The following is a 56,416-nucleotide window of genomic DNA, read 5'->3' as shown; positions in this document are numbered from 1 at the left end:
TGGCCGCGTTCTCGACGCTGCTCTGCGACCGCGACGACGTCCGCGCCCGGATGGCCCTGGTGGTGTCCCAGGACCGCGTCAACGAGCACGCGTTCGGCCCGCGCTGGGGCGTGCGCTGGTGGCGCCTGGCCACCGGCGTGCTGCTCGGGCTCGGCTGCGGGGTCAAGTGGGGCGGCGTCTACTACGTCGTCGCGTTCGGGATCCTGGCCGTGCTCTGGGACGTGTCGCTGCGCCGCCGCGCCGGGGTCGCGCGCCCGTGGGTGGGGACGGTCGTCCGGGACCTCGGACCCGCGCTGTGGGCGATGGCACTGGTGCCGGTCCTGGCCTACCTGAGCACCTGGTGGGCGTGGTTCGGCAGCGAGACCGGGATCGACCGGCACCAGGTCGGGCGCGAGATCGGCTCCGGCGGGATGTGGTCGTTCCTGCCGGATGCACTGCGCTCGCTCTGGTACTACCACGGTCAGGTGCTGGCCTTCCACGAAGGACTGACCACCCAGGTCGCCGGGCAGCACCCGTGGGAGTCGAAGCCGTGGACGTGGCCGATGGGGTTGCGCCCGATGCTCTACCAGTACGCCGACTCCGGGGTCCGCGGATGCGACTCCGGCGACTGCGTCAGCGCCGTGATGCTGATCGGCACGCCCGCGCTGTGGTGGGCGGCGATCCCGGTGCTGGCCTGGGGTCTGTGGCGGGCCGTCACGCGCGCGGACTGGCGCTGGGTCGCGGTGCTGGTCGGGTACGGCGCGGGCTTCCTGCCGTGGTTCCTCAACCTCGACCGCCAGATGTACTTCTTCTACATGATGCCGGTGGCGCCCTTCCTGGTGCTGGCGGCGGTGCTGGTGATGGGCCACATGCTGGGCGACGCGCACAGCTCGGAACGACGGCGGCGGATCGGACTGCTGCTCGTCTCCGGGTGGGTGACGCTGATCCTGCTCAACTTCATCTGGCTCTGGCCGATCCTCGGCGGCACCCCCATCACCGAGGCGCACTGGCAGGCCGAGCTCTGGCTGCCGTCCTGGCGATGATCGCGCGCCGGACCACCGTCCGCGCCACACTGTCTGCCGAGGGGGTGGCCGGAATCGGTACACACATGCGACAGGGACGCTCGTGACGACGCCGGACGCGGTCGTCGTCGGCGCGGGGCCGAACGGGCTGGCCGCGGCGATCACGCTCGCCCGCGACGGGCAGGCCGTCCGGGTCTACGAGGCCGCGCCGACGCCGGGTGGTGGCTGCCGCACGGCCGAGCTGACCGGCCCCGGCTACTCCCACGACGTCTGCTCCACGGTGCAGGCGCTCGCGGTCGTCTCGCCGTTCTTCCGCACGCTGGACCTGGAGTCGCTCGGGGTGCGGCTGCGCCGCCCGGAGGTCGTCTACGCGCACCCGCTCGACGGTGGTCGCGCCGGCGTGCTGCACGCCTCCGTCGAGGAGACCGCGGCCGGCCTGGACGAGGCGCACCCCGGGGACGGGAAGGCGTGGTCGCGGCTGCTCGGGCCGTTGGTCCGGAACAACGAGCAGCTGTGGCCCGACGCCCTCGGGTCGTTGCGCCGGATCCCACGGCACCCGGTGACGCTGGCCCGCTTCGGGCTGCCCGGCCTGCTCCCGGTGAGCACCCTGGCCCGGACGTTCGGCTCGGACGAGGCGCGCGGGCTGCTGGCCGGGGCGGGCGCGCACTCGATGCGCAAGCTCGAGGCCCCGCTGACGTCGGCGTTCGCGCTCGCGCTGATCGTCGCCGGGCACGTGGCCGAGTGGCCGGTCGTCGAGGGCGGCAGCGGGGTGCTGGTGGACGCGATGGTCGCCGAGCTGACCCGGCTCGGCGGCGAGGTCGTCTGCGACCACCCGGTGCGCAGCCTGCGCGACCTGCCCCCGGCCGCGACGACGCTGCTCGACGTCACCCCGTACCAGCTGCTCGACATCGCCGGCGACGACCTGCCGTCGGCCTACGCCGCGTCGCTGCGCGGCCACGACTACGGGCCCGGCGTCTTCAAGATCGACTACGCGCTGTCCGGCCCGGTGCCGTGGACGAACCCGGACTGCCGCCGGGCCGGGACCCTGCACCTGGGCGGCAGCCTGGACGAGCTCTCCCTCAGCGAGGCCGAGGTCGAGGCCGGCCGGCACCCGGACGCGCCCTACGTGCTCGTCGTGCAGGGCACGGTCATGGACCCGACGCGCGCCCCCGCCGGTCACCACACGCTGTGGGCCTACTGCCACGTGCCGAACGGCTCCGACCGGGACATGACGGCCGAGATCGAGCGGCAGATCGAGCGGTCCGCCCCCGGCTTCCGCGACCTGGTCGTCGCCCGTGCCACCCGGACCGCCACCGAGTATCACCGGTACAACGAGAACAACGTCGGTGGTGCCATCAACGGCGGCCTGGCCTCGTTGTTCGGCACCCTTCTGGGGCCGGTGCCGCAGTGGTCGCGCTACGCGACACCGATCGACGGCGTGTACCTCTGCTCGGCCGCGACCCCGCCCGGCGGCGGTGTGCACGGCATGTCCGGGTACCTGGCCGCGTCCGAGGCGATCCGGGCACGGCGCCGATCCGGGCGCCGGGCCCTGGCCCGGTAGAGACCCGTCAGCCGATCACGACGTTGGTGCCGAAGACGCCGGCCGGGTCGACGCGCTGCTTGATCTCCAGCAGGCGCGCCCGGTCGTCGTCGGACCACAGGGCACCGACCCGGTCCGCCGACGCCTGCCCGAGCAGGTTCACCAGCCCGCGGGTCGACCACGGCGCCAGCGCGTCGACCAGCGACGCCGCCCGCGCCGGGACCTGCACCGCCGCGTCCGGACCGGCGGTCACGCCGAGGCAGTAGACGGAGAACGCCGCGTCCCGGCCGGACACCGCGTTCGGCACCTCCGGGCGGCGGGCGATCGCGCCGCCGAGCAGCCGCAGCTCGACGAGCACCAGCGGGCTCGACGACTCCGGGCCGGCCTCGGCGAGGATCGCGTCGACGGCCTCGGCGGGCAGCTCGGCCAGCGCGGCGCCGCGGTCCCAGACCGGCATCGGGTCGGTCGGGTCCATGTGCACGGCGTCGATCGCCGGGTAGGGCATCTCGTCGACGAGGTCCATCACCGGCTCGGCGACGGCGCGCATCGGGGCGAGCAGCGCGGCGCCGTCGGTGGCCGACCCGAGGTGGGTGAAACGCAGGTGCGCGACGAACCGGCCCTGCAGCGGCGGGGGCAGGTTCGGGTCCGGCGGCAGCGCCAGGAGCGCGACCGACGTCGTCGCGTCCTCGGGCAGCGTCGGCGCCCACTCCCGCCAGGCGTGCAGGACCGCCGGCGCGGACTCGCCCGCGAAGAAGATCCCGCCGCCGTAGAAGCGGGTGACCGGCATCAGGGCGAACTCGATCGAGGTGACGATCCCGAGGTTGCCTTTGCCGCCACGCACGGCCCAGAACAGGTCCGGGTCGCTCTGGGCGTCGACGTCACGGATCTCGCCGTCGGCGGTGACGATCGTCAGCGCGGTGACGTGGTCGGCGGCGAAGCCGTAGCGCCGCGCCATCGGGCCGAGCCCGCCGCCGGTGGTGTAGCCGACGACGCCGACCCCCGACGCCGAGCCGTTGAGCGGGGCCAGCCCGTGCGGGGCGGCGGCGTCGATCACCTCCCGCCAGCGCACCCCCGCCCCGACGCGGGCGGTGCGGGCGTCCGGGTCGATCGTCAGCGCCGTCATCCGGCGGGTGGAGACGAGCACGGTCCCGTTGAGGTCGCCGAGCAGCCCGTGCCCGGTGGCCTGCACCGCGATCCGGCGGCCGGTCGCGGCGGCGTGGCGGACCGCGGCGGCGACGTCGGCGGCACAGGTCGCCCCGACGACGACGGCCGGCGACGGCAGGTAGGCGGCGTTGAAGCCGGAGACCTCCTCGGCGTATCCGGGGTCGGTGGGCTCGAGCACCGGCCCGGCGACGGCGGCGGTGAGGGCGGCGAGCGCGGGGACGAAGGTGGTCATCGGTCTCTCCCTGGTGTGGTTCGTACTGATGGGAGGAACAGTGCTCCGCAGGATCGCGCGAACCCATCCCAGCGATCTGGGGAACACGCCCCCCACATTCCTGGGGGGACGTTCTGACCTGCGGTTTCGCGTCACCGATACCCAGAACTGGGGATGGCCCGCCGGTACCGGGGGCGATCAGAATCGAGGCCATGCCCCTGATGCCCGCCGAACGCGCCCGGGCCCAGCTGAGCGGTCTGGCCGCCGCGGGCCTGGACGCCCCGGTGTTCGCCGCCGGCGCGATCGAGATCCTGCGTGCCGCGCTGCCGTTCTCGGCCGCCTGCCTGGCCACGACCGACCCGGCCACGGAGCTGATCACGAGCACCGTGAAGTGGCAGCTCACCGACGAGAACGACGAGGAGTGGGCCCACCAGGAGTACGAGGTCGAGCAGTACAACTCGATCGACGTGGCCCGCCGCCCGGGCGGGGTGACGACCGCGACCCAGGAGACCGGCGGCGACCTGGCCTCGCTGCGACGCTTCAGCGAGTTCTTCGTCCCCCGCTACGGCTTCGGCGACGAGCTGCGCGCGACGTCGACGGTCGACGGCGCCGTCTGGGGCTTCGTGGCGCTGTTCCGGGACGGGCCGAACGCCGCGTTCACCCCGGCCGAGCTGGAGTTCGCCTCCTCGGTGAGCTCGCTGTTCGGGCGCGGCCTGCGCAGCGGGCTGGTCGCCGGTGCCGTCGCCGGCGACGGTGCCGCGGACGGGCCGGCCGTGATCGTCGTCGACTCCGCGGGCGAGATCGTGCAGGCCGGGATCGGCGCCGCGGCCCGCGTCGAGGACCTGGGCGGTCCCCCGCTCGGCACCGGCCCGCTGCCCTTCGCCCTGGTCGCCCTCGTCGGCGCCGGACGCCGCTACGCCGCCGGACGCCTCGGCACCCTGCCCCGTACCCGGCTGCGCGCCCGGTCCGGGCAGTGGGTGGTGGCGCACGCGTCACCGTTGACCTCGCGCGACGGCCACTCCACCGACGTCGTGCTGACGATCGAGGAGGCCCGGCCGCCGGAGATCGTGCCGCTGGTGGTGGCCGCGTTCGGGCTCACCCCGCGCGAGCAGGAGGTCGTGCGGCTGGTGCTGCAGGGATCCGACACCGCCGAGATCGCGCGGACGCTGCACCTGTCGCGCTACACCGTGCAGGACCACCTCAAGTCGGTGTTCGACAAGGTCGGGGTGCGCAGCCGCCGCGAGCTCACCGCCCGGGTGTTCTTCGACCAGTACGCCCCGCGGCTGGCCGCCGGATCCGGCGTGGCGCCGTCCGGGTGGTTCGCCCCGGCCGTCTGAGGTCCGGCGCACATCACGGATCCGCGGGAACCGGGACCTCGGACCCGACGACTACTCTGGGGTGACCATGGCTGAGACCGTCCCGAACGCTCCCGCTCCCCGGGCCCGGCTGCGCGCCTCCCGGGCCGTGACGCTCACCGTCCTGACCACCCTCGCGCTGCTGCTGGGCAGCGCCCCGGCGTTCGCGCACACCGAGCTCGAGAGCAGCACCCCGGCCGCGAACGCCGCCCTGCCGACGGCCCCGTCGACGGTCGCGCTGACGTTCAGCGAGGAGATCTCGCCGGACCTGTCCACGATCACCGTGACCGGCCCGGACGGGAAGCGCTACGAGAACGGCGAGCCCACCGCCTCCGGAGCGACGCTGAACCTCCCGCTGCGCCCGCTCGGCCCGGCCGGCGCCTACAAGATCGACTACAGGGTCGTGTCCGAGGACGGGCACCCGGTCTCCGGCGCCGTCCCGTTCTCGCTGACGGCCCCCGGCCCCGGCGCGTCCGCCGCCGCCACTCCCGCGGCGGCCCCCTCGACCTCCGCGCCCGCCGCGTCGAGCGCGCCCGAGCCCTCGAACACGGCCGCGACCTCGGCCGACTCCGGCAGCCCGGTGTGGCCGTGGATCGTCGGCGCCGTGATCGTCGTGCTGGCCGGCGCCGGCCTGGCCCTGCGGCGCCGCAAGGCATGAGCTCCGGGGCGGTCGGCCGCACGGCCGATCGCCCGGCCGACCGGCCCGCCGACACCGCGGTCGCCGCCGGATGGGTCGCGGTCGCGCTGGGCGCCGGTGTCGTCGCGGCCGGCCTGACCGGCGGGCTGAGCTCCGGTGCGTCGGCCGCGATCGGTGCCGCCGTCACCCGGGTCGGGATGGACGTCGCCGGGGTCCTCTGCGTGGGTGCCGCGCTGCTCGGGCTGCTGATGCCGCGCCGCCTCGCCGGAGGGAACAGCGGCCCGCCCGGCGGCGACACGGGGCCGGGCGGGGCGTCCCCGGGCCTCGCCGGACGTCTCGGGCCCATCTCGGACCGGGTCCTGCTCGTCGCCGCCGGGGTGTGGCTGGGGCTGAGCGGCCTCGACCTCGTCTCCCGTGCGGCCCTGATCGCCGGCCGTCCGATCGGTGAGACCGGGACCGACGACCTGACGGCGTTCCTGTTCGGTCCCGCGGCCGGGACCGGGCTGCTCGTCACCGCGGTCGCCGCCGCAGCGGTCCTGGTGGGGGCGGCGGCCCGCACCGGGGCACCCGAGCGCCCGATCCCCCCGCCCGCGGTGCTCCTGGTCGTGGCGCTGGCCGGGCTCGTGGGACCGGCCGCGACCGGGCACGCCGCCGCGGCCCCGGCCTCCGCCCCCGGAGGAGTCGCGCTCGCGACCGCGGCGGTGTCCCTGCACGTCGTCGCGGCCGCGCTCTGGGTGGGCGGGCTCGGTGCGATGCTGCTGGTGGCGGGACGGACGGAGCTCCTCGACGCTGCCCTCCCCCGCTGGTCCCGCCTGGCTGGCTGGTGCCTGGGGGTGGTCGCCGTGTCCGGGGTGGTGTCGGCGACGACCCGCATCGGGTCCTGGGCCGAGCTGGTGACGACCGCCTACGGCGCCCTCGTCCTGGTGAAGGTCGCATGCCTGGTGCTGGCCGGCCTGCTGGGCGGGGCCGCGCGGGCCCGCCTGCGCGCGGGGCGGACCCCGGTCCTGCGCTGGGCCGGGATGGAGATCCTGGTGATGGCCGTCGCGGTCGGCGTCGCGGCGACGTTGACGCAGACGGCCTGACGACCGGTCCGGACCGGTCCCGTCCCGTCCCGTCGGAGGTCCCGGGAGGAGTCCTCCCGGGCCCCGCACCCCGGAACGACGTCACCCCGGGCCGCGGGAGGCGGACCGGGGTGACGGAGTGTGAGAGTGGAGCTGAGGGGAATCGAACCCCTGACCTTCTCGATGCGAACGAGACGCGCTACCAATTGCGCCACAGCCCCAAGGGCCCGCCTCGTCAGGCGGACCAGAGAACCATATCAGGGCCTACTCACCGGCCGCGCGGCGGTGCTCGATGATCGGCTCCGGGGTGCTGAAGTCGGGTGCCGGGACCAGGTCGAGCTGCTCCTCGTCGTCCACGTCGACCAGGGAGGTGCCGGCCGGGATCGGCGGCGGCGGGGCCGCGACCAGGCGCGGGAGAGTCGACTCCGGCTCGTCACCGCCGGTGCCGCAGGTGGTGCGGCGGCGGGCGGGCAGGACGCCGATCGGCTCGCCGGTGCCGCGGATCCGGGACGGCTCGCCGTCGTCGGCGGTCCAGTCGTGGTCCTCGTCCTCGACGTCGGTGTCCTCGGACCCGCCGTCGGCGCCGGCCGCGTCGCGGGACCGGCCGGTGTCGTGGGAACCGGCGTCCGGGGATCGTGCGTCGTCGTCCTGCTCGGAGCGTCCGGCCTCGCGGCCGCGGCGGGCCCAGTCGTCGAGCTCCGGGTCGTCGGCGGCGGCGCTGCGGCGGGTCCCGGCCAGGCGGGCGGCGCGGCGGTCGCGGATCGTCTCCTCGATCCGGACCTGGCGGCGCAGGTAGGTCAGGTAGCCGGCCAGGCCCGCGCCGAGCACGCCGGTCGCCCACCAGAACAGGCCCGAGACCAGCAGCGCGGCCGCCGCCGAGGCGAGCAGCAGCACCAGGAGACCGAGGACGACACGCTGGCGGAACGCGTACTTGGCGTGCGCGGCGACGGCGGCGGCCTCCGGGTCGAACCCACCGCGACCGGGCCGGTAGCGGGCCGGTGGACGCTCCCACTGCCGGTCGTCCTCGGCGTGCAGGTCGTCGCCGTGCAGGTCGTCGGCGTCGGGGTCGTCTACGTCCGGGTCGTCGGTGCCCAGGTCGTCGGCGCGGGAGTCGTCGACGTCGGAGTCATCGGCACGAAGGTCGTCCGCGTCCCGGTCGTCGGCCCGGAGGTCGTCGGCGCGCCGGCGGTCGGTGACGGAGTCCTCGTCGTCGGACGCGGTGTGGGGGTCGTACCGGACCGCGCGGACGTCGTCGGCGTCACGGGTGCGGCGTTCGTCGTCGAGGTGGTCGTCGCGCTCGTCGTCGAGGTCCAGCTCGTCGTCGAGCTCGCGCTCGAGGGCGTCGGCGGTGTCGTGGTCGCGGGGCGACGGGACGTCGTCGCGGCGCTCGACCAGCTCACCCACCGTCGTCGTACGTCGGTCGTCGAGCCGTTCCATCACGCCCACCTCCGGGAATCGATGCCGCATGGGCCGCTCCAGCACCCGGCCGGAGAGCAGGGCCGGACTGAGCCGGGCCACTTCCTGCTGGCGTCGTGCGACAGCCGGGACCAGGATCAGAAGCCACAGGACGACCAACCCGACGAAGATCACTGAGCTGGGCATGGCTGCCTCCTCCCCGACCGGCGCAGTCCACCCGTGACTCCGGCCCCGACTCCGCAGTCACTCGCGTATCACCGTAACCAGCGAGCAACCCCGTCCCCGGCCGCGACGCGCCGTCATCACCCGGACAGATCGTGATTCACCCGGGACCGATGTTGCGTCTGTGACTCGTGTGAGGTTACGTCCTGATCACGGAAAGTACTCGAAGCCGTGACGGTCGGTGAGAACGGTCGAATCAGACCCAGGACGCGCGACGCTCCCGGACCAGCCGCCCGACGAGACCACCGGCCGGTGTCTCCTCGGCGGTGATCGCGAAGCTGTGGTGGTCGCGCCAGTCCCCGTCGACGTCGAGGTAGCGCCGCAGCACGCCCTCGTGGCGGAAGCCGAGCTTGGCGAGTACCCGCAGGCTGGCCACGTTCTCCGGGCGGACGGTCGCCTCGATCCGGTGCAGCCGCGCCGCGCCGAAACAGTGGTCGACGACCAGCGCCACGGCCGCCGTCGTCACCCCCTGCCCCGCCAGGCGGCTGTCGCACCAGTAGCCGACGTAGGCCGAGAGCAGCGGCTCGCGCACGATGTTGCCGATCATCACGTGCCCGGCGAACCGGCCGTCGACGGTGATCGCGAACGGCAGCGTCGTGCCGCGCCGGGCCGCCGTCCGCAGCAGGTACCAGCGCCCGGGCCACTCGACGCTCGCGTTGCGCCGCGCCCAGCCGCCGTAGGGCGTCGGCTCCCAGGGCGTCAGGTAGGCCTCGTCGCGCAGCCGGATCGACGACCAGGCGCCGGCGTCGGTCAGGCGGACCGGTCGCAGGCCGACCTCGCCCGCGGCGACACGGAGGGGCCCGGGCCGGGCGGGCCATCCGGGGTGCCCGCCGAGCGGCTCGGCGACGGGTGGGGGCATGCGGGGACTCGCTCGGCGTTCGCTACGGCTCAGCTGCGACCGCGCGGGAGGAGCTCGACCTGCTCGCCCACCGTCAGCTCGGTGACCGCCTCCGGCACGATGGCCAGCGCGTTCACCTCGGCCAGGACCGCCAGCAGGTGCGTCCCGGACGCGCCCAGCGGCTGGGCCAGGTAGCCGCCGCCGGTCTCCTCGCGCAGCAGCCGGGACGGCACGTAGGACCGCCGCCCGGGCGGCGAGATCAGCGGCGACGTCAGCCGCGCCCCGATCGCGCGCTTGTAGGGCTCCAGGCCGAGCGCGAGACGGATCAGCGGCCGGGTGAACACCTCGAACAGGATCAGCGCGGTCGCCGGGTGCGACGGGAACAGGAACACCGGCACGGCTTCGGAGCCGAGCCGGCCGTAGGCCTGGGCCGAACCCGGGTGCATGGCCACCCGGGTGTCGTCGATCCCGCCGAGGTCGGCCAGACCGGCCTTGGCCTCGGCGCCCGCCGCGCCGCCCGCGGCGCCGCAGACGACCACGATCTCGCTGGCCGGCAGCAGGTCCTCCACCGCGCCGCGGATCTCGCCCGCGTTGCCGCCGACGGTGCGCGAACGGTTGGTCTCCGCGCCGGCCTCGCGTGCGGCGGCGGTCAGCGCGTGCGAGCAGACGTCGGCCACCTGCCCGGCCGACGCCGAGCGCGACACCTCGACCAGCTCGTCGCCGACCGAGATCACCGACACCCGCGGGCGCGGGTGCACCAGCAGCTTGTCCCGCCCGGCCGCGGCCAGCATCGCGACCTGCACGGCCCCGACGGTGTCGCCGTCGCGGACCGCGACGTCACCGGGCTGCACGTCCTCGCCGACCCGGCGGACGAACCCGGCCGAGGGCACGCCGCGGTGCACCTGCAGGCGGGCGGAGCCGCCGTCGGTCCAGCCGACCGGCGCGACGGCGTCGGCCAGCGTCGGCAGCGGCGCCCCGGCCGCGACCCGCACGGCCTGCCCGGGCTGCAGCCGCAGCGGCTGCCGGGACCCGGCGGCGATCTCACCGACCACCGGCACGGTCGCGGGCTGGGTCTCGCTCGCCCCGGCGACGTCGACGCTGCGCACGGCGTAGCCGTCGATCGCGGCCTGGTCGAACACCGGGAGCGGACGCGCCGCGACGACCTCCTCGGCGCTGCGCAGCCCCTGGGCGTCGGAGATCGCGACCCGGACGGGGGCCGGGCGCACCGCGGAGTCCAGGATCCGCGAGAGCTGCTCGTCGACCGTGCGCACCTGCTAGCCCTTCAGCCGGTCTTCGAGCCAGGTCCGCAGGTCGTCGCCGTACTCCGGGTTCTGCAACGCGAAGTCGACGTACGCCCGCACGAACCCGCCCGGGTTGCCCAGGTCGTGGCGCCCGCCGCGGTGCACGACCACGTGCACCGGGTGGCCCTCGGAGATCAGCAGCGCCACGGCGTCGGTGAGCTGCAGCTCGCCGCCGGCGCCGGGGGTGATCCGGTCCAGGGCGTCGAAGATCGCCCGGTCCAGCAGGTAGCGCCCGGCCGCGGCGAACGTCGACGGCGCGTCGGCGGCGGCGGGCTTCTCCACCATCCCGTGCACCTGCTTGACGTCGTCGTCGTCGGTGTCGCTGACGTCGAACACGCCGTAGGCCGAGATCTGCTCGCGCGGGATGTCGAACGCGCACAGCACACTGCCGCCGAACCGGTTCCGGACCTCCGACATCCGTTCCAGGACGCCGGCCGGGAGCACGAGGTCGTCCGGGAGGAGGACGGCGATCGCCTCCTCGTCGTCGGCCAGCGCCGGCCCGGCCTGGGCGACGGCGTGCCCGAGGCCCTTGGCCTCGTACTGGTAGACCGAGTCGACCTCGAGCAGGCCGGGCGCGCGGCGGACCTTCTCCAGCAGCGCCTCCTTGCCCCGGGCCTCCAGGGTCTTCTCCAGTTCGGCGTCGGAGCGGAAGTACTCCGCGACCGACTCCTTCCCTGGTGAGGTGACGATCAGCAGCCGCCGGGCACCGGCCTGTGCGGCCTCGGCGGCGACGATCTCGATCCCCGGCGTGTCGACGACCGGGAGGAGTTCCTTGGGGACCGCCTTGGTCGTCGGCAGGAACCGGGTGCCCAGACCTGCGGCGGGCACGACGGCGGTGCGGAAGGCGGCGCGAGACGAGGACTGCGCGGTCATGGTCGGCGAGCCTATCTGCGCGGCTAGCGTGGAGGCGTGACGGCTCGCGAGGACTCACCCGCTCGATCTGCGCCGGACGCCCTCCGGGAGGACAAGCGTGCGCTGCGACGACGCCTCCTCGACGCCCGGAAGGCCCGTTCCGACGACGACCGCGCGGCCGCGACCGCGGCCCTGACCCGGCACGTGCTGGCCCTGGCCGAGGGCGTCGACGGCCCGGTCTGCTGCTACCTGCCGGTCGGCCCGGAGCCCGGAGCGGCCGGATCCGGGACCTCGACGGTGGCCGACGCGCTGCTCGCGGCCGGGCACGAGGTGCTCGCCCCGGTGGTCCCGGCGGAGCCCGGCCCGCTGGACTGGACCCGCTACGAAGGAGCGGACTCGCTGGTCACGGGCCCGCTGGGGGTGCGCGAGCCCGGCGGGGAGCGGCTCGGTGTCGAGGCGATCACCCGCGCCGGGCTGGTGCTCGTCCCGGCACTGGCCGTCGACGGGCGGGGCCGGCGGATCGGGCGCGGCGGCGGCTACTACGACCGGACGCTGCCGGCCGTGCCGGCGTCGACGCCCCTGGCCGTGCTGCTGCACGACGACGAGCTGATCGACCACGTTCCGGCCGGGGACCTCGACGTCACCGTGGCGCAGGTCATACTCCCCACGCGCGGTGCGGTTGCGGTGCGGAACAACCACTGACCCGACGGGGTTATGCTGGCACTCGCATCAGCGGAGTGCCAGGTTAGACGTTCCGGAGGAAGTTGTGCCGACCTACCAGTACGCATGCACGGCGTGTGACCACCGATTTGAGGCGGTCCAGGCATTCTCCGACGATGCGCTCACCGTGTGCCCGAACTGCGAGGGCAAGCTCCGCAAGGTCTTCTCCTCGGTCGGCATCGTGTTCAAGGGCAGCGGCTTCTACCGCACCGACAGCCGCGCGGGCGCGGTGAACGGCGGCGGGTCCTCGGACTCCAAGTCCTCGGACTCGAAGTCGGACTCGTCGAGCAGCTCCTCGTCCTCGGACTCCGGCTCGTCGTCGGGATCGTCCTCGGACTCGAAGTCCTCCTCCGGATCGTCGACGTCGGGCTCGGGATCCTCGTCCGGGTCGGGTTCGTCCTCGTCCGGATCCTCCTCCAGCTCCCCGGCCGCCGCCTCGTCCTGAGCGGCTTCCGGCCCGGGTTGTCCACAACCTGACGGCGCTGTCCACAGGTTCATGATCGGGCCGTCCGGGCACGTCCCGCCGCCCTACCGTCGAGGGACATCGACGGGTGGAGGCGGCACATGGGCGACGACGATCGGCGCGGACGACGGGATCGCGCGGCTCTGGCCGCCCGCCCCTGGCACCGGCTCCTGGCCGTCCTGCGCGGGCCGGGCTGGGCCCGGGTCGCCCTCCTGAGACGGGTCGGTGCCGGCCTGCTCGCCGCACTCGCCGTCGTGCTGGCGGTCGCCCCGGACGGCTCCGCCGACGAGGCCCCGGTGCTCGTCACCGCGCACGACCTGGCGCCCGGCTCGACGATCCGGGCCGAGGACCTGACCGTCCGCACCTGGCCGTCGGCGCTGGTCCCGGCCGGTGCGCTGCGGTCACCCGCCGACGCGCAGGGCCGGGTCGCGGCCGGTGCGGTACGCGCCGGTGAACCGCTGACCGACCTGCGGCTCGTCGGCGTCGAGCTGACCGCGCGGGCGGGCGGCCCGGACGCGGCGGCGGTCCCGCTGCGCCCGGCGGACCCGGCCGTGGCCGCGCTGCTCGCGCCGGGCACGGTCGTCGACGTGGTGGCGCCGGGGCCCGGAGGCTCCGGCGCCTCGGCCGAACAGGCGGGTGCCCGGGTGATCGCCGGGCCGGCCACGGTCCTCACCGTCCTGCCGGCCCAGAACCAGGGCACCGGACGCTCCGGCACCGGGCCGTTGGTCCTGGTCGCTCTCCCCCGCGACGCCGCCACGGCGGTCGCGGCCGCGTCGCTGGCGGGTGAGATCGCCGTGACGCTGCGCTAGAGAACGCCCGGCCGCGGAGCCGGAACAGGGGATCAGCCGCCGTGGTGCGGGGGGCGGTTCTCGCGGAGCCAGCGGTCGGCGTCGGGGTCCTCGCGCTCGGCCGAGGAGCCGGCGTCGCCGCGCTCGTCGCCGGTCGTCCGCACCTCGTCGCCGAAGACCTCGGCGATCCGGCGCCGCACCTCGTCCGACAAATCGCTCATGGCTCCATGGTGCCGTGTCCGCACAACGGGGGTGCGAAGTGGAACGATGGGTGTCACACACCGCACGCCGTTGCGGGACGACCACCGAGGGAGGGATCCGCGATGGGATTCTTGGACAAGGCGCGCGAGGCAGCCGAGAACGCGATCGAGAAGGCCGCTCCGCACATCGAGAAGGCCAAGGAGAAGGCCGGACCCGCGCTGGAGCAGGCCAAGGAGAAGGCGGCGCCCTACGTGGGCAAGGCCGCCGAGCAGGTCGACAAGGCCACCGGGGGCAAGTACACCGAGCAGATCGGCAACGCCAAGGGCAAGGTCGAGGAGGCGCTCGGGAACTCCGGCACGTCGACCACCTCGACCCCGCCGCCGGCGCCGGGTGTCGGGACGCCGGACACGGTGTCGAACAAGGGACCGGTCTCGGCGGTGCCGCCGTCGCCGCCCGGCGGTGACGTGCTGTCCCCGCAGGACCGCCGCCCTGCCGACTCCACCACCCCGCCGAGCCCGGTCTCGGCCGTGCCGCCGCCCCCGCCCGGTGGCGACCGGCCGTCGGCGCAGGACCCGAAGCCGGACGGGCCGGCGACCCGGCCGGGTCAGATCCCGGCCGTCCCGCCGCCCCCGGCCGACGGCGACAAGTAGTCACCACACACGAGACGGGCCCGGCGGTGGATCTCCACCGCCGGGCCCGTCCGCGTTGCAGGTGGGTCAGGCGTCGAGGCCGGACAGCTCCGCGATCACATGCGGCACCAGCGGGGTCAGCGTGGCCATGCCGTCGCGCACGGCGGCCCGCGACGGCGCCAGGTTGACCACCAGCGTGCTGCCGGAGACACCGACCAGACCGCGGGACAGGCCCGCGTCCACCGCGCCCGCGGCGAGACCGGACGCGCGCAGCGCCTCGGAGATGCCGGGGATCGGGCGGTCCAGGACGCCGGACGTCGCGTCCGGGGTGACGTCGCGCGGGGACACGCCGGTGCCGCCGACCGTCACCACGAGGTCGACGCCGCCGATCACGGCGGTGTTCAGCGCACTGCGGATCGCGACCACCTCGCCCGGGGCGGACACGACGCCGTCGACGAGGAAGTTCGCCTCCTCGAGCAGCTCGGTGACGAGCGGCCCGGTCTGGTCGGAACGCTCTCCCCCGCTGACCCGGTCGTCGACGATGACCACGAGTGCCCGGCCGATCTGAGGTCCCGCCATCTCCATGGTCACCAGACTAACGCCGGTGGTGACCGGGCTCGTCGGACACCCGCTCGCAGGAACAGGCCGTGCCGGCGCAAGGAGGGGGATCCTGCGCCGACACGACCCGTCGACACCCGTCCGGCGGGGCACCACCGGACCGGGCCGCCTCTACACCATCACGCCGGTGTTTCACGCGTCAACGAAACGCGACCGCAACCACCCGGACACTCCGGGTGAACGGCGACCCAAGTCGACCACACCGCGTCCCCGGCGGCCGGCGGGGACGCTCCCGCCGGGCCGCCGGGAGCTCAGTCCGTGCCGAGAACCACTGGGACAGTACGGTCGGCGAGCTGCAGCTCCACCGTGGAACCCGGCGCCTGCGACCGCACCGCGGCCTGCAGTTCGGTACCGGTGGTGATCCGCTGATCACCCAGACGCACGACGAGGTCGCCGGGCTTGAGGCCGGCCTTCTCGGCGGCGCCACCCGGTGCGACGGTGCGCAGGCGGGCCCCGGTCTGCTGCGGGTCGTCGGTGACCTCGACGCCGAGGACGGCGTGGGTGGCCCGCCCGCCGGTGCGCAGCTGGTCGGCGACACGCTTCGCCTGGTTGATGGGGATCGAGAACCCGACACCGATCGATCCCCCGCCGGCGCCGCCGGTCGTGGCGATCGCCGAGTTGATCCCGACGACCCGGCCCTGCATGTCCACCAGCGGGCCGCCGGAGTTGCCGGGGTTGATCGACGCGTCGGTCTGCAGCGCGCTGAGCACGGTGGCCGAGCTCGCCCCGGTGGCGGCCCCGCCCTCCCCGCCGACGCTGACCGCGCGGTCGAGCGCGGAGATGATGCCGGTGGTGACCGAGCCGCCGAGGCCGAGCGGCGAGCCGAACGCGGTGACCTGCTGGCCGACCCGGACGCCCTCGGAGTTGCCCAGCTCGATCGGGGTCAGGCCGGGCAGGTTGTCCGCCTTGACGACGGCGAGGTCGGACTGCGGATCCCGGCCGATGATCCGCATCGGGGTCGTGCGGCCGTCCTGGAAGATCGCGCGCAGGGTGCCGCCGGACGCCGCGGGCTCGACGACGTGGTTGTTGGTCAGCACGAGGCCGTCGTCGCTCACGACCATCCCGGAGCCCTCGCCCTGCTCGCCACGCGAGAGCGCACCGCCCTCGACGCGCAGCTGCACGACGCTCGGCAGCACCTTCTGGGCGACCTGCTCGATCTGCGTCATCGGCAGGTCGGAGTCGGCCGCGGGCAGCGGGCCGCTGAGGACGCCGCCGTCGCCGGAGCCGGTCGAGGTCGCGACCTCCGCGCCGATCGCGCCGCCGACGCAGCCCGCGACCAGCGCGAGCGCGATCCCGGCCGCGACCAGCCGACCGGTGCGTCCACGGCCGGACGGCGGGGGCGGGCCACCGGCCCAGCCGGGCTGGGCCTGTCCGGGCGGGTACGGGCCGTACGGGGGCTGCCCGCCGGTCGCGTAGGGGGTCTGCGCGTACTGGCCGCCCGGGTACTGGCCACTCGGGTACTGGCCACCGGGGTACTGACCTGCTGCGTACTGCGCCGTGCCGTAGGACCCGGCCGCGTACTGACCCGTCCCGGCCCCGTACTGACCCGCGCCGTACCCGGCCTCCCCGCCGTAGGAACCGGCCTGCCCCTGGGCGTAGGGGTTCTGGGGGTACTGCGCGTACTGCCCCTGCCCGTAGGAGCCCTGAGGGGCCTGCCCGAGACCGGGCTGGTCCGGGCTCGCGTACGCGGCCTCCGGCGACGCGGGGTGCGCGGACGCATCCGTCCCCCGGTCCGCGGCCGCACCGGCCGCCGTCACGCCGTCCGACGTCGCGCCGTCCCACGTCGCACCGGCCGAGGACGCGCCCGCCGAGGTCGCGCCGTTCCGCGCATCGGCCGTCGACGGCTCGGGCCCCGCCGCACCGGGCGTTCCGGTGCCGGACGCGCCGGCGCCCGAGGTGACGGCACCGGCCGTCTCCGCGCCGGACGTCCCGTTCGTCGACGACGCCCCGGAAGCGTCGGCGGACGTCTGCTCCCCGGGCCGGGCCCACGGGTTCCCGCCGGAGGACGTCCCGGCCCCGTCGCGCTCACCGGCGGACGTCGTCGCGTCCGTCGTGCGGGCGGCCTCCTCGACGGACGGCGTCGTGCCGGTCTCCCGGCCGTTCTCGCCGTCGCCGTGCGGGGTGTCCTGGGCCATGCATCCACCGTCCGTCGTCACCTGCGCGGGCCCCGTGCACTCACCCGCACCGTCCAGGCTATGGGCTGGGGTCGGGTTCCGGCGGTCGACCCGGGAGACGCAGCGCGAGCAGTGCCCCGCCCTCCGGTGCCTGTCCGGCCCACACCGCTCCCCCGTGCCGGGCCGCGGCCTGCGCCACGATCGACAGGCCGAGGCCGGAGCCGGGCATCGTCCGGGAGGTGTCGGCCCGGTAGAAGCGGTCGAACACGTGCGGCAGGTCCTCGGGCGCGATCCCGGCCCCGGAGTCGGCCACCTCGATCACCATCGAGGCGTCCGGCATCGGGATCATCGACACCCGGACCCGGCCACCGGGCGGGCTCCACTTGGCGGCGTTGTCGAGCAGGTTCAGCACCGCGCGCTCCAGGGCGGTGGAGTCGCCGTCGATCGTCCAGCGGTGCAGCGTGACGTCGAACGTCGTGTCCCCGGCCCGGCGCCGGACCCGGGCCAGCGCCCGTTCCACGATCTCGCCCAGCTCCAGGGCCTCGGTGGTGACCATCGGCGCGTCGTCACGCGCCAGCTCGACCAGGTCCCCGACCAGGTGCGAGAGCTCCTCGACCTGCGCACGGACGTCGATCAGCAGTTCCTGGCGGTCCTCGGGCGGCAGCGACGGGGCGTCCGGCGCGTCGGCCGCGGCGAGCAGCTCCAGGTTCGTGCGCAGCGACGTCAGCGGCGTCCGCAGCTCGTGCCCGGCGTCGGCGACCAGGCGCCGCTGCTGCTCGCGGGACGCGGCGAGCGCGCCGAGCATCGCGTTGAAGCTCTGGGTCAGCCGGGCCAGCTCGTCGGATCCGCTGATCGGGATCGGACGCAGGTCCCCGGTGGTCGCGACGCGCTCGGTCGCCGCGGTCAGCCGCTGCACCGGGCGCAGGCCGGTGCGCGCCACAGCGAACCCGGCCAGCGCGGCCAGGATCACCCCGCCCAGCCCGACCAGCGGTAACGCCGTCCCGAGTCGGGACACGACCTTGGTCACGCTGTCGAGCTGCTGGGCGATCACCAGTGCCCGACCGGGACCGGCCTGCACCGCGACGACCCGGTAGGGCACACGGCCCAGCGACGCCGTGCGGATGGACTCGCTCAGACGGCCCTGGGCCACGGCGAGCTCGTCGTCGCCGACCGGGGGCCGCGACGTCTCGTCGGCGGCGGCGGCCAGACCGGAGGAGTAGACGAGCGCGATGTGCAGGTCGGCCGCACCGAGCACGGTCGGCGGGATCGTGGCCAGCAGCTGCGGGCTGGCCAGCTCGCTCTGCGCGGCCGCGGTCGCCCGCTGGTAGAGCGTCTCGTCCAGGGTGCTGGAGAGGTTCTGCCGGACGACGAGGAACGCCGCGGCCGAGACCAGGAGCACCATCGCCGCCGCGACCAGCGCGGCCAGCACCCCGATCCGGGCGCGCAGCGTGAACCGCTCCCGGCTGCCGCCCGAGGTCCTCGGCGGAGCGGGCTCGGCCCGGGTGTCGACATCGGTCACGGCGGCGACTCCCGCAGCACGTAGCCGACCCCGCGCACGGTGTGGATCAGCCGGGGTTCGCCGTCGGCCTCGGTCTTGCGCCGCAGGTACCCGACGTAGACCTCGAGCGCGTTACCGCTGGTCGGGAAGTCGTAGCCCCAGACCTGCTCCAGGATCTGACCGCGGGTCAGCACCCGCCGCGGGTAGGCCAGGAGCAGCTCGAGCAGCGAGAACTCGGTGCGCGTCAACGAGATCGCGCGGTCGCCGCGGCGGACGTCGCGGGTGTCCGGGTCCAGCGAGAGGTCCGCGAACTCCAGCGCCTTGGTCCGCCCGGCCGCCGCGTCGGCGATCTCCTCCGGCGTCCGGCGGCGCAGCAGCGCACGCAGCCGGGCCAGCAGCTCCTCCAGCGCGAACGGCTTCGGGAGGTAGTCGTCGGCGCCGGCGTCGAGGCCCGCCACCCGGTCGGAGACGGCGTCGCGCGCGGTGAGCACGAGGATCGGCAGGGCGTCACCGGCGCTGCGCAGCCGCCGGCACACCTCCAGGCCGTCCAGGCGCGGCATCATCACGTCCAGGACGAGGGCGTCAGGGCGCGAGTCGACCATCATGTCCAGCGCCGCCTGACCGTCCTCGGCGAGCTCGACCTGGTAGCCGTTGAAGGCGAGAGACCGGCGGAGCGAATCCCGCACGGCCTTGTCGTCGTCGACGACCAGAATGCGCATGTCCGCCAGTCTCTACCCCGACCCTGAGAGCCTCCTGAGCACCCACTGTGATCCGACCCGTGCGCGGAAATTGCCGCCGGAGCAGCGATAACCGCGCACGACCGGGGTCAGGACGCCTTGTAGGCCGCCGCCATGTCGTCGCCGCCGTGCCCGCGCTCGGACGCGCGGCGCAGGCGCGCCCGCACGGCCTCGGCCACGTCGAGCTTCAGGTCCGCGCCCTCCCCCGCGTCGACGATCAGCCCGGCGTCCTTGGCCGCGTTGTCGACGGTGAAGTTCGGCGTGTAGTCCTCGCCCAGGATCGCCGTCGACTTGGCCTGCAGGTAGGGCAGGTCGAGCGGGCCGCCGGCGACGGCGTCGAGGAACGCCTGCGGGTCGACGCCCAGTCCCTGGGCCAGCGAGATCGTCTCGCCGGTCGCGGCGGTCACAGCCAGCACCCAGCTGTTCGCGACGATCTTGAGACGGCTGGCGGCGGCGCCGTCGGCGGTGTCGGCGACCCAGACCGTCTTCTGTCCGACGGCGTCGAGCACCGGGTCGACGGTGGCGCGCGCGTCCGGCGAACCGGCCACGAACATCGTCAGGTTCCCGGTCTCGGCGGGCTGGCGCGTGCCCAGCACCGGCGCGTCGAGGAACGTCAGGCCGTGCTCCTGCGCGATCGGCAGCAGCCCGCTCAGCGGCTCGACGCCGACGGTCGTGGTCTGCAGCCAGACCTGGCCCTTCGCGAGCCCGCCGGCGGCCTTGTCCATGACGGCGCGGACGTCGTCGGCGTTGCCCAGCATCGTCACGATCACGTCGGCACCGCGGACGGCCTCGGCGGGGTCCTGCGAGGCGGTCGCCCCGGCGTCGACGAGCGGTTGCGCCTTCTCCGGGCTGCGGTTCCAGACCCGCAACGACAGGCCCGCGGCCAGGATGTTGTGTCCCATCCCGGCGCCCATGATCCCGGTTCCCAGCAGTGCCACGGTCGGTGCGGTCATGGGCGTCACGTTAGGACGGTGCCCGCCGGCGCGCGCGTCCTGCTTGACTGGTCGGCGTGGGCGACAGGGGGACCGACGGGTTCGAGTACTCGAACCTCACCGGACGCCCACCGGGCCGCATCATCAGCGCCGCCGGGCGGGTGTTCCGCGGGATCCGGAAGGTGCAGGCCCAGGTCGAGCCGTACGCGCACGAGTGGGAGCAGCACAACCGGGCGGCACTGGCCCGGTCCGGGCCGTTGTGGGTGGCGCTCGGCGACTCGATGGCCCAGGGCATCGGGGCCAGCGTGCCGTGGCGGGGCTGGGTCGGGCAGCTGGCGCTGGAGATCCCGCAGTACCGGCTGGTCAACCTCTCGCTCAGCGGCGGCCGGGTCGTCGACGTGCTCCGGACCCAGCTCCCGGCACTGGAGGCGCTCCCCGCGCCGCCCGACCTGGTGACGTGTCTCATCGGCTCGAACGACCTGATGAACCCCAAGCACCGCGCGAACGCCGCGTCCGGGATGGCGGAGATGCTGGAGCGGCTGCCGGTGGGCACGGTCGTCGGCAACCAGCCCGGGACGTTCGACGCCGCACTGGAGATCAACGCCCTGATCGACGACGCCGTCGCCCGCCGCGGCCTGGTGCTCGCCGACCTGCGTGACCCGCGGACCCGGCACTGGCGCGGCAAGCTCTCCCCCGACCGCTTCCATCCCAACGACCGCGGCTACGCCGGCATCGCCGCGGTGTTCTCCGAGGCCCTGGCCCGCCGCTGAACGCCCGTGATCGCCACTGTTTGCGACCGGGGGTCGTCCGGATGAGTGATGCCGCAATCACTCCGCAATCAAGTAACTACTGATAGTCACCCATCATCCTCGTCACTCGTTGCTCACATATGCGACATGTGAGTGGAATGTCCCGGTTGACGGAGGCCGTCGCCCCCGGCGGCGCTCCCGCTCCGGGAGTCGTGGGCAGCCCGGGCGTGAACATCGCCGTGTTCGGGGTCGTCGTCGCGGTCACCCTGATCGTGGTGGTCCGGGTCGGCCGGACGAACCGGACGGCGGCCGACTACTACACCGGCGGCCAGTCGTTCACCGGGCCGCAGAACGGCGTGGCGATCGCGGGCGACTACCTCTCCGCCGCCTCGTTCCTCGGCGTCGCCGGCCTGACGGCGCAGTTCGGCTACGACGGCTTCATGCTCTCGGTCGGGGCGCTGGTGACGTGGCTCGTCGCCCTGCTGCTGGTCGCGGAGCTGCTGCGCAACGTCGGCCGCTACACGATGGGTGACGTCCTGGCGTACCGCACGCGACAGCGCCCGGTCCGTGCTGCGGCGGCGGTGTCGACGATGGTCGTGACGTTCTTCTATCTGTTCACCCAGCTCGTCGGGGCCGGTGGCCTGATCGCCCTGCTGCTGCAGATCCCGAACAGCGACAAGACGAGCCAGAGCATGGTGATCGCGGTCTGCGGCCTGCTGATGATCTTCTACGTGCTGGTCGGCGGCATGAAGGGGACGACCTGGGTCCAGATCATCAAGGCGATCCTGCTCGTGTTCAGCACCCTGGTCCTCGCGGTCTGGGTGATGGGCCGCTACGGGTTCGACTTCTCGGCGCTGCTCGGCGACGTGGTCCGCAACAACCGTCAGGGCGAGGCGATGCTGGCGCCCGGTCTGCAGAACCCGACGACCACCTCGAAGCTCGAGTACCTCTCGCAGACCATCGCACTGGTGCTCGGCACGGCTGCGCTCCCGCACATCCTGATGCGCTTCTACACCGTGCCGTCGTCGGGCGAGGCGCGCCGGTCGGTGCAATGGGCGATCTGGATCATCGGCGGCTTCTACCTGCTGCTGATCGTGGTCGGGTTCGGTGCGAGCGCACTGGTCGGGTCGGACACGATCGCCGCGGCCCCCGGTCAGTCGAACGCCGCGGCGCCGCTGCTGGCCTACCGCCTCGGCGGGGAGCTGATGCTGGGGATCGTCGCCGCCGTCGCGTTCGCCACGATCCTGGCCGTGGTGGCGGGTCTGACGATCACCGCCTCCGCCTCGTTCGCCCACGACGTCTACGCGAACATCATCAAGCGCGGACGGGCCGACCCCGCCCGGGAGCTGCAGGTGGCCCGCGCCACCGCGGTCGCGATCAGCATCGCCGGGATCGGCGGCGCGATCGTGGCCAACGGCCAGAACGTCGGCCTGCTGGTGATCCTGGCGTTCGCCGTCGCCGCGTCGGCGAACCTGCCGACGATCCTCTACTCGCTGTTCTGGAAGCGTTTCAACACCACCGGCGCGCTGTGCAGCATCTACGGCGGGATCGCGACCAGCGTGGGCCTGATCCTGTTCTCCCCCGCGGTGTCGGGCACTCCGAAGTCGATGCTCCCGTCGGCGGACTTCGCGGTCTTCCCGCTGTCCAACCCCGGACTCGTGTCGATCCCGGCGTCGTTCCTGCTCGGAGTGATCGGCACCTTCCTCGGCCGGCCCGACGACGACACCGACCGGCGCTCCGCGGAGATGGAGGTCCGGGCCCTGACCGGGGCGAAGCCGGTGCCGCGACCGGCGCCCCCGCACCGCGCGGAGACACCCGTCTTCACCGCGACCCCCCAGCCGGCCGGTGCCACGCCGTCTCCCGCGGCCCACACCGGCCCGACCCGTCACGAGGCACCCCGCCCGCGGCCCGCCACCCCGCAGCCCGGTCCCCTGCAGCCCGGTCCCCTGCAGCCCGGCACGCCGCCGCGCCCGATATCCGGCCGTCAGGCCGCCGAGGACCCGGTCACCCTTCCGGTCCGGACGGTCCGCCACCGCAGCGGCGAGGACCGTCCGGCGTTCCGCCCGGACAGGAGGCACTGACCCGGCCCGGCCCCGACGTGGCCCGTCCGCCGCGGGCACGTCCGCCATTCCGGGTGAACGTCCGGCGAACGGGTCCACAACCGGAGGTGAACCGGTTCCCCCGAGGCCGACAAGCGCCTACGAATCGGGCGTCCCCGCCGTCCGAATTCGACGGATATCGCAGTTCCTGATCCGATCATCACATTCTCCGGTGTCCTGGAGCACAGTTCGCACTCCTTCCCCCGGTGCTAGTTTCGATCGCGTAAGAAAACGATTACCGACGGCCTCCCGTACGACCTCGTCGTCGGCGCCGGAGAAGGGGAGGCACCTGATGTCGACCGCCCACGACACGTCGGCCCGCCGTGACCCGTCGATCACCGCGGGACACGACGGCACCGCTCCCCGGACCCCCTACCTGATCCTCGACCTGGCCGCGGTCCGCGCCCGCTACCGGCTGCTGAGCTCGCTCGTCCCCGGTGCGCGGATCCACTACGCGGTGAAGGCCAACCCGGCACCGCAGGTGATCGCGACCCTGGTCCGTGCCGGCTCGTGCTTCGACGTGGCGAGCCGCCCGGAGATCGAGCTCTGCCTGTCGGCCGGCGCGCGGGCCGAGGACATCTCCTACGGCAGCACCGTCAAGAAATGCTCCGACATCGCGTTCGCGCACGAGAACGGCGTGCGCCGATTCGCGTTCGACAGCCTCGCGGAACTGCACAAGATCGCCGAATATGCGCCCGGTGCCGACGTCTTCGGGCGCCTGCGTTCCGACGGGCAGGGCTCGGTGTTCCCGCTCGACGGCAAGTTCGGCAGCCCGGCCGGGCTCGTCGCCGACCTGCTCGTCGAGGCGCGCCGGCTCGGCCTGAACCCGGTCGGGGTGTCGTTCCACGTCGGCTCCCAGCAGCTCGACCCGTACGCGTGGGGTCCCAGCATCGCCTCGACGGCGGAGATCTTCGACAAGGTCGCCGCGGCGGGGATCCGGCTCGGCGTGATCAACCTCGGGGGCGGCCTCCCGGGCACCTACGGCCCGGAGGTCCCGCCGCTGGCGGAGTACGGCCGGGCCATCGACGAGTGCCTGGAGCGTGCGTTCGGCGCCAACCGGCCCGAGGTCATGATCGAGCCGGGCCGGTCGATGGTCGCCGACGCCGGCACCCTGCACAGCGAGGTCGTGCTCGTGTCCCGCCGCGACGGGTCGGCCGGGGCGCGGTGGGTCTACCTCGACGTCGGACGGTTCGGCGGGCTCGCCGAGACCGAGGGCGAGCTGATCCACTACCCGATGCGAACCGCCCACGACGGCGAGCCGTCCGCCCCCGTCGTCCTCGCCGGGCCGACCTGCGACAGCGCCGACGTGCTCTACCGCCACCACCCCTACCTGCTGCCGGAGAGCCTGCGGGCCGGCGACCGGGTCCAGCTTCTGTGCACCGGCGCCTACACGGTGAGCTACTCCTCGGTCGGGTTCAACGGTTTCGGGCCGCTGACCTGCCGGTGCGTGGACTCCCCCGACGCGGCCGGGGCCTGAGCCGATGCTGCTCGGGGTCGCCCTCGCCCTGCTGGCCGCGGTCGGGTTCGGTCTGGCCGGGGTGTTCGAGGGCGCAGCGGCGCAACGGTCGCCGGGCGGCGTCGCGGTGTTCGGTCAGTGGCGGTTCCTGCTCGGCCTGGCCCTCGACGGCGTCGGGTTCGTGGCGCAGATGCTGGCGTTGCGGCGACTGCCGTTGTTCGTGGTGCAGCCGGCGATGGCGGCCTCGCTGGCGGTGACGGCCGTCGTCGCCTGGCGGTTCCTGGGTGCCCGGCTGCGGGGTCGTGACGTCGCCGCCGTGGCCGCGGTCTGCGTCGGACTGGCCCTCACCGCGGCCGGGGCGGCCCCGGCCGCGGACGACGCCGGGTCGCCGGGCGTCCGGATCGGCCTGGTGGTCGCCCTGGTCATGCTCGCCGCCGGTGGCGCGTGCGCCGCACGGGCGAACCGCTCGTCGGTCATGGCGCTGGTCGCGGGTCTGCTGTTCGGGCTGATGGCGATGGGCAACCGGGTCGTCGACCGGTTCCACCCCGCGACCGCGGTCACCGACCCGGCCGCGTGGGTCGTCGTCGCCTCGGCCGTCGCGGCGCTGTGGCTCTACACCGCGGCGATGCGCGACGGGCGGATCACCTCGGCGACCGCGGTGATGGTGCTGGGCGAGACGGTGCCGCCGACGGTGGCCGGCGTGCTGTTCTTCGGCGACCGGCCGGTGCCGGGGATGGTGCCGGCGGCCGTAGCCGGAGTGACCCTGGCCGTGCTGGGGTCACTCCGGCTGGCGCACGTCGGTCCCTCAGACGGTGCTGCCGACGAGCTCGTGGGCGTCGGCCCGGTCCCGGCGGTCCGACCGTCCCGCGACGATCGCGATCCCCAGCCCGGCGACGGCCAGCCCGGCCGCGACGAGGTTCGGCGAGGCGTAACCCAGACCGGCGCTGATCACGACGCCGCCGAGCGCCGCACCGAGCGCGTTGGCGACGTTGAACGCGGCCTGGTTGGCACCCGAGGCCAGGTTCGGCGCGTCGCCGGCGCCGCTGATGATGCGTAGCTGCACCGCCGGGACCAGCATGAACGTGCTCACGGCGAACGCGAACATGACCACGATCGCGGTGACCGGGTTCTCCAGGGCCGGGATGAACAGCAGCGCGAGGACGATGTCCGCGATGAGCGCCCCGTAGATCGTCGGCATCGTCGCGTGGTCGGCCAGGCGCGCGCCGACGAGGTTGCCGACGGTCATGCCGATCCCGAACAGCGCCAGCATCAGCGTCACCGCGGTCGGGGTGAAGCCGGCGACCTCGGTCAGCATCGGCGTGATGTAGCTGTAGGTGGAGAACAGCACCGCCCCGCCCACGGTGGCGATCAGCAGCGCCATCCACACCGGGCGTCGTCCCAGCGCCCGCAGCTCCTGGCCCAGGCGCACCGGGGCCGACCGGACGTCCGGCACCGCGGCCGCGACGCTGACCGCCGCGACCGCGCCGATCAGCCCGACCACGCCGAAGACCCAGCGCCACCCGAGCTGCTGGCCGAGCAACGTCGACACCGGCACGCCGGCGACGTTGGCCAGCGTGAGCCCGGCGAACATCTTCGCCATCGCCCGCGCCCGGAACTCCGGGGAGACGAGGTTGCCGGCGACGACCGCGCCGATGCCGAAGAACGCACCGTGCGGCAGGCCGGACAGGAACCGGGCCACCAGGACCCAGTCGTAGGTCGGCGCGATCGCCGAGACCACGTTGAACAGCGCGTACGCCGCCATCAGCGCGATCAGGACGGCCTTGCGCCGGAAGCGGTTCGAGGCCGCGATCAACAGCGGGGCACCGACGACGACGCCGATCGCGTAGGCCGAGATCAGCGCTCCGGCGTCGGGGATGTCGACCGCCAGGCCACCGGCGACGTCGGGCAGCAGCCCCATGATGACGAACTCACCGGTGCCGATGGCGAACGCGCCGACCGCCAGGGCGGCGAGCGCAAGCGGTGTACGAGTACGAATGAGCGCGGCGCGCATCGTTCCCCCTTAGGTCTTTGAAAGTGGTAACGACGTCTTCGGCGCGACCTTTCACGCTACGACTGTGGTCGCGGGGCTTCCAGCTCACGCGCTGTCCGTTCGATCACCTGTGATCCGGTGCCCATCGGGAATGCCGTTCGGGCGCCGGAGCTGGGACCCTGGCGCGATGGCGACGACCGAGCGGATCCCGCGCAAGATCTACGAACGCGAGCTTCTCCGCCTGCAGGGCGAGCTCGTCCAGCTGCAGGAGTGGGTCAAGGCGAGCGGGGCGCGGGTCGTCGTCGTGTTCGAGGGACGTGACGCCGCCGGCAAGGGCGGCGTGATCAAGCGGATCACCGAGCACCTCAACCCCCGCGTCGCGCGCATCGTCGCGCTGCCGGCGCCGACCGAGCGGGAGCGGACGCAGTGGTACTTCCAGCGCTACGTCGACCAGCTGCCCGCGGCCGGTGAGATCGTCCTGATGGACCGCAGCTGGTACAACCGCGCCGGCGTCGAGCGGGTGATGGGGTTCTGCACCGAGCCGGAGTACCGGCGGTTCTTGCGGCAGTGCCCGGCGTTCGAGGACATGCTGATCGAGGACGGGATCCACCTGGTCAAGTTCTGGTTCTCGGTCAGCGACACCGAGCAGGCCAAGCGCTTCCGGGAGCGCGCGGAGAACCCGCTCAAGCAGTGGAAGCTCTCCCCGATGGACCTCGAGTCGATCAGCCGCTGGGATGCCTACTCCAAGGCCAAGGACGACATGCTCGTCCACACCGACACCGACCGGGCGCCGTGGACGATCGTCGAGTCCGACGACAAGCGCCGCGCCCGGATCAACGCCATCCACCACCTGCTGACGACGATCCCGTGGGAGCCGGTCCCCCGCCCGGAGCTCGTCTTCCCCGAGCGCCCGAAGGACCGCGGCACCTACACCCGCCCGCCCCGGGAGATCGACCACGCCGTGCCCGACCACGCCGCGACACTGTTGGACTGAGCGTCTCGTGACGGGACCCGATCGCCCGGTCGTCGCGTGGATGCTCGGCGCCCTCGTCGTGACGTTCGTGGTGACGCGGGTCGTCACGCGCCTCATCCGCGCCGGCCGCGGGCCGTTCCGCGACATGAGCGTCGGCGGGGTGCACCTACACCATCAAGTGTTCGGGATCTTCCTGCTGCTCGGGACCGGTGCGGTCGAGATCGCCTACCGGCCGGGCCCTCCCTGGCAGGAGGTGGTGGCCGTCCTGTTCGGCGTCGGCGCGGCGCTCACCCTGGACGAGTTCGCCCTCTGGCTCCGCCTCGACGACGTCTACTGGAGCCCCGAGGGACGGCGCTCGGTCGACGCGGTGCTGCTCGCCGTCGTGGTCGGGTTGATGCTGCTGCTCGGCTTCTCCCCCTTCGACGACGACTCCGGTGACGGCGCGGCCGTCGCCTCCGTCGTGGCGTCGGTGAACGTGCTCTTCGCGCTGGTGGCACTGCTCAAGGGACGCACGGTCCTCGGGGTGACGGGGCTGTTCGTGCCGATCCTGTCGATCGTCGCGGCGCTGCGGCTCGCCCGTCCGGAGTCGTTCTGGGGCAAGCGGTTCTACCCGGCGGGGTCGAGGAAGCGGGAACGCTCCGAGCACCGCTTCCCGCCGGGACGACGCCAGCGGTGGGACCCGGTCGTCGACCTCTTCGCCGGGCGCTCCCAGCCCGCCGAGCAGGACGCGCCGAAGCCCTGACCCGACGTGGGCGGGACCCTCGGGGGCCCGGGTACGCTGCGCTCGCGCCCTCGTAGCTCAGGGGATAGAGCACCGCTCTCCTAAAGCGGGTGCCGCAGGTTCGAATCCTGCCGGGGGCACCACCACCTGACCAGCGGAAACGCTGTTCGCAGGTGCGAACGGATTCGCCGCGTGGAACGGATCGTGGAACGAATCCGCTCTACGCTCCCCTGCATGCCCCCGCGAAAGCGCAGGTCACGCGGCCACATCGAGGAGCTACCGAGCGGCTCTTTCCGCGCGGTCGTGTTCGCCGGCCTGGACCCACTGACCGGCCGTGAGCGACGGATCCGCGAGACCGCGCGGACGCACGCCGAGGCGACGAAGCTGCTCACCAAGCTCCAGCGCCAGGTCGACGAGAACAAGCAGCCCAAGTCCTCAATCACCGTCGGCCAGGCCGTCGCCCAGTGGCTGGAGGTCGCGGACCTCCAGACCACGACCCGCGAGCGGTACGACGACCTGATCCGCCTCTACGTGCTGCCGACCTTCGGCACGCTCCAGGCCGGCAAGCTCGACGCCGAGCTGCTGGAGCGCTTCTACGCCCGCCTGCAGAAGTGCCGGGACCTATGCACTGGTAGGTCTCGGAATCACGTCTGCCGCCCGCTCAGCGCGAGCACGACCCGCAAGGTGCACTACATCCTCCGCGCCGCCCTGGACCGCGCCGTCCGGTGGCGCCACCTCGGCGTCAACCCGGCCACGCTGGCCGAGCCGCCGGCGCCGAGGGCCTGGCCGGGCTCGCGGTGCGGGACCTGCACGAGGTCGTGTGTAAGGCCGAGCCGGATCCTCCGAGCGCGGCCGAGGCCGCCGCGATCCTCAACGAGTCGTGGCGCGACCCGGAGTGGGGTCTACTGCTCTGGCTGACAATGCTCGTCGGACCACGTCGCGGCGAGATTTCCGCGCTGCGCTGGCGACATGTCGACCTCGATCGCGCGACCATCTAGGTCGAGCGGAACAACACTCAGACACGGGCCGGAGTCACCGAGAAAAGCACCAAGACCGGTCACAAGCGGCGAGTAGCTCTGGATCCCCACACCGTCGATCTTCTCCGCGCGCAGAGCGACCTCTGGCACCAGTGCAGCGAGGACCTGGGCGTCGAGTTCACGGCGGAGGGATTCGTCTTCTCGCCGTCTCCCGACGGGGTCACTCCGTATGCGCCGCGCGCCATCAGTCAGCGCTACCGCAGGCTCGCACTTCGCCTGAACCTCCGAAGCACACGCCTCCACTCGTTGCGGCACTACTCAGCGACCGAACTGGTTGCCGCTGGCGTCGACATCCGTACTGTCGCCGGCCGGCTCGGGCACGGGAGCGGAGGGGCTACGACGCTGCGGGTGTATGCCGCATGGGTCGAGGAGGCTGATTGCCGTGCCGCCACGACCATGGCGACCGTTCTGCCACGACCTGTGCCCTCACGACGCCGGTCAGGGCCGTACGAAAACATCGCTGCGTCGCTCCGGGAGGCAATCCGCTCCGGACGGCTCGCGCCGGGCGAGCAACTCCCAACGATGGCCGAGCTGGCCGTGGCCAATTCGTGCGCGGTCGGGACAGCTCATCGTGCCGTGGCGCTAATCCGCGAGGAGGGCCTCATCGATGTCGCCCGAGGACGGCGGGCCGTCGTCCTTCCGACACCGCCGCGAGCCGACCTGTAAGTGCGGGATCGCGAGGCCTACGGGCACAGGATCGCGTTCGACCCGAGCACGGATAGTGTGTTCAGATTCTCCACTCCTTGATCAATATCCTGCTTTCCGAGCCGCCTCGAGATGCGCAAGTACCTCACTGATACTGCCTAGGAGAGTGAAGTATGGCATACGGACAATCCGACACATCTCATCCACTTTAATGGTGAACAAATCCAAGGGCCTTACAGCTAGCGTGAATAGCTAGGATGCCTGCTGGGCAGGCCGGCCCCTAGAAATCGAATGCTTAGCACTAGCCCGGGATATCCACCCGTCAGCCGTAGTTAATCTGCGGTCGCATTGGTGGCGGGTGGGCCTGGAGATGGGAAAGGTAAGGGTGGTTTGCGCTTCCGTGTCACTCAGCACAAATCTAGCCGCTGGCCTAGATCTTTCCGTCCGACCTAGCTGCGGAGCTCTGCTACTAAATTTACTGGCCGACCAAGATCACTACAGCGCTTGCGACAACAGTTAGGCCTCCACATCCGCTTGGCAGCGGCTTCGTGTGGCTCTATCCGTCAGCACAAAATGCGTAAGTCAGTTTGATATCCCACAGCGGACGAGCTTGTCGCCGTCCCTCCATGCCGAGTTCGTCGGAACTAGAGCGAAAACTCGTGAACGCTGTGCTTCGGGGCTCACTTCCCCTCCGAGATAGTCTGAGACTATTGCAGGACACTCCCGACTCGCGATCTGCTGCCAATCATTCGCTGAGGGCTCCGATATGTCCGACCCAGAGAGATCCACAGTCCCAGCTTGCTCAAAGTTGTGCGGCTCATTGCAGTCAGTCATGCGCGCATCTGAAGTATCAGCCTTCGACCAGACAATACAGACCCCAGGGTCGGAGGGGAGAGATGAAGAGACGATCTGTGACGCGCTGAATCCAACTGTTAGACCCGACGTCAATGCTCGGTCGAGGACCGAAGCCGCAACCATTACGATCGCGCCAAGTGCAATTGCAAACACCACTCTACGCGACGACAAGTGAATCGAATTAGGTCGATAGCGAACTTTAGAGCGCTTGAACCGTGACTGAGCTGAAGGCTGTCCACCTCGCGCCATGCTGCAGATAAGAGCCTGATACCACGCTCCAGAGGCGGGTCCAATAGGTTGGCGGTCGAGCGGACTCCGGCTCATAGTGCCAAGCAGCCTCTTAAGCATCTTAGGCATCACCGCCTCGTGCTTGTTTCTCGCGCGCAATGGCTGGGACGTCCTGTTCGGAACGGGGGTCCGTCGGCAGTGGTACGCCGTCCGACGGGATCTGCTGCAGGAGCCGCTCCAAGATCAGCGTTCCGGCTAAGCCGACCGCCATCGCGATCCAAGGACTAGAGACGAGACCCGACGTCGCAGCCGTGATGGCTACAGAAACCCCAATAAATAGGCGCAGAACAGCGCCTAACCCGTAGATGAAGCGAGTCGGCTTTGAGGGTCGACCCTTAGGATGACGAGCTCTGCCACTGCTCCACGGTAACGAGTGGGTAGTCCTGACGGCGCGATACAGATCGTTTGCCTCGATCAGGCAGCATCCCAAGAATGCCCAAAGACCTGCCTGCCACCACGGCACTACGCGATCTTAGCCACAGACGTCGGATTTCGCCAGATGAACCTCGAGGAGGATCCGCCTGTCCTGCGTCTGCTCCCGCCATCGACGTAGATCGCGGCGCGACGTGCATCGAGAGGTCAAGGGGAGTGCGCTGGCCGCTGGCCCGGGCGTGTCTCGGTATATAATAGCTACTGCCCTCGCCGGCGGGCTGGTCTCCGCGATGGGGGAGGCGGGTGCCGCGGGCAGAGCCCCAGCCCCCCCCCCGAAATTAACGGCGAACGATGCCCGACAGCGCCGATTGACCGCCTACGTTTTTGGCCGTCCTCGCAGCTCGGGGCAGGCAACGGCAGACATCTACGCCCGACAAATGGGGTGAATCTTGGTTCCGGGGGTTGGTGGTTCGCGCTGGCCGGGTTGCCAAGTACCGGGATCCAGGCTAAGTGACCGGTGCTCTCTCGGGCGTAGCAATGGAAAATAGCTCGGTCACGTCGGTGACACCAGTTCCAGACAGCACCCTGTGAAGGTCCACGTTTAGTCCCGCCGGCACTACTTCAGTGCCCCGCTCGAAGGACGCGGGTAATCCAGTGATCGCTCCGACAGCGTCGCAGCCGTACCGGGCAGCAAGCTTCCGCTCGGCCTTGACCACCTGCCGGAAGGTCGCGCGCAGCACCAACAGCGGCACCGCGCCGCCAGAGATGTGGTCAAGGACCCGTCGGCGGCTGCCGTGCCCGAATTTGACCAGCGAACCAACCCCGGCGGGGTCGTCGAACGCGACCAGATAGAGCAACTGCGGCGACTCCGCGCGGGCGCGGTGGGTACGTGATCCCGGCGTTGGTGGGCACACCGCGCACTCGACGGCCCGCATGCTCTGCACCGTTCCGCACGCGTCGTGACGACCCCATACACCGTGGGAACTACGGCGACCGGAGTGCCCGCCCCACGGCAAGCCCGCGATATCCGCGGCCAGAACGGACCAGCCCGGCCGTTCATGCATGAGCAGCTCGTCCTGGACGGTGTTGTACATGATCAGGCCGTGGGCATCGACGTCATCAATCCACTCATTCGCACCGACACCGTAGATGTCGCGAAGTTTCTGCCTCTCCTCGTCTGTGGTGATCATGGACTCGAAGATCATGCCGTACGCCTCGGCGATCGACGGATCGGTCCGCTCGTCTAGACACACATGACACCGGGTCAACCAGCCGGGTCGGCACGCACGGGTGGCTTCGCAGGAGCGGCACTCCCAGATTTGGATGCTCTGCCCGTTCGGCCGGTCTTCGATCAGCTTCATCTGATCGATGACGAGGTCAGCGCACGGACGGCAGCTGTTCATCCACGCTACTGCCAGTACCCCGCCGGATTGGCCCCGCGGCACCCCGAGGGACACCCCGCAATTTGCACAGGTCTTCGTCTTCTGACCGCTCGACGCCACAGCCGTTTTGCCCATCGCGTACCCCCGTTCGACGTATCTGGCAATGTACGGTTCGCGGTGGATCAAGGTGGCGTTACCGACCGCTCGGGTGGCTCGTGAAGTGACCCCCGTCAGCCGGACACCTCGTGCTGTGTCGTGAGATGTCGTTCGTAGGCGGCGGGGCTCAAGTTGCCCAGTCGGGAGTGACGGCGCAACGGGTTGTAGAAGCCTTCGAGGAACGAGAACACCTCCATCTCCATCTCATGGCGGGTCGGCCAGGCCCGGCGATAGACCAGCTCCTCCTTGAGCGTGGCGAAGAAGCTTTCGGCCATCGCGTTGTCGAACGCGTCTCCGACGCTGCCCATCGAGGCGATCACCCCGCAGGTGCGCAGCGCCCGCCCGAAATCGATCGAGGTGTACTGGGTCCCGTGATCGCTGTGGTGGAGCAGGCCCGCGGCCGGACGGCGTTGATGCAAGGCCATCCCGACGGCGTCGAGGACCAGCTCACGGCGCAGGTGATCAGCCATCGCCCAGCCCACGACCCGGCGGCTGCACGCGTCAACGACCACGGCCAGATAGAGGAAGCCCTCCCAGGTCCGTAGGTAGGTGATGTCGGCGACCCATAGCCGGTCCGGGGCCTGGGCGTGGAATTGGCGCTGGACCAGGTCCGGAGCCACTGACCCGGCGCCCACGCGTGAGCGCTTCTTGCCGTGACGGCGGCGGTGGATGCCCTCGATCCCGGCCACTGTCATCAGCCGGGCAACCCTCTTGCGGTTCCAGCAGTGGCCGCGATCGACGATCTCGGCAGTGAGCCGGCGCGCGCCGTAGGTGCGGCGGTGCTCGTGCCAGGCGGTGTGCAGCTGGTCGGCGTCGTAGGCGTCAGCGAAGTCATCGTCGCTGATCAGCGGTCTGCCGCGGCGCATCCAGTCGTAGAACGCCGACGAGCTCACGCTCAGGACCCGGCACAGGAGACGGACGGGATAGGTGGTCTTCTCCGCGGCGATGAATCCGTAGATCGTCTCTCGGGTCACCGGTCTGTCTCCCGGGCGAAGAAGACCGCGGCTTTTCGCAGAACCTCCTTCTCCAGCTCGAGCTCGGCGACCCGGCGCCGCAACCGGGCTAGCTCGGCCCGCTCTTCTCCGGTCACCGCGGCCGGCCCGTCGCGGCGTTCCCGGCGCAGCGACTCGACCCAGTTGCGCAGGGTCTCGTGGTTCACCCCGAGCTCGCGGGCCACTTCCCGGATTGAACGGCCGCCGTCCAGCGCCAGCTGAGCGGCGTTGCGTCGGAACTCTTCGGGATACTTACTTCGACGCCCCATCGCGCGTCCTCCTGCTCGGCTACTGCCAAGTCTGGAGGTGTCCGGCCAACGGGGGTCACTTCACGCCTGGGCCCCGGTCGCGACAAACGAGCGCACGCGTTGAGCCGTTGCAGGCACCGCCCGCGGTCGCGGGTCTACGCCGCGGGTCAGATCTGCATCGTCGAGACATCAGGTGTTGTCTGTGGTCGTCCAGTGGGTCGTCGGTCGATCGTCACGCGAGCCGGTCTGACAGAATTGGCGAGCCAGAGCGAGGCCTGAACGACGGGGAGTTACATGGTCGCGGGATACAACGGAGGGCTCGAACTCACCTGGACGAACAAGGACAAGGCCCTACTGTCCACGGGAGACGGAAAGTACGACTACACGTTCGTCGATCGCGCTGACTACCGTGTCTCTGAGGTACGCCTCATGCACGAGATCGAGCGCGTCGAAGCGGACAGTCCTCAAGCCCAGCCGGCTGGCCTGCCCGAACCAACAACCGACAACCTTCTTATCACCGGCGATGCAATGCACGCCCTGGACGTCCTAGCCAAGGTGCCGGAGTACTCGGAGCGTTACCTAGACAACGTCAAGCTGGTGTACATCGACCCCCCGTTCAATACTGGGCAGGCGTTCACCAACTACGACGACAATGTTGAGCACTCCGTTTGGCTAACCATGCTTCGCGACCGAATAAGGCAGATTAAGCCACTTCTGTCCGACGACGGTTCAGTCTGGGTCCACCTGGACGACGCCGAGGTGCATCGTTGCCGGTCGGTACTCGACGAGGAGTTCGGCGCCGAGAACTTTGTTGCCGAAGTAGTGTGGCAAAAGGTCACGTCACCCCGTAATGACACCACCGGGATCTCAGTCTCGCACGACAGCCTGCTCGTGTACCGCAAGACCGATCGCTGGTTCCCGAATCGAATGAAGCGGCTCGCCTCGTCAAACACTTCGCGCTATAGATCCCGAGACGGCGATCCAGTTGCCTGGCGCGATGGCGACGCCACGGCCGGGAAAGCAGCGACCAACCATCCGATGGTGTACGCCATTCAGCATCCGACCACGGGTGGCCTAATGTACCCGACGCGCGGACGATGCTGGGGCAAGGCGCAAACCTGGTTCCTCGACCAGATGAATGAGTACGCAAAATATGAACTGCGCGACATCGGAGACGAGAATCGCCGAGCCAGTATCTGCGGTACCAGTCCAGAACTTGTGAAGGCGGCCGTACCGGCCATCATGCTCGCCGAGCCCCTAGAAGATGCAGCCCAATCGGCACGGGCACGCCATTCGACTGGCCCATGGCCGGAACTCGTCTTCCTAGACCTGGACAAGGAGAACATCCAGCGCAAGAAACACTTGACGGACGACGGGCGCGTTCCAGAAACCCTGTGGTTTGCAGCCGACGTGGGGGGCTCTCTACGGGGCAAGAACCAAGTGACCGACCTCTTCCCAGATCGTCACGCTTTCGCTACTCCGAAGCCAGAGGAACTGCTTCAGCGAATCATTCACATAGGCTCGAATCCTGGCGATATCGTGCTTGACTGCTACGGGGGATCTGGAACGACATCAGCGGTCGCCCAGAAGATGGGGCGACGCTGGGTAACATCAGAACTGATCCCCGCGACGGTGGCTACCTATACAAAGCCGCGCTTAAAGCGTGTAGTTGAGGGCCGTGACCCGGGCGGGGTTACGACATCAGCAGAACGTGTTGCGAACGGGGATCTACCTCCCGGCATGACCCCCGACGAGGCGCAGGAATTTAACCGTCTATTAAGAAAAGTCGGAAAGGTTGCCGATGTTGACGAAACCGCACTGAGAGCGCTTCGCCACGCAACCAAGACCGAGTCTGAGACTACGACGTTATGGCACGGTGGAGGCGGCTTTACGCATCTCGAAGTTCGGCCCTCGATGTTCGAAAGCATCGCTGGAATAGTGGTACTCGCCGAGTGGGCAACTCAAGGTGATTTGACGAGGGCGATGTGCGCCCAGCTAGGGGTTCGGTACCTGCCCGACGGGATCTTCGCGGCCAGACGTGGACAGGTGCGCTACGTAGTTATCGACGGCCTTGTCGGCAACAGCACCATTTCAGCGATTCTCGATCAGCTTCCTGAGAAGCAGATCGTTGAGGTGTGGGCGACTCAGATTGATCCCGACGCGGAGAAAGAGCTCCGAATTGGTCGTATAGGCTCCCGTCTTACGAAGATCCCAGAGGCCGTACTGGATACGTACCGGCGGCATGCGGCAAAGACCTCGCCGTTTAATCGCCCAACTCCAGCACAGGAAGGCCCTAGCACATGAGCGACGTTCAAATCAACGAAGAGCTGCTCTCCGAGATCGGGCATAGTCTCGAGCTGCGGGTGCCGAACGCTCAAGCTATCGAAAGCGTTGCAACGATGACTTCGATGCATTTCGATGTCGACAAGAAAGCCGCGCCGTTCGAGTGCATCGTTGATTCGGCCACGGGAGTCGGCAAGACCTACGTCATGGCAGGGATTATCGACTACTTCGCAGGTCTGGAGACACCCGCTCGCAATTTTCTGCTCCTTGCGCCGGGCCGTACAATTCGCGACAAGAGCATCAAGAACTTCAGCCGGGGCCACAGAAAGTCTCTTACTGAGGCGATGAGTTCCGAGCCGTTCGTCATCACGGCCGATAATTTTAGAAGCCCTGCCACGCGCAAGGTCATGGAGGACAACGGTAGGACGAAGCTGTTCGTATTCACAGTGCAGGCCTTGACCACGAAGACGGGCGAAGGACGTGCCACGCACGAGTACCAGGAGTGGCTCGGCGGTTCTCTTTTCGATTGGCTTGGCGGCCTCGATGACCTGGTGATCCTCGCCGACGAGCACCACTGCTACCGCGGTCCTGCATTCTCCAAGACGATTAGCGACTTGCTCCCTGAACTCGTCGTTGGGCTCACAGCCACACCTGCCCTGAAAGATGATGACCTAGTCGTATATCGGTACCCGCTCGCTCGTGCCATCAAGGACGAGCTCGTCAAAACGCCAGTTCTTGTCGCACGCAAGGATGACCGAAACGACGACACCACCAAGCTCCTCGACGGGGTCACGCTGCTCAGATACAAACAGCGGCTGGCGCACGCACGGTGCGACGAAGAAGGCATCCCCCGTATCAACCCGGTCATGCTAGTCATCGCTCAAGACACAGCCGAAGCCGACCGCTTCCAGAAGCTGCTGGACAGCGAGTCGTTCGACAACGGAGCTTGGATCGGTCGCACGCTTCTTGTGCACTCCAACTTGAAAGGCAATGACAAGGAAGCCGCTCTGACCGCACTAGAGGACGTCGAGGATCCGCAGTCCCCCGTTCGCATTATCATCAGCGTCGGCATGTTAAAAGAGGGGTGGGACGTCAAGAACGTCTACGTTATCGCGTCCATGCGAGCGAGCGCCTCCTCCGTGCTGACTGAGCAGACCCTGGGACGGGGCATGCGACTGCCGTTCGGCGAGTATACGGGTGTTGAGATGCTCGACACTGTTGAGGTACTTGCGCATGAGCGCTACGAGGCGTTACTCGCCAAGCGGCAGGCGCTCAATGAAAAGTTTATCGACCATGTGGTTCTCGCCGAAATCCGCCGCACTGCTGAGGGCAACCTCGTCGCCCGCAAGAAGATTATCGATGGGGGTGGCGAGGTCATCCCCGCAGGCGGCGCGCCCGACCGGCCGACATCCGACGAGACCTCCGGTGCAACACCTCAGCCGGGGCCGGCTGATAACGGTGTCGGCCACACCGACCCCCCTACCGCAGGTGGAATCGTTGATATCGAAGACTTACTTGGGAAGGCTAAGGACGCCGCCGACGAGACCGAGTCTAAGCCGAAGAAACACTACCCGATCTTAGGCCGCGTCGACATTGCGATTCCGTACACAGAAAAGGTCGCCTCCAAGGCCATAGTGTCGCTCAACCAAGTGCACGACGACGCTCCATTCACCGCTCTCGGCAGGGCCCTCGCGACAGAAGCGGACAACGAATTGCGCCGGACATTGTTGAAGCCCGATGAGCGCGGCCGTATACGCGGCGTCCAAGCCGAAGCGAACGTCGAGGCTTTATCCCTCGATATCCCTCTAGATGCGTCGCGCCAGGGCCTCCTGAAGGCGATCATGCGCGTACCCAGCGTCCGGCCCGAGATCGGAGAGACGCGGGTAGCACAGCGTCTCGCGGACCTGGTGGTTGAAGGTATGGGCCCCGACGCGCATAAGCACTTGTCAGCTTTCGGCGAGAGGGCGGCTCGTAGGCTTGCCAGCCTGGTGACCGACCAGCTAAAGGCGGTCGCTAGCCAAGATGTCGTATTCTCCGACGAGGTGCGGTTTCAGCCGCTTAGTAAAGAGCGCGTGACCACGAAGGAGCATTTGGCCGGTCATTCCGAACCGCACTCAAAGTCGATTGCGTTCGACGGCTGGAAGAAGTGTCTCTACGAGTACGCATGGTTTGACACCTCGCCAGAATACAAGGCTGCACAGGCACTCGATGAGGCGCCAAATGTCGTAGTGTGGGCGCGCCTTCACATCAACGACCTGCCTATTACATGGACTCAGGAAGGTCGCGAATACAATCCAGATCTCGTCGCCGTCGAAGAGATCGATGGGGAACGCAGCTCCTGGCTCATTGAGACAAAAATGAATAAAGAAGCCCAAGCTACCGACGTCCGAGCTAAGGCGAGGGCAGCCAAGACGTGGGCCAATACTGTGAACAACAGCGGTAAGGTTGACGGCAAATGGCACTATATTCTGCTGACCGAAGACGACGTCAATGATGCCGGTCTCGACTGGGAACAGATGAAGGCGTTTGGCACACGTTAGTGCATTATGGGGCCGCCGTGCCCACACCCCGGGTCTGTGCGGCATCTCGTCGACCTGGCGCAGCCCCCGCGCGGCGTCCCGGGCGCAGCCGACCATGCCAACCGCAGTCCAGCTTGCCATGCCTGCGCCCGGGCCGTCGTGTGGTAGCCCTCAGGGAGGTCGTCGGGATCCGCACCCACTCCCCCCATTCCCGGAGACCAGCCGCCCGGCGAGAGCATGCCGTTGACCGGCTGCGGTCAACTGTTCATCACGGCGGCAAGACCCACCAGAGCTGTTCCGAAGGTTGCGAGCCACATAGAGATTTGAAGCCTACGGTGTTTCTGCCAAGCAATCTTGCTCATCACCACAATATTTCGCGTCACTACCGGTACAGGATCTTCTTCCACCAGAACTTTTTGAAGATCTTTGGGGTCCCAGTGCATAAGGTGACCAAAGTAGATGTAGTTGCGTTCCCATTCGCTAGCGACTTTGGTCGACCGAAGCCGCGGCGCAACCACGGTTATGACAAAAAGCACGGCAGTGAGCAAGAGGGCCGTACCCACCCAGAATAGTCCTAGTTCCCAACCGGTCAACATGTTCAGCCTTCGCCCAGCGCCGGTAAGCGTAATACTGCCCGCAAGTGCCGCCGATTCGACTGCGAGCGCAAAAGAGGACTTTGCGTCAACCTTGCCTGTCCAGTCAACGATGGATGTATGGATACGCCAGGCGGTCTCCTGAGAGTCGGGATTCACAATGGCCGCCGCCAGCTAGATCCGTAGTACGTCACCTGATTAGACCCATAGGTGGTCGTCCCCATACTGGTCCACATATTCTCGCCGTTAGTGCTGATCTTGGCGCCCTTGTTCAAGTTGTTGTAGACCGTGGACGTAATATTCATTCGCTTGCCGCCTCGGACCTCGCTGAGCTTGGCAGCAATGTTGGGCGCTCGCCCAATGGATACGAGATCGTTATTCCCGCGCACGCCCCCACGCACGATCATGGCCTCACCACTGTCGATTCCAACGCCGTGAGTCATCACCCAGTTGAAGTCGGTCCACTTTGCCTTTAGGGCAGGATTGATCACTTCATCAAGCACCCAGTTCAGTTTGAGTCCGGCGGCCGCCGCACTCGAATTCTTTGCGTCTCCGATGAAGATCGCCATAACTCGGTCGCCGTCGAACGAGCGGATATGGCCATCTTCTGCCTTCAGGATGCGAGTAGCTGCATTGAGGTACGTTCGCATCACTTTGGCGACTGCCCAGTTCTTGTAGCCCTGTGCCAGACCAGTAGAGTCAGCCATGTCAGCATAGAGGTAGGTTGCGTCAAGCAACTTCGCCCCGTTTGTTAGAGTCACGTCCTCCGTCTTGGGAACAACAGTGGCGTTCTGTGTGTTCCACTCAGCAGACAACACGTCGTTGATGCCATTGGTGATGTCTTCCTTGAGCCCCATGCAAACCCCTCGCCAAGTCGGTGTTGCCGGGACCGTAGCCGCTGGGTCCGACAATCTTCGACGATCAGGGCCTGCCTGCGTCACGAGCGCGCCCAGTGAGTAGAGCGAACGGCTGCCGTACTGGGCGGCACCAGGGGCAGCCGTGCGCCGCGCGAGGAGCAGCCGCAGGACGCACGCCTCACGCAGCGCTTGCGGCTGCATTGCGGACAGCGCCGCACGGCGCCGGAGGCGCTGCCTTGATCAAGGAATGCACTGTCTAGCCACAGCGCGTCGGCTCCGCCGTGGAACGCGTCGTGGGACGAACCACGGGTCTCGACGGCGCGACAGAGACCCGCTCAGCGAACCAGAGGACCACGGAGCCCCGTGTGGCACACCGCGGATGAACCGGTCTTCCGGCCTCCTAAAGCGGGTGCCGCAGGTTCGAATCCTGCCGGGGGCACCACCATCTGACCAGCGGAAACGTTGTCCACGGCGTCGACGACGCGGTGCCGCGGACGGGCGTAGTAGTCCTCAGAACCGTCCCCGGACCCGCAGGGCCGCGTCGACCAGACGCGCCGGCGTCACACGGTCGTCCGGCGACGACGGAGCGAACCGGCGGACGATCGTCGCGTCACGGGTGACGGCGTCGCCGCCCATCTGACGGGTGTCCTCGACCGGGCGCGGGAGCGGATGTCCACGCAACCGCCGTCGTGCGTAGTAGAGCAGCGTCCCGGGTGAGTACACCGCCAGGATCGGAGCCCGCCGGAAGCCGAGCAGCCGGTAGACGTCGCGGTGCTCGTCGGAGAGCACCGGCCCGCGCAGGCCGAGATGCCCGGCCAGAGCGGCGAGGGCCTCGGGCGGGCTGAACCCGACGGTGACCATGCCGATCCCGGTGCCGTCGAGCCGTTCCTGCACCTGGACCAGGTGCTCCTGGCACGGCAGTCAGAAGCGGTGCCTGATCAGTGTCAGCACCTCGACACCGCGACGGTCGCCGAGGTCGACGACCGCGCCGGTGACGGCGTCGGGCAGCCGGATCCCGGTTGTACTCAGGTCGGTGGCGGTCTCACGCACGGATGTGCTCGCTCTCGTCGGGGTCGAGGGTCGCCGGCGGGCCGTCGTGCTCGGCGGGCAGGACCGTGCAGGCGTCGGGCGGCAGGTGCACGGTGACGGTGTCGCCCGGGCCGGCCGGGTGGTCCGGCGGCAGCGTCACGGTCAGCGCGACCCTGTGGGGCAGACGCACGACGACGGTCCGGTGGGTGCCACGGAACCGGGTCTCGACGACCGAGCCGGCGACGAGGTTCGCGGACGGGCCGGACCCGGGAGATCCCGGCCCGTCCGGCCGCGCGTCGCCGGACACCAGCCGCAACGACTCGGGCCGCACGACCAGGACCCCGGGACCTGGCGAGGCCCCCGCGGCCACCCGCAGCGATCCGAGTGCGCAGCGGAACACGCCGTCGTCGAAGGTGCCGGGGATCTCGTTGGTGACACCGAAGAACCGGGCGGCGGCCAGGGACGGCGGCCGGGTGTAGAACGCGGCCGGGTCGGCGTGCGCCTGCAGCCGGCCGTCGAGCAGCAGCGCGATCGAGTCGGCGAGGTCGACCGCCTCCTGCTGGTCGTGGGTGACGAACACGGTGGTCATCGCGAGCTCGCGCTGCACCCGCGCCACCAGCTCGCGCATCCGGACCCGCAGGTCCGCGTCGAGCTGGGAGAACGGCTCGTCGAGCAGCAGCACCTGCGGGTCCAGCACCAGCGCCCTGGCCAGGGCGACCCGCTGTTCCTGGCCACCGGAGAGCTCGCCGGGGCGGCGGGCGGCCAGGTCGGGCAGCCCGACCAGGTCGAGGGCCTCCCGGACCCGGTGCCGCCGGTCCCGCGCGGCGACGCCGCGCATGCGCAGCCCGAAACCGACGTTGTCACCGACCGACAGATGCCCGAACAGCAACGCCTTCTGGAAGACCAGCCCGACCGGTCGTCGCTCGGCCGGGACGCCCAGCACCGACGCGCCGCCGACCGTGACGTCCCCGGCGTCCGGCGCGAGCAGCCCGGCGACCACCCGGAGCAGGGTCGACTTGCCGCAGCCCGACGGCCCGAGCAGGGCGGTCAGTGATCCGGCGGGCACGGTGAGGTCGACGTCGTCGAGCACAGGGGCGTCGCGGCCGTACCCGGCACGCAGCGCGCGCAGCTCCAGCGCGGGCGCGCTCACGGCCGCACCATGGCGGCCGGGCCCAGGTCCCGGGATATCGGGCCGGCCCCGGCGAGACGGCGGGCGGTGAACCCGACCAGGAGCAACGGCGGCAGTGCCAGCGCCAGCGACAGCGCGGCCGCGGCCGGGAGGTCGCCCGATCCGATCGCCGCGAACAGCACCAGCGGCAGCGTGCGCACGGTTCCGCCGCCGATCAGCAGCGTGAGGATGTACTCGCTCCAGGAGATCAGGAACGTGAACAGGGCCGCGACGGCGGCCGCGGGTGCCACCGCCGGCGCCACGACGTGCCGGGTGCGCTGCCACGGCCCGGCGCCGAGCATCCGGGCCTGGTCCTCGGCGTCGGGGTCGAGCCGGGCGAACGCCGCCGCCATCACCAGGCTCGCGTAGGGCACGGCCGGGACCAGCTGCACCAGCACCACCCCTGCGACGGTGTCGGCGAGCCCGTAGCGGACGAAGAACACCTGGATGCCCAGCGTGGTGGCCAGCGCGGGCACCACGACCGGCGCCACGAGCACCGCCGCCACGATCCCTCGGCCGCGGAACCGGTGCCCACCCAGCGCGCGCCCGGCCGCCGTTCCGGCTGCGGTGGCGAGCACCGCGACCACGATCCCGACCAGCATTGACGTCACCGCCGCCTCGACGACGGCGGGGGTGGCGAGCAACCGGGCACCGCGCGCGGAGGGCTCGGGCAGCAGCGCCGGGTAGCCGTACCCGCCGGCCACGGCCCAGGCCAGCAGCGGCACGAACGGGGCGAGCAGACCCAGCACGAGCACCCCCGGACCCACGGCGCGCCTCACCGGGACAGCCGCCGGGTCAGGGCGACGTAGGCCGCCACGCACGCACCGGTGAGGAGCGCGGTGACCAGCGCGAGCGCCATCGCGAGCGGCCGGGCGGCCAGGTCGGGGTCGCGGAACTGCTCGTAGGCGAGCACCGGCAGCGTCGCCGGGAACGGGCGCCCGAGCAGGAACGGCACCTCGTAGCTGCCGACCGTGAACGCGAACACCAGCACCGACGCGGCGCCCACCGCGGGCGCGACGGCCGGGAGCACCACGTGCCGGACCCGCTGCCACCGGTTCGCGCCGAGCACCCGGGCGGCATCGGTGAGCGCCGCGACCCGCCCCGACAGCGCGGCCAGCACGACGACGGCCACGAACGGCGCCTCCTTCCACAGGTACGACGCGACGATCCCCCAGCCGAACGCGTCCTGGGTCAGCGCCGGGAACCCGGCCGGCTCAGCGATCAGACCGGCCGCGTGGGCGAGCCGCGACACCGTCCCGCTCTGCGACAGCAGCAGCGTCACGGCCAGCGCGGCGACGATGTGCGGCACCGGCAGTGTCACCTGCAGCAACGCCGCGAACCCGCGCCGGGTGCGTCCCAGCGACGCCACGAGCAGCGCCGCCGCGGTCCCGAGCACGGCCGCACCGGCGGTCGACACCAGCCCGACCCGCACCGTCAGCCCCACCGAGGCGCGCACCGCCGGGTCGGCGGCGAGCTCCCGGTAGGCGTCGAACCCGAGCGGTGCCGGCGGCAGGAACGGCCGGTGGCCGAGGCTCTGCGCGAGCGCCTGCAGGAGCCCGCCCCCGAACAGCAGCACGACGACGGCCAGCGCGGGTGTGAGCAGGAGCGCGATCCGCAGGCCGCGCGGGATCCGGGTGATCACCGCTGCAGCACGTTCGCGATCCAGCCGTCGTCGACGGCCGACGCGGTGCCCGCGTCGAGCTCGGGCAGGGTCCGCGCCCCGAGCTGCTCCGGCGCCAGCACCGACGGGCCGCGGTCGACCGCGGCGAAGCGGGCGCGGGTGGCCGGGTCGAGCCGGGCCGGGTCGATCGCCGGGTAGAGCCCGGCGTCGGTGTAGGCGCGCAGCTGTGTCTGCGGGTCCTGGAGCAGGTTCGCCAGGACGAGCGCGGCCGCCTTGTGCGGGGCATTCGCCGGGATCGCGACGTTGCTGACGTTGCCGATGTTGCCGACGTCGGGCACCGCCTCGCGGGTGGTCGGCGGGTAGACGCCGTCGGTCACCTTCTGCGCGACCGTACCGGCGCCGTAGGTGTAGTAGGCCGAGATCTCCCCGCTCGCGAACAGCTGCTCGACGGCGGTCTGGCTGGTCGGGTAGGTCTGCCCACCCCTCCAGAGCGCGGGTTCGAGCGCGTTGAGCCGCGCGTGCAGCCGGTCGGCGACCGGGCCCGGCCCGCCCGCGACGCCCTGCGGCCCGCCCGCGGTGTCGTAGAGGAACGTGCGCACCACCATCGAACCGGTGAAGTCGGGCGGCGCCGGGTAGGTGAACCGGCCCGGGTTCGCCCGGGCCCACGCCTCGAGTGCGGTCAGCGACGCCACGTCGGCCGGGGCGAGCCGGGCGCTGTCGTAGACCAGGGCGGAGTCGGCCCGCTGCCAGGCGGCCGCGCACCCGTCGACGGGGGTACCGAAGTCCGTCGCGACCTCCGGGTCGGCGAGGTCGACCGCGCGGGAGTTGGGCAGCGCAGCCGGGTAGCCGCAGTACCAGAGCCCGGCCTGCACGCCGGTGGCGAAGTTCTCGCCGTTGATCCAGATCGCGTCGACGCCGCCCTCGGCGCGGCCGGCCTGGGTCTCGGTGAGCACCTTGTTCAGCGCGTCGGCGGTGTCGGCGACCGGGACCGCGTTCAGGGTGACGCCCTGCTCGGCCAGCCGCGGCGCGACGTAGCCGGAGACGAACCGGTTCACCGCGTCGTCGCCGCCGTAGAGGTAGAAGTTCAGGGTCTGCCCGCGCGCCGCGGTCTGCACCGCCGACCAGTCGGCGGGGTCCGGGTCCGGGGGCCGGGACGGGGACGGCGCGCCGCAGGCGGACGCCAGCGCGACGACTGTGATCATCAGCGCGAGGGCCGTGGACGTGCGGCGGGACGGCACAGGTGGTCTCCCGTGAGACGGTCGGCGCGGGCAGGTGATCCGGTCGGGTCCGCACAGCATCCCCCGGAGCGGGCAGTATCGCGACGGACGCCCGGCGGATCGGTGGGGCGACCACTCCCGCTCGCAGCGGGACCGACGACGGGAGCAGGTGGGCGGGTGCGCGGACGGCGGTGGGTGCGGCCGGTCCTCCTGCTGGTGCTCGTCGCGGCCGGCGGGGTGGCGGTACTGCTGCTCGGAGTACCGACGCTCGACCAGATCCGCGAACGGGTGGACGGGGCCGGGTGGGCCGGACCGCTGGTGTTCGCGGCGCTCTACGCGGGCCTGTCCCTGGTACCGGCGCCGGTCGGTGTCCTCAGCATCGGTGCCGGTGTGCTGTTCGGGCTGCCGGTGGGCCTGGCCGCCGCGCTCGCCGGCGCCCTGGCGGGCGCGCTGGGGGCGTTCGGCCTGGCCCGCGGGATGGGCAGGGCCGCCGTGGCCGACGTCGGAGGGGAACGCCTGGGCCGTCTCGACGCGCTGTTGCGACGGCGCGGGCTGCTCGCCGTGGTCGGCGTGCGGCTGGTCCCGCTGCTGCCGTTCACCGCGCTGAACTACGCGTGCGGGCTGACCGCGGTGCGGCTGCGCGACTACGCCGCCGGGACGGTGCTCGGGATCCTCCCCGGCGCCACCGCGTACGTGGCGATCGGGGCCTACGGCGCCTCGCCGGGGTCGGTCCCGTTCCTGCTCGGCGTGGGCGGGCTGGTGGTGCTCTCGGTCGGCGGGCTCGTCGTCGCGCGCCGCCGCCGGGCGGCGGGGACCTGATGTTCGACGCGATGCTGCGCCGGCGGCTCGACGCCCCGCTCGCCCGCGCGGCCGGTCTGGTGGACCGGAGCTGGGTCACCCCGGACCGGATCACCGCGGCCGGGCTGGTGCTCGGGCTGGGGAGCGCCGCGACGGCCGCGGCCGCCTGGTGGGCGGTGTCGCTCGCGCTGTGGCTGGTCTCCCGGCTCGCCGACGGCCTGGACGGCCCGCTGGCCCGGCGCCGGCGTGCGGTCGGCCGGGGGGACGCCGGTGCCGGCGGTTTCTTCGACATCACCGCGGACTTCGCCGTCTACGGGGCCACCGTGGTCGGGGTGGGCATCGGTTCCGGCGGCCCGCTGTGGCCGTTCCTGCTGGTCCTGCTGGCGTACTACGTCAACGGCACCGCGTTCCTGGCGTTCTCCTCGATCGCCGAGCGCAGTGGCCGCACCCTCGACGACGGCCGGTCGCTGTCGTTCCTCGGCGGACTCACCGAGGGCGCGGAGACGATCGCGGTGCACGCGCTGTGGCTGGTGCTGCCGTTCTGGTCCGGCGAGATCGCGCTGGTCTGGGCGGTGCTGGTCGGGATCACCGCGGTGCAGCGGATGGTCGCGGGTCACCGGGCCCTGCGTTAGCGGCTGCGTTAGCGGCGGCGGGACACCCAGAGCCGGCGGCCCCGCATCACGAGCCGCACCGCGGCCCGGACCGGACCTCGGCCCAGCTGCGTGCGGACGTCGGCGATCGCGGCGTTCCACGGCGCGTCGCCGTGGGTCGGGTAGGGGTGCATGGTCCCGGCGAGGTCCCGGGTGCGAAGGCCGTGCCGGACGGCGAGGGTCAGCTCGGCCAGCACCTCTCCCGCGCGGGGTCCGACCACGACGGCTCCGGCGACCCGGCCGCGCCGGTCGACGACCAGCCGGGCGAACCCCGTGGTGTCGCCGTCGGTCACGGCGCGGTCCACCTCGTCGTGGTCACGGGTCTGCACGGTGGTGCCCTTCGCTCCGGGCGCCGCCCCGACGGAGGCGACCTCCGGGGCGGTGAACGTCACCCGCGGCACCACCGTCTCGGCACGGCGGCGCAGGCCCAGCACGGCGTTGGTCGCCGCCGTGGAGCCGTGCACGCCCGCGACGTGGGTGAACCGCGGGTGCGCGGTGACGTCGCCGGCCGCCCAGATCCGCGGGTTCGTCGTGCGCAGCTGCTCGTCGACGCGGACGCACCCCTGCTCGTCTAGTGCCACCCCGGCGGACGCGAGGTCCAGCGCCGCGGTGTCCGGGCGGCGTCCGAACGCGGCGAGCACCCGGCCCGCGGCGAGCCGCTCGCCGCCGTCGAGCAGCACCCGGGCCGTGGCGCCGGAGCCTTCCACCGCGCTCACCGCGCGGCCGGTGTGCACCTCGACGCCGTCGGCGCGCAGGGCGGCGGCGAGCACCCGGGAGGCGTCGGGATCCTCGCCCGGCAGCAGCCGCGGCGCGGCCTCGACGAGGCTCACCGCCACCCCGAGCCGGGCCAGCGCCTGAGCCAGCTCGCACCCCACCGAGCCGGCGCCCAGGACCACCAAGCGGTCCGGCAGCTCGGTGAGCGCGTCCCACACGGTGTCGGTGGTCAGAGGGTCGGCGTCGGCCAGGCCGGGGATGCCCGGCAGCAGCGGGGACGACCCGGTGGCGATCAGTGCCCGGCGGAACCGGACCGGCTCGCCGTCGACCGTCGCGGTGTCCGGCCCGGTCAGCCGGGCCGTGGCGCGGCGGACGGTGACCCCGGCCGCCGCGAGCGACTCGGCGGAGTCGACCGGTTCGATCGTCCGTCGGGCGTGGTCGACGTGGGCGCGGACGGCGGCGAGGTCAATCCGCACGCCGTCCACGTGCACACCGAGCCGGGCCGCCGCGCGGGCGTCGGCGGCGGCGGACGCGGCCGCGAGCAGGGCCTTGCTGGGCACGCAGCCCGTCCAGAGGCAGTCCCCGCCGGTGCGTGCGGCCTCCACCAGCAGCACCGAGGCCCCGAACGAGGCCGCGGTCCGCGCGCCGACCAGCCCGGCGCTGCCGCCGCCCACGACGAGCAGGTCCGGTACCCGGCTCATCGGCGCGACCGGACGTCGACCAGGGGCAGCAACGTCCGCAGCCGCGCGTTCTCCCCGGGGTCGAGGACCGCGTGCTGCACGCAGGCGGGCACCAGCGTCCCGCTCTCCGGGTGGGCCATCGCGTAGTGACAGGCCGCGAGCCGTTCCTGCACGCCGCGCACGTCAGGATCCTCGCTGACCTCGCCACGGGAGGTCAGCTCCCACGCCGGGGCCACCTCGTCGGCGTCCATGAAGCGGTGCATCACGAACGTCACCGGCCGTGGACGGTGCCGTAGGAGGTTCCGCACGCCGGCCCGCCGTACCGCGCGCGCCGCCCACCCGGCGGCGACCGCCACGAGCGACGGCCGGCCCAGCGCCAGCCGCAGCAATCGCGCGGCGACCACGACCGGCGGGGTGCCGCCGAACCCGATGCCCGCGCAGTGGGTCAGGAACGCGTCGCGGACGGCCAGGTCACGGGCATCGTCGCCGTCCAGGGCGGGATACCAGTGATCGCCGAGATAGAAGCCGTAGGCGGTGCGGTTGCAGCGCAGGTCCCCGTTCTGCACGACCCGGTGGTCCAGCCGCGTGCCGGCGCCGCGCTCGATCTGCGCCCAGACCGCGTCCGCGCCGACGTCCTCGCCGCGGTACCCGTCCCGCCAGCGGCGGTCGTCGCCGACGAAGGCCGCCGGCTGGAAGGACAGCATCCCGAACCCCATCCGTCCCACCTCGGCCACCACCTCGGCGACCTGCCCGACGTTCGCGGGTGTGACGGTCATCGTGTGCGCCAGGAACGAGCGCACCCCGTGCTCGCGGCGCAGCCGGTCGAACCGCTCGACGAACCGGCGCCGGTACGGATGCAGCGACGCCTCGTCCGGCGGGCGCGGGATGCCGCGACGACCGAACATCTGCGAGTCGAAGTGCCCGGCGAACGACACCCGGCGCAGCCGGCGCCGCCCCTCCGGCCCGCGCACCAGCCGGGGCAGGTAGTCGTCGTCGAGGTCGCCGTGGCTCATGCTCATCGGCTCCCGGCCGTGCTCGCGCATGATCGCCAACGCCGCGGCGTGGTCGTCCGGTGCCAGCAACGTGACCTCACCGCCGATCAGCTGGGCGTGCGCCCGCGGCCCGCGCAGGCGCCGCAGCAGCGCCATCTGGGCGGTCACCTCGCGACGGGTGTGCGCACCGTCGGTACGCACCCGGTTCGCGTCCCGGGAGTGGTAGCAGGGGGTGCAGGCCAGGTCGCACGCCGGGAAGACGCCGTGCGTTCCCTCGCAGCCGGTCCCGAACCGGCCCAGCACCTGGGCCGGGGTCCGGGCGGAGACGGGCAGCTCGGCCCACCTCCGGGCCAGCGCCGCGTCGGTCTCGGGGTCACGCGGGCGGGTGCGGCGCTCCCAGGCACGAATCCGGTCCCGGGCACGGGCGGCGAAGGGCACGGGCGCTCCTGATGTCGACGGTCGGGCCGGCGACCCGGCTTCCGATGATGGACCGCCGGCCGGGACGTCGCGCGGTCGGACACCCGCCCCGTCGCGGACGTCGTCGGCCGACGGACGCGGATCAGCCGTTCGGCAGCTCGCCGTCGAACAGGTCGGTCCGGACGGCGAAGAACTGCCCCGTGACGCGCTCGGTACCGGTGACCACGTTCGCTCCCGGCGGAAGCACCGGATCGGCCTGCTCGTGGACGAGCACGTATCGACCGGTCGCGAGCAGCTCGTCGCGGACCGGTCGGAGGTCGAAGATCAGGTCCGGTTCCGGCGTCCCGCAGCGGGTGGGCGAGGCCATCCAGTCCCGGTAGGACAGGTGTGCGCCGATCGGGGTGTGGGCCGTGAACGCGTCGCACGGGGCGAGCTCGTTGCCGGCGAGACGGTTCGTGTCGATGTAGCGGAGACGGTCGGGGTCGTCGAGGGCGAGGTAGCGCATCACCATCCCGGCCTGCCCTCCCCCGACCAGCACGGGGCGGCCGAGCTTCGCCCGCAACCGGTCGATCTCGGCGGACACCACGGGGATGAACGCGGCGTCGCGCAGGTGCACCCGGTTGCGGCGCTCCACCCACGGCGGGTCGAGACCGGCGGGCGCGCCGGGCACGACGAGGTCGGGTGCCCAGGCCGGCTGCCCCGCCGAGTCGTACAGCGTGGTCTGCGCCAGGCCGAGCCCCTGGGCTGCGATCAGCACCACCGCGAGCACGGCCCCGGCCCGGCGGCCGTACCGCTCGGCGGCCCGCGTGAATCCGACGCCGGCGAGCAGCCCGAGCACGGCGACGGACGGGACGAACAGCCGTCCGGCCATCATCAGGTCCCCGCCCGAGAACACCGCCGCCGCCACCCCGGCCAGAGCGAACGCCCACAGCACCGGTTCGACGGCCGGACGGCGGCCGCGCAGCAGGAACGCGCCCACGACGGCCACCGCGATGACGACCAGCATGAACGGCGGCAGGAGCCACCGGTCGGCGTAGGTCAGCCCACGCTGGGCCGCCTCGAGCATCGGCCCGCCGGTCTTCGCCACGACCGGCTGCGGGACCGGGTACCCCGTCCAGCCCCACCGGACCAGCGCGACCGCGACGCCGACGGCCGCCGCCACGGCGACCAGCACCGCGACCCGCCGGACGGCGTCCGGCCGCCGCCACAGGAGGACCCCCGTACCGATCAGGCCGGCGACGAGCACGAGCCCGGCCTCGGGGCGGACGAGCGTCTGGGCGAGCACCACGACGGCGAACGCCACCAGCACACCCGTATCGATGCCCCGCTCCAGTGCGCGCACCGTCACGAGACCGGCCAGGAGCAGGACGAACGCGGCGAGGGACGTCTCCAGCCCGCCGAAGGACCAGTGGACGAGATAGGCCCCGGTACCGACGATCAGGGAGCTCGGCACCGCCGACCCCGGGTGCATCCGCTCCGCGAGCACGGCGGCGAGCACCGTCGTCGCGGCGCCGAACAGCACCCCGACGACCAGCCCGACGACCGGGACCGGCAACGACGTCACGACCGTGACCAGGGCCAGTACGAGCACGTGGAGCAGGCTCGACGACTGCTCGACCGGGTCTCCGTTGTAGTTCGCGATCGCCCCGGTCGCGAGCAGCCGGTCCACCACGCCGAAGGTGATGTAGGAGTCGTCGAGTCCGGCCGGGCCGAACAGCAGCAGGCCGGCACCGACGAGCAGCGCGGGACCCGCCGCCACCATGGCCGGTACCACCACCCGGCCCCGAACTTGCGACTCGATCACGCGAACAGCCTAGAAGCGTCCGACCAGGACGAACCCGACGGGGAGGCCCCGATCGGGCTGCCGGTGGTGGACGAGCGCCCGCCGGTGGTGTCGGCCCCGGATCGCGGTCAGGGGCGCAGACGCTCGGCGATGCGGCCGGCCGCCTGCTCGCCGCTGCGGACGGCGCCCTCGACCCACGGCGCGGTCATGTGGTCACCGGCCAGGTCGACGTTGCCGGCGGGAAGGACCTCGCGGGCGGCCGCGAGACGGCGGATCGTGCCGGGCCCGAACGTGGGCGTGTAGGGCTGGTGGCGCATCACCACCCGTTCGGTGATCTGTCCGACGACCTCGGGGTGGTACTTCTCGACGTCGGACTGCAGGCGGTCGGCCAGCTCGTCGTCGTCGATCGACTCGGCGCGGGCCCGCCGGGCGGCGGTGACCAGCAGGAGCCCTCCCTGCTCGGCCCAGCTGTTCGCGAGGTAGATGCCGCCCATCGTGGACTCGCCGACCTCCGGGTCGGTCACGACCTCCATGCCGACCGGACGTCCCTGGGCCGACAGCGTCACCGCCTCGCGTGTGCGCAGGTAGGCGTAGTCGATGCGGGAGTACCCGATCGTCAGGTGCTCGGCGACGGCGGGCGGGGCCTGCGTCCAGATCCGGGCGGTCACGTCGGCCGGGCAGGCCAGGACCGCCCTGCGCGCGGCGATCTGCTCGCCGCGTGCGTGCACCACGACGCCGTCCCCGGTGTCCTCGACGTGCTCGACCGGCGTGCCGTGACGGATGTCGAGCCCGTCCGCGAGCGCGGTGACCAGCCGGTCCGCGCCGCCGTCGATCTCGCGCAGCTCACCGGTGAACACGTGCAGCTGCAGGGCGAGCATCGCCGCGGAGAGCCGGTCGCTCGGGACGCCCCAGAGGAACTCGTGCGGCGCGGCGGTGAACCACCGTCCTGCGGTGTCGGTGAGCCCGTCGGTGACCGCCCGGGTGTCGCGGCGGGCGAACGAGACGAGGTCGCCGAGGTCCTTCGGCCTCGACGCCAGGATCGGCCCGGCGGCACGCAGGACGGACGCCTTGTCCCCGACCGACAGGGCCGAGGTGCGCAGCGGGCCGGGGACCGAGCCGTAGTCGACGTGGTGCCACTCGCCCTTGCGGCGCAGCCCGGTGTGGAAGCCGGTGGGGACGGCGACGGTGTCGCCGTCCAGGCCGGTCTCGCGCAGCAGGCGGGCCATCGCCCGGTAGCCGCGGGTGTGGAAGATCCCGCCGTGCTCCAGGCGCAGACCCGGCCGGCGCTCGGTGCGGATCCGCCCGCCGGTGTGCCCGTCGGACTCCAGCACGACGACGGACAGACCGCGCGCACGGAGACGACGCGCGGCGACCACCCCCGCCATCCCGGCGCCCACCACAACCACGTCGATGTCGGTCATGCGCGGAGACGCTAGGCCGGATCGCCGGCCGATCCCTCCCGCCCAGGGGGTGATCGTCTACCCCGATCTGGGCTCCGGCCCCGCCGCGAGGGTCTGGGCCCCGATGACGGACAGGAGCTGCAGCTTCTCGTGGGTCTCGCTGCCCGGCGCGGCGGTGTAGACGAACAGCAGGTGCGACTGCTGCGGGTCGACGAGCGTCTGACAGTGCAGCTCCAGCCGCCCGACCTCGGGGTGCACGAGTCGCTTGACGTCGTGCGGGTGCAGTCCGATCTCGTGCTCGTCCCACAGCGCGCGGAACTCGGCGCTGCCGTCGAGCAGGAGGTCGGCCAGGTGCGCCGCGCGGGAGCCGGGCCCGCGCAGCGTGACGAGTCCCCGCAGTCCCGAGGCGTAGAGCCGGGAGAGGAACGCGTGCTCCTCCGGCGCGTAGAGCTCCCGCGTGGACGGGTCGGCGAACCACCGGTAGCCGCGGCTGCGCGACGGGCCGGTGTAACCGGTGGTGTCGCCGGTCAGGGCGACGCCCAGCGGGCTCTGCCGCAGCGTCTCCCCCAGCTCGGTGACGATCTCGGCCGGGGTGTCGGCGAGGCGGTCGAGGATGCGGAGCAGGCCGGGGCCGATGTGCTCGCTCGCCGAGTCGCGGAGCGGCGGGTGCTGTCCGGCGAGGCGGAACAGATGGTCGCGCTCGTCGAGGGAGAGGTGCAGGCCCTGGGCGATCGAGGCCAGCATCTGCTCCGACGGGTGCGGGCCGCGTTCGCGTTCGAGCCGGGCGTAGTAGTCGGCCGACATGTGGCAGAGCGCCGCGATCTCCTCGCGGCGGAGCCCGGCGGTCCGGCGGCGGCGCCCGCGCGGGAGGCCGACGTCCTCGGGCTGCATCGACTCCCGCCGTCGTCGCAGGAACTCGGCCAGACCACTGCGATCGATCACGCTGTCTCCTCCGGTTCCCGACGCCGCCTCCTTCCTACCGCGGCGGTGTGCAGCCGAGCGACGGATCGCCGATCCGCCCCTTCACCCGCCGTGAGCCACGGATCGGGAGGCCGTGGATGCCGGTCCGCGGACCGGCCAGTGTCGGGGGCACACCGAAGCCTCAGGAGGACCCGTGCCACGCACACCCACCATCACCGTCCCCGATCTCACCGGGCGGCGCGCCGTCGTCACCGGGGCGAGCGACGGGGTCGGTCTCGGTATCGCCACCCGGCTCGCCGCCGCCGGGGCCGAGGTGGTCCTGCCCGTCCGCAACCCGCGCAAGGGCGAGGATGCGCTCGCCCACATCCGCCGGCACACTCCCGGCGCCGACGTGTCGCTGCGCGAGCTCGACCTGTCCTCACTGCGGTCGGTCGCGGCACTCGGCGAGACGCTGCTCGGCGAGGACCGGCCGATCCACATCCTGGTCAACAACGCCGGTGTGATGACGCCGCCGGACCGGCAGAGCACCGCCGACGGTTTCGAGCTGCAGTTCGGGACGAACCACCTCGGGCACTTCGCCCTGGTGGCGCACCTGCTGCCGGCGCTGCGGTCCGGGCGGGCCCGGGTGACCTCGCAGGTCAGCGTCGCGGCGAGCAGCGGCGCGGTCCACTGGGACGACCCGAACTGGGAACGCTCCTACGACGGCATGCGCGCCTACCGCCAGTCGAAGATCGCGTTCGGGCTGTTCGGTCTCGAGCTCGACCGGCGCAGCCGGGCGCAGGGCTGGGGCATCTCGAGCAACCTGTCCCACCCCGGGGTCGCCCCGACGAACCTGCTCGCCGCGCGGAGCGATCTGGGCCGCTCCCGCCAGACCCTGGGCCGGCGGGTCATCGGCGCCCTGTCGCGCCACGGCATCCTGGTCGGGACGGCCGAGACCGCGGGTTTCCCCGCCCTCCTCGCCGCGACGTCCCCCGACGCCGGCGGCGCCCGGCTCTACGGCCCGAGCGGTCCCGGGCACGTCGGCGGTCCTCCCGCGGAGCAGACCCTCTACTCCCCGCTGCGGTCCTCCGACGACGCCCGGCGCATCTGGCGCCTGTCCGAGGAGCTGACCGCGATGTCCTTCTCCGACGTGTGAGGGCCGCCGGTCTCAGTGACGTTCGCACTCCGGGTCGATGAGCGGGTGCTCCGCCGCGCCCACCCGGTAGGCGGCGTTGCCCAGGACCGAGCAGACACAGCCCTGCTCACGCGCCCGGTTGCTACCGGGCGGCAGTGCCTCGTCACGCGCCGGGTGGGCGTGCTCGAGCTGCTGCCCGGCCGGGTCGAACCAGTCGACGTCGCTCTCCTCCGCCGACGCCGGCGATCTGTCGTCAGCCATGGTTGCGGGTCCCCTCCGATCGGCTGCCCGGACCGGTCGTCCGCTCGTGCCGGCGCCGATCGCAGTGGCGGCGCCACCAGATCGTGAGCTCGGCCTCCGGGTCGGTCGTCCGCCGGAGGGCGTCGGCGGCGATCACGTCGTGGATCGCGGCGGCATCACCCACGTTCACTGCACACACCCCGTGCTCCGGAAGCCGGGCCGGCACCGGCGCGGCTCCATGGTCGACTGATACTGAAGGGTACTGAGTACCCGATGGTATCGAAGTGGCAGAGGCCCTGTACCCGGCCGAGGAACGCGGCCGGCATCGGCAGGTCGACCCCGGGGATCTCGGCTCCCCGCGGGCGCCTCGCCGGACGATCTGGCCGGCGACCACCGGGCGCGCCTCGACCGGCTCCACGACGCGCTGCGCGGCGGTGTCGCCCCTCCGCGTGAGGGCGACGGTGGACGAATTCGCGGTCGCCGGTGCATATCCGGATCCGTGAGGGGTATCGGCTAGGAATCGCGTTCCGGCGAGCCCGTCGTCGCCCTGTCGCGGGCCGGTCGCGATTCTTCCGACAAAGGAGTCCAGTCGATGGTGGACGATCAGAACGGCCTCGCCGTGCGTCAGGTGACCAATGTGCACTCGAACTGGAGTGCGCAGGGTGAGGGGACCGACGGAAAGTTCTCGTTCCAGTTGATCCTCGACGACGGCGCCCAGGAGGCGATCATCCGCCCGGTGGCCGACGACAGCTTCGTCGTCCTGCAGTTGCTGGCCCTGACCAGCACGGTGTTCTTCGACACCGTGAACCGCGTGCTCATCTTCGGGCGCGTCGAGTTCACCCCACCCGCCGCCCGCAGCTGACCACAGAACCCGATCGGGAGATTCTCATGACGAGCACGGAACAGAGTTCGATCGGCATCCGCCAGGTCACCGATCTGCACGCGAACTGGAGCGAGCAGGGGGACGGCGAGCCGGGCAAGTTCTCCTTTCAGCTGATTCTCGACGACGGCGCGGAAGAGGCGTTGATCCGTCCGTCGGCGGAGGCGGCCAAGGTACTGATCGTCGAATTCCTGGCGGGCAAGAGCTTCTACTGGGACACCCAGCGCGAGGTCCTGCTGCTGCGCGGGCTGAAGTAGCCCGTGACCGGCACCGAACCGG

General features: G+C 71.5%; 54 protein-coding genes, 2 tRNA genes and 3 pseudogenes (2 of these 59 cut by a window edge). 26 read left to right on the top strand and 33 right to left on the bottom strand.

The window, feature by feature from the left end; all coding sequences use genetic code 11:
• On the top strand, positions 1–1,022 hold the 3' portion of the coding sequence (locus tag EV383_RS03530; protein WP_423213626.1) for a dolichyl-phosphate-mannose--protein mannosyltransferase. It extends 583 nt beyond the left edge of the window; only the last 1,022 of its 1,605 coding nucleotides appear in the window; its start codon lies beyond the left edge, outside the window; its stop codon occupies positions 1,020–1,022.
• Positions 1,023–1,104: 82 nt separating this feature from the next.
• A complete protein-coding gene (locus EV383_RS03525; RefSeq protein WP_130288582.1) occupies positions 1,105–2,562 on the top strand; it encodes a phytoene desaturase family protein in 1,458 nt (485 codons plus the stop codon).
• Positions 2,563–2,569: 7 nt separating this feature from the next.
• On the opposite strand, the gene EV383_RS03520 is transcribed toward EV383_RS03525, so the two are convergent.
• A complete protein-coding gene (locus EV383_RS03520) occupies positions 2,570–3,937 on the bottom strand; it encodes an FAD-binding oxidoreductase (protein ID WP_130288581.1) in 1,368 nt (455 codons plus the stop codon).
• A gap of 191 nt (positions 3,938–4,128) precedes the next feature.
• Between EV383_RS03520 and EV383_RS32565 the strand changes: the two genes are divergently transcribed.
• From EV383_RS32565 to EV383_RS03505, 3 genes are all read left to right on the top strand, one after another.
• Positions 4,129–5,253, top strand: a complete 1,125-nt coding sequence (locus EV383_RS32565; RefSeq protein ID WP_130288580.1) for a response regulator transcription factor — start codon at positions 4,129–4,131, stop codon at positions 5,251–5,253.
• Positions 5,254–5,320: 67 nt separating this feature from the next.
• Entirely contained in the window at positions 5,321–5,929 is a 609-nt protein-coding gene (locus tag EV383_RS03510; RefSeq protein ID WP_130288579.1) for a copper resistance CopC family protein, read from the top strand.
• A complete protein-coding gene (locus tag EV383_RS03505; protein ID WP_130288578.1) occupies positions 5,926–6,990 on the top strand; it encodes a CopD family protein in 1,065 nt (354 codons plus the stop codon). Before EV383_RS03510 ends, EV383_RS03505 begins: the two co-directional genes overlap by 4 nt.
• A gap of 127 nt (positions 6,991–7,117) precedes the next feature.
• On the opposite strand, the gene EV383_RS03500 is transcribed toward EV383_RS03505, so the two are convergent.
• The 5 genes from EV383_RS03500 to EV383_RS03480 all read right to left on the bottom strand — a co-directional run bounded on the left by EV383_RS03500 (position 7,118) and on the right by EV383_RS03480 (position 11,619).
• Positions 7,118–7,190: transfer RNA gene (locus tag EV383_RS03500), tRNA-Ala, on the bottom strand.
• Positions 7,191–7,233: 43 nt separating this feature from the next.
• The gene (sepX, locus tag EV383_RS32840; protein ID WP_130288577.1) at positions 7,234–8,571 is read right to left on the bottom strand and encodes a divisome protein SepX/GlpR; all 1,338 of its coding nucleotides are present in this window, start codon (positions 8,569–8,571) and stop codon (positions 7,234–7,236) included.
• A gap of 232 nt (positions 8,572–8,803) precedes the next feature.
• Positions 8,804–9,466, bottom strand: coding sequence for a GNAT family N-acetyltransferase (locus EV383_RS03490; RefSeq protein WP_130288576.1), 663 nt, complete (start codon positions 9,464–9,466; stop codon positions 8,804–8,806).
• A gap of 29 nt (positions 9,467–9,495) precedes the next feature.
• Positions 9,496–10,716 carry a molybdotransferase-like divisome protein Glp gene (gene glp, locus EV383_RS03485; protein WP_130288575.1) on the bottom strand — a complete coding sequence of 407 codons (1,221 nt, stop codon included), beginning with the start codon at positions 10,714–10,716 and terminating at the stop codon, positions 9,496–9,498.
• A 3-nt stretch (positions 10,717–10,719) separates the two neighbouring features.
• Positions 10,720–11,619 (bottom strand): UTP--glucose-1-phosphate uridylyltransferase, encoded by a 900-nt coding sequence (locus EV383_RS03480; protein WP_130288574.1) that lies wholly within the window; start codon positions 11,617–11,619, stop codon positions 10,720–10,722.
• A gap of 36 nt (positions 11,620–11,655) precedes the next feature.
• Between EV383_RS03480 and EV383_RS03475 the strand changes: the two genes are divergently transcribed.
• Complete coding sequence (locus EV383_RS03475) at positions 11,656–12,300, top strand: 5-formyltetrahydrofolate cyclo-ligase (protein ID WP_242622871.1); 645 nt, start codon at positions 11,656–11,658, stop codon at positions 12,298–12,300.
• Positions 12,272–12,505 (top strand): annotated as a pseudogene (locus EV383_RS33035) (FmdB family zinc ribbon protein); the annotation flags it as partial. The gene EV383_RS03475 and the pseudogene EV383_RS33035, both read left to right, overlap by 29 nt.
• 14 nt (positions 12,506–12,519) lie before the next feature.
• On the opposite strand, the gene EV383_RS33030 reads toward EV383_RS33035, so the two are convergent.
• Positions 12,520–12,816 carry a hypothetical protein gene (locus EV383_RS33030; RefSeq protein WP_423213706.1) on the bottom strand — a complete coding sequence of 99 codons (297 nt, stop codon included), beginning with the start codon at positions 12,814–12,816 and terminating at the stop codon, positions 12,520–12,522.
• Positions 12,817–12,882: 66 nt separating this feature from the next.
• Between EV383_RS33030 and cpaB the strand changes: the two genes are divergently transcribed.
• Positions 12,883–13,590 carry a Flp pilus assembly protein CpaB gene (cpaB, locus tag EV383_RS03465; protein WP_130288572.1) on the top strand — a complete coding sequence of 236 codons (708 nt, stop codon included), beginning with the start codon at positions 12,883–12,885 and terminating at the stop codon, positions 13,588–13,590.
• A gap of 32 nt (positions 13,591–13,622) precedes the next feature.
• Here cpaB and EV383_RS31005 read toward each other — a convergent pair whose 3' ends face one another.
• The gene (locus EV383_RS31005) at positions 13,623–13,790 is read right to left on the bottom strand and encodes a hypothetical protein (protein ID WP_165438224.1); all 168 of its coding nucleotides are present in this window, start codon (positions 13,788–13,790) and stop codon (positions 13,623–13,625) included.
• Positions 13,791–13,892: 102 nt separating this feature from the next.
• Between EV383_RS31005 and EV383_RS03460 the strand changes: the two genes are divergently transcribed.
• The gene (locus EV383_RS03460) at positions 13,893–14,420 is read left to right on the top strand and encodes an antitoxin (protein ID WP_165438223.1); all 528 of its coding nucleotides are present in this window, start codon (positions 13,893–13,895) and stop codon (positions 14,418–14,420) included.
• 66 nt (positions 14,421–14,486) lie between these two features.
• Here the strand turns inward: EV383_RS03460 and EV383_RS03455 are convergent, their stop codons facing one another.
• From EV383_RS03455 to EV383_RS03435, 5 genes are all read right to left on the bottom strand, one after another.
• Positions 14,487–14,978, bottom strand: a complete 492-nt coding sequence (locus tag EV383_RS03455; protein ID WP_374225833.1) for a MogA/MoaB family molybdenum cofactor biosynthesis protein — start codon at positions 14,976–14,978, stop codon at positions 14,487–14,489.
• A gap of 290 nt (positions 14,979–15,268) precedes the next feature.
• Positions 15,269–17,152, bottom strand: a complete 1,884-nt coding sequence (locus EV383_RS31935) for a trypsin-like peptidase domain-containing protein (protein WP_130288569.1) — start codon at positions 17,150–17,152, stop codon at positions 15,269–15,271.
• Between the two features lie 58 nt (positions 17,153–17,210).
• On the bottom strand, positions 17,211–18,650 hold the full coding sequence (locus EV383_RS03445) for a sensor histidine kinase (RefSeq protein ID WP_165438222.1): 1,440 nt from the start codon (positions 18,648–18,650) through the stop codon (positions 17,211–17,213).
• Positions 18,647–19,348, bottom strand: coding sequence for a response regulator transcription factor (locus EV383_RS03440; RefSeq protein ID WP_130288568.1), 702 nt, complete (start codon positions 19,346–19,348; stop codon positions 18,647–18,649). Before EV383_RS03440 ends, EV383_RS03445 begins: the two co-directional genes overlap by 4 nt.
• A 107-nt stretch (positions 19,349–19,455) precedes the next feature.
• Positions 19,456–20,319, bottom strand: a complete 864-nt coding sequence (locus EV383_RS03435; protein ID WP_130288567.1) for an NAD(P)-dependent oxidoreductase — start codon at positions 20,317–20,319, stop codon at positions 19,456–19,458.
• A 56-nt stretch (positions 20,320–20,375) separates the two neighbouring features.
• Between EV383_RS03435 and EV383_RS03430 the strand changes: the two genes are divergently transcribed.
• From EV383_RS03430 to EV383_RS03420, 3 genes and pseudogenes are all read left to right on the top strand, one after another.
• Positions 20,376–21,068, top strand: coding sequence for an SGNH/GDSL hydrolase family protein (locus tag EV383_RS03430; RefSeq protein WP_130288566.1), 693 nt, complete (start codon positions 20,376–20,378; stop codon positions 21,066–21,068).
• A 137-nt stretch (positions 21,069–21,205) separates the two neighbouring features.
• Positions 21,206–22,819, top strand: a pseudogene (locus EV383_RS03425) (solute symporter family protein); the annotation flags it as partial.
• Between the two features lie 619 nt (positions 22,820–23,438).
• Positions 23,439–24,623, top strand: coding sequence for a type III PLP-dependent enzyme (locus EV383_RS03420; RefSeq protein WP_130288565.1), 1,185 nt, complete (start codon positions 23,439–23,441; stop codon positions 24,621–24,623).
• Between the two features lie 784 nt (positions 24,624–25,407).
• Here EV383_RS03420 and EV383_RS03415 read toward each other — a convergent pair.
• Positions 25,408–26,613, bottom strand: a complete 1,206-nt coding sequence (locus EV383_RS03415; protein ID WP_130288564.1) for an MFS transporter — start codon at positions 26,611–26,613, stop codon at positions 25,408–25,410.
• A 166-nt stretch (positions 26,614–26,779) separates the two neighbouring features.
• Between EV383_RS03415 and ppk2 the strand changes: the two genes are divergently transcribed.
• The 6 genes and pseudogenes from ppk2 (at position 26,780) to EV383_RS33020 (ending at position 29,989) form a co-directional block, all read left to right on the top strand.
• The gene (gene ppk2, locus EV383_RS03410) at positions 26,780–27,586 is read left to right on the top strand and encodes a polyphosphate kinase 2 (protein ID WP_130288563.1); all 807 of its coding nucleotides are present in this window, start codon (positions 26,780–26,782) and stop codon (positions 27,584–27,586) included.
• A 7-nt stretch (positions 27,587–27,593) separates the two neighbouring features.
• Entirely contained in the window at positions 27,594–28,307 is a 714-nt protein-coding gene (locus tag EV383_RS03405) for a hypothetical protein (protein ID WP_242622870.1), read from the top strand.
• A gap of 46 nt (positions 28,308–28,353) precedes the next feature.
• Positions 28,354–28,429, top strand: a tRNA-Arg gene (locus tag EV383_RS03400).
• A 91-nt stretch (positions 28,430–28,520) separates the two neighbouring features.
• Positions 28,521–29,204, top strand: coding sequence for a hypothetical protein (locus EV383_RS31585; protein WP_207223423.1), 684 nt, complete (start codon positions 28,521–28,523; stop codon positions 29,202–29,204).
• A gap of 134 nt (positions 29,205–29,338) precedes the next feature.
• Positions 29,339–29,668, top strand: a pseudogene (locus EV383_RS33025) (tyrosine-type recombinase/integrase); the annotation flags it as partial.
• Positions 29,669–29,719: 51 nt separating this feature from the next.
• Positions 29,720–29,989 carry a GntR family transcriptional regulator gene (locus EV383_RS33020; protein WP_423213683.1) on the top strand — a complete coding sequence of 90 codons (270 nt, stop codon included), beginning with the start codon at positions 29,720–29,722 and terminating at the stop codon, positions 29,987–29,989.
• A 561-nt stretch (positions 29,990–30,550) separates the two neighbouring features.
• On the opposite strand, the gene EV383_RS33015 is transcribed toward EV383_RS33020, so the two are convergent.
• The 4 genes from EV383_RS33015 to EV383_RS03370 form a co-directional block, all read right to left on the bottom strand.
• Positions 30,551–30,946 carry a septum formation family protein gene (locus EV383_RS33015; protein ID WP_423213682.1) on the bottom strand — a complete coding sequence of 132 codons (396 nt, stop codon included), beginning with the start codon at positions 30,944–30,946 and terminating at the stop codon, positions 30,551–30,553.
• Between the two features lie 1,043 nt (positions 30,947–31,989).
• Positions 31,990–32,844 carry a hypothetical protein gene (locus EV383_RS03380; protein ID WP_130288561.1) on the bottom strand — a complete coding sequence of 285 codons (855 nt, stop codon included), beginning with the start codon at positions 32,842–32,844 and terminating at the stop codon, positions 31,990–31,992.
• A 251-nt stretch (positions 32,845–33,095) separates the two neighbouring features.
• Complete coding sequence (locus tag EV383_RS03375) at positions 33,096–33,995, bottom strand: IS3 family transposase (protein ID WP_165438220.1); 900 nt, start codon at positions 33,993–33,995, stop codon at positions 33,096–33,098.
• Entirely contained in the window at positions 33,992–34,282 is a 291-nt protein-coding gene (locus EV383_RS03370) for a transposase (protein ID WP_130288559.1), read from the bottom strand. Before EV383_RS03370 ends, EV383_RS03375 begins: the two co-directional genes overlap by 4 nt.
• Positions 34,283–34,555: 273 nt before the next feature.
• On the opposite strand from EV383_RS03370, the gene EV383_RS03365 reads away from it, so the two are divergent.
• Both EV383_RS03365 and EV383_RS03360 read left to right on the top strand, forming a co-directional pair.
• Positions 34,556–36,565, top strand: a complete 2,010-nt coding sequence (locus tag EV383_RS03365; RefSeq protein ID WP_130288558.1) for a site-specific DNA-methyltransferase — start codon at positions 34,556–34,558, stop codon at positions 36,563–36,565.
• On the top strand, positions 36,562–39,084 hold the full coding sequence (locus EV383_RS03360; RefSeq protein ID WP_130288557.1) for a DEAD/DEAH box helicase: 2,523 nt from the start codon (positions 36,562–36,564) through the stop codon (positions 39,082–39,084). The genes EV383_RS03365 and EV383_RS03360 overlap by 4 nt, the downstream gene beginning before the upstream one ends.
• A gap of 236 nt (positions 39,085–39,320) precedes the next feature.
• On the opposite strand, the gene EV383_RS31570 is transcribed toward EV383_RS03360, so the two are convergent.
• From EV383_RS31570 to EV383_RS03325, 8 genes are all read right to left on the bottom strand, one after another.
• On the bottom strand, positions 39,321–39,815 hold the full coding sequence (locus EV383_RS31570; protein ID WP_479725232.1) for a Pycsar system effector family protein: 495 nt from the start codon (positions 39,813–39,815) through the stop codon (positions 39,321–39,323).
• The gene (locus EV383_RS03350; protein WP_130288555.1) at positions 39,812–40,513 is read right to left on the bottom strand and encodes an adenylate/guanylate cyclase domain-containing protein; all 702 of its coding nucleotides are present in this window, start codon (positions 40,511–40,513) and stop codon (positions 39,812–39,814) included. Before EV383_RS03350 ends, EV383_RS31570 begins: the two co-directional genes overlap by 4 nt.
• A 510-nt stretch (positions 40,514–41,023) precedes the next feature.
• Positions 41,024–41,407 (bottom strand): AhpC/TSA family protein, encoded by a 384-nt coding sequence (locus EV383_RS03345; RefSeq protein ID WP_130288554.1) that lies wholly within the window; start codon positions 41,405–41,407, stop codon positions 41,024–41,026.
• A gap of 27 nt (positions 41,408–41,434) precedes the next feature.
• Positions 41,435–41,563 (bottom strand): hypothetical protein, encoded by a 129-nt coding sequence (locus tag EV383_RS32560; protein WP_278044808.1) that lies wholly within the window; start codon positions 41,561–41,563, stop codon positions 41,435–41,437.
• On the bottom strand, positions 41,556–42,692 hold the full coding sequence (locus EV383_RS03340; RefSeq protein WP_165438219.1) for an ABC transporter ATP-binding protein: 1,137 nt from the start codon (positions 42,690–42,692) through the stop codon (positions 41,556–41,558). Before EV383_RS03340 ends, EV383_RS32560 begins: the two co-directional genes overlap by 8 nt.
• Positions 42,689–43,489, bottom strand: coding sequence for an ABC transporter permease (locus EV383_RS03335; RefSeq protein ID WP_207223420.1), 801 nt, complete (start codon positions 43,487–43,489; stop codon positions 42,689–42,691). Before EV383_RS03335 ends, EV383_RS03340 begins: the two co-directional genes overlap by 4 nt.
• Positions 43,486–44,352: an ABC transporter permease gene (locus tag EV383_RS03330; protein ID WP_207223419.1), complete on the bottom strand. Its 867-nt coding sequence runs from the start codon at positions 44,350–44,352 to the stop codon at positions 43,486–43,488. The genes EV383_RS03335 and EV383_RS03330 overlap by 4 nt, the downstream gene beginning before the upstream one ends.
• Positions 44,349–45,533, bottom strand: coding sequence for an ABC transporter substrate-binding protein (locus tag EV383_RS03325; RefSeq protein WP_130288552.1), 1,185 nt, complete (start codon positions 45,531–45,533; stop codon positions 44,349–44,351). The genes EV383_RS03330 and EV383_RS03325 overlap by 4 nt, the downstream gene beginning before the upstream one ends.
• A gap of 192 nt (positions 45,534–45,725) precedes the next feature.
• Between EV383_RS03325 and EV383_RS03320 the strand changes: the two genes are divergently transcribed.
• Positions 45,726–46,367, top strand: coding sequence for a TVP38/TMEM64 family protein (locus EV383_RS03320; RefSeq protein ID WP_165438218.1), 642 nt, complete (start codon positions 45,726–45,728; stop codon positions 46,365–46,367).
• Positions 46,367–46,978 carry a CDP-alcohol phosphatidyltransferase family protein gene (locus EV383_RS03315; RefSeq protein ID WP_130288551.1) on the top strand — a complete coding sequence of 204 codons (612 nt, stop codon included), beginning with the start codon at positions 46,367–46,369 and terminating at the stop codon, positions 46,976–46,978. The genes EV383_RS03320 and EV383_RS03315 overlap by 1 nt, the downstream gene beginning before the upstream one ends.
• Before the next feature lie 8 nt (positions 46,979–46,986).
• On the opposite strand, the gene EV383_RS03310 is transcribed toward EV383_RS03315, so the two are convergent.
• The 5 genes from EV383_RS03310 to EV383_RS03290 form a co-directional block, all read right to left on the bottom strand.
• Complete coding sequence (locus tag EV383_RS03310; RefSeq protein WP_130288550.1) at positions 46,987–48,411, bottom strand: dihydrolipoyl dehydrogenase family protein; 1,425 nt, start codon at positions 48,409–48,411, stop codon at positions 46,987–46,989.
• Positions 48,408–49,820, bottom strand: coding sequence for a radical SAM domain-containing protein (locus tag EV383_RS03305; protein ID WP_130288549.1), 1,413 nt, complete (start codon positions 49,818–49,820; stop codon positions 48,408–48,410). The genes EV383_RS03310 and EV383_RS03305 overlap by 4 nt, the downstream gene beginning before the upstream one ends.
• A gap of 121 nt (positions 49,821–49,941) precedes the next feature.
• Complete coding sequence (locus EV383_RS03300; RefSeq protein ID WP_130288548.1) at positions 49,942–51,603, bottom strand: hypothetical protein; 1,662 nt, start codon at positions 51,601–51,603, stop codon at positions 49,942–49,944.
• 107 nt (positions 51,604–51,710) lie between these two features.
• Positions 51,711–53,003 carry a flavin monoamine oxidase family protein gene (locus EV383_RS03295; protein ID WP_130288547.1) on the bottom strand — a complete coding sequence of 431 codons (1,293 nt, stop codon included), beginning with the start codon at positions 53,001–53,003 and terminating at the stop codon, positions 51,711–51,713.
• Between the two features lie 57 nt (positions 53,004–53,060).
• Positions 53,061–53,924 (bottom strand): helix-turn-helix transcriptional regulator, encoded by an 864-nt coding sequence (locus EV383_RS03290; RefSeq protein ID WP_130288546.1) that lies wholly within the window; start codon positions 53,922–53,924, stop codon positions 53,061–53,063.
• A gap of 172 nt (positions 53,925–54,096) precedes the next feature.
• On the opposite strand from EV383_RS03290, the gene EV383_RS03285 reads away from it, so the two are divergent.
• Positions 54,097–55,038 (top strand): SDR family oxidoreductase, encoded by a 942-nt coding sequence (locus tag EV383_RS03285; protein ID WP_130288545.1) that lies wholly within the window; start codon positions 54,097–54,099, stop codon positions 55,036–55,038.
• Between the two features lie 12 nt (positions 55,039–55,050).
• Here the strand turns inward: EV383_RS03285 and EV383_RS03280 are convergent, their stop codons facing one another.
• Positions 55,051–55,278 (bottom strand): hypothetical protein, encoded by a 228-nt coding sequence (locus EV383_RS03280; protein ID WP_130288544.1) that lies wholly within the window; start codon positions 55,276–55,278, stop codon positions 55,051–55,053.
• Entirely contained in the window at positions 55,271–55,447 is a 177-nt protein-coding gene (locus tag EV383_RS31000; protein ID WP_165438217.1) for a hypothetical protein, read from the bottom strand. Before EV383_RS31000 ends, EV383_RS03280 begins: the two co-directional genes overlap by 8 nt.
• Before the next feature lie 402 nt (positions 55,448–55,849).
• Between EV383_RS31000 and EV383_RS03275 the strand changes: the two genes are divergently transcribed.
• The 3 genes in view from EV383_RS03275 to EV383_RS03265 are tightly spaced (at most 26 nt apart) and all read left to right on the top strand, a layout consistent with a single transcriptional unit that may run on beyond the window.
• Positions 55,850–56,119: a hypothetical protein gene (locus tag EV383_RS03275; protein WP_130288543.1), complete on the top strand. Its 270-nt coding sequence runs from the start codon at positions 55,850–55,852 to the stop codon at positions 56,117–56,119.
• A gap of 26 nt (positions 56,120–56,145) precedes the next feature.
• Positions 56,146–56,394, top strand: a complete 249-nt coding sequence (locus EV383_RS03270; RefSeq protein ID WP_130288542.1) for a hypothetical protein — start codon at positions 56,146–56,148, stop codon at positions 56,392–56,394.
• Positions 56,395–56,397: 3 nt separating this feature from the next.
• Positions 56,398–56,416 carry the start of a hypothetical protein gene (locus EV383_RS03265; RefSeq protein WP_130288541.1) on the top strand. The gene runs 248 nt beyond the window's last position, so the window shows 19 of its 267 coding nt (coding positions 1–19); it begins with the start codon at positions 56,398–56,400; its stop codon lies beyond the right edge, outside the window.

Origin of the sequence: Pseudonocardia sediminis (assembly GCF_004217185.1) — a bacterium.
Lineage (GTDB): Bacteria > Actinomycetota > Actinomycetes > Mycobacteriales > Pseudonocardiaceae > Pseudonocardia > Pseudonocardia sediminis.
The sequence above is the reverse complement of the archived record's forward strand: the minus strand, read 5'-3'. Positions and strand labels throughout refer to the sequence as shown.

Coding starts and splice junctions, on each gene's coding strand:
- EV383_RS03520 (WP_130288581.1), bottom strand. CDS start 3,937: ATGACCACCTTCGTCCCCGCGCTCGCCGCCCTCACCGCCGCCGTCGCC.
- EV383_RS32565 (WP_130288580.1), top strand. CDS start 4,129: ATGCCCCTGATGCCCGCCGAACGCGCCCGGGCCCAGCTGAGCGGTCTG.
- EV383_RS03510 (WP_130288579.1), top strand. CDS start 5,321: ATGGCTGAGACCGTCCCGAACGCTCCCGCTCCCCGGGCCCGGCTGCGC.
- EV383_RS03505 (WP_130288578.1), top strand. CDS start 5,926: ATGAGCTCCGGGGCGGTCGGCCGCACGGCCGATCGCCCGGCCGACCGG.
- sepX (WP_130288577.1), bottom strand. CDS start 8,571: ATGCCCAGCTCAGTGATCTTCGTCGGGTTGGTCGTCCTGTGGCTTCTG.
- EV383_RS03490 (WP_130288576.1), bottom strand. CDS start 9,466: ATGCCCCCACCCGTCGCCGAGCCGCTCGGCGGGCACCCCGGATGGCCC.
- EV383_RS03480 (WP_130288574.1), bottom strand. CDS start 11,619: ATGACCGCGCAGTCCTCGTCTCGCGCCGCCTTCCGCACCGCCGTCGTG.
- EV383_RS33030 (WP_423213706.1), bottom strand. CDS start 12,816: ATGAACCTGTGGACAGCGCCGTCAGGTTGTGGACAACCCGGGCCGGAA.
- cpaB (WP_130288572.1), top strand. CDS start 12,883: ATGGGCGACGACGATCGGCGCGGACGACGGGATCGCGCGGCTCTGGCC.
- EV383_RS31005 (WP_165438224.1), bottom strand. CDS start 13,790: ATGAGCGATTTGTCGGACGAGGTGCGGCGCCGGATCGCCGAGGTCTTC.
- EV383_RS03460 (WP_165438223.1), top strand. CDS start 13,893: ATGGGATTCTTGGACAAGGCGCGCGAGGCAGCCGAGAACGCGATCGAG.
- EV383_RS03455 (WP_374225833.1), bottom strand. CDS start 14,978: ATGGCGGGACCTCAGATCGGCCGGGCACTCGTGGTCATCGTCGACGAC.
- EV383_RS31935 (WP_130288569.1), bottom strand. CDS start 17,152: ATGGCCCAGGACACCCCGCACGGCGACGGCGAGAACGGCCGGGAGACC.
- EV383_RS03440 (WP_130288568.1), bottom strand. CDS start 19,348: ATGCGCATTCTGGTCGTCGACGACGACAAGGCCGTGCGGGATTCGCTC.
- EV383_RS03435 (WP_130288567.1), bottom strand. CDS start 20,319: ATGACCGCACCGACCGTGGCACTGCTGGGAACCGGGATCATGGGCGCC.
- EV383_RS03420 (WP_130288565.1), top strand. CDS start 23,439: ATGTCGACCGCCCACGACACGTCGGCCCGCCGTGACCCGTCGATCACC.
- EV383_RS03415 (WP_130288564.1), bottom strand. CDS start 26,613: ATGCGCGCCGCGCTCATTCGTACTCGTACACCGCTTGCGCTCGCCGCC.
- ppk2 (WP_130288563.1), top strand. CDS start 26,780: ATGGCGACGACCGAGCGGATCCCGCGCAAGATCTACGAACGCGAGCTT.
- EV383_RS31585 (WP_207223423.1), top strand. CDS start 28,521: ATGCCCCCGCGAAAGCGCAGGTCACGCGGCCACATCGAGGAGCTACCG.
- EV383_RS33020 (WP_423213683.1), top strand. CDS start 29,720: ATGGCGACCGTTCTGCCACGACCTGTGCCCTCACGACGCCGGTCAGGG.
- EV383_RS33015 (WP_423213682.1), bottom strand. CDS start 30,946: ATGGTTGCGGCTTCGGTCCTCGACCGAGCATTGACGTCGGGTCTAACA.
- EV383_RS03380 (WP_130288561.1), bottom strand. CDS start 32,844: ATGAAGCTGATCGAAGACCGGCCGAACGGGCAGAGCATCCAAATCTGG.
- EV383_RS03370 (WP_130288559.1), bottom strand. CDS start 34,282: ATGGGGCGTCGAAGTAAGTATCCCGAAGAGTTCCGACGCAACGCCGCT.
- EV383_RS03365 (WP_130288558.1), top strand. CDS start 34,556: ATGGTCGCGGGATACAACGGAGGGCTCGAACTCACCTGGACGAACAAG.
- EV383_RS03360 (WP_130288557.1), top strand. CDS start 36,562: ATGAGCGACGTTCAAATCAACGAAGAGCTGCTCTCCGAGATCGGGCAT.
- EV383_RS03350 (WP_130288555.1), bottom strand. CDS start 40,513: ATGGGGCTCAAGGAAGACATCACCAATGGCATCAACGACGTGTTGTCT.
- EV383_RS03325 (WP_130288552.1), bottom strand. CDS start 45,533: ATGATCACAGTCGTCGCGCTGGCGTCCGCCTGCGGCGCGCCGTCCCCG.
- EV383_RS03315 (WP_130288551.1), top strand. CDS start 46,367: ATGTTCGACGCGATGCTGCGCCGGCGGCTCGACGCCCCGCTCGCCCGC.
- EV383_RS03310 (WP_130288550.1), bottom strand. CDS start 48,411: ATGAGCCGGGTACCGGACCTGCTCGTCGTGGGCGGCGGCAGCGCCGGG.
- EV383_RS03295 (WP_130288547.1), bottom strand. CDS start 53,003: ATGACCGACATCGACGTGGTTGTGGTGGGCGCCGGGATGGCGGGGGTG.
- EV383_RS03280 (WP_130288544.1), bottom strand. CDS start 55,278: ATGGCTGACGACAGATCGCCGGCGTCGGCGGAGGAGAGCGACGTCGAC.
- EV383_RS03275 (WP_130288543.1), top strand. CDS start 55,850: ATGGTGGACGATCAGAACGGCCTCGCCGTGCGTCAGGTGACCAATGTG.
- EV383_RS03270 (WP_130288542.1), top strand. CDS start 56,146: ATGACGAGCACGGAACAGAGTTCGATCGGCATCCGCCAGGTCACCGAT.